The sequence below is a fragment of the Pseudomonas asturiensis genome (assembly GCF_900143095.1).
Lineage (GTDB): Bacteria > Pseudomonadota > Gammaproteobacteria > Pseudomonadales > Pseudomonadaceae > Aquipseudomonas > Aquipseudomonas asturiensis.
This window is the reverse complement of record NZ_FRDA01000005.1, coordinates 229,279-286,949: the sequence shown is the minus strand read 5'-3', so window position 1 is coordinate 286,949 and position 57,671 is coordinate 229,279. Positions and strand designations below refer to the sequence as shown.

At 60.5% G+C, this 57,671-nt stretch carries 48 protein-coding genes and 1 pseudogene (2 of these 49 only partly in view); 14 read left to right on the top strand and 35 right to left on the bottom strand.

Annotated elements, in window-relative coordinates:
* The 9 genes from BUB69_RS11695 to BUB69_RS11655 form a co-directional block, all read right to left on the bottom strand.
* A protein-coding gene (locus BUB69_RS11695; protein WP_073166453.1) for an ATP-binding protein crosses the window boundary here: on the bottom strand, positions 1-1,911 show its 5' portion. Its footprint begins 327 nt before the window's first position; only the first 1,911 of its 2,238 coding nucleotides appear in the window; it begins with the start codon at positions 1,909-1,911; the stop codon falls past the left edge of the window.
* The gene (locus BUB69_RS11690; protein WP_073166450.1) at positions 1,908-2,522 is read right to left on the bottom strand and encodes a biliverdin-producing heme oxygenase; all 615 of its coding nucleotides are present in this window, start codon (positions 2,520-2,522) and stop codon (positions 1,908-1,910) included. The genes BUB69_RS11695 and BUB69_RS11690 overlap by 4 nt, the downstream gene beginning before the upstream one ends.
* 197 nt (positions 2,523-2,719) lie before the next feature.
* The gene (gene dmeF, locus BUB69_RS11685) at positions 2,720-3,667 is read right to left on the bottom strand and encodes a CDF family Co(II)/Ni(II) efflux transporter DmeF (RefSeq protein ID WP_073166446.1); all 948 of its coding nucleotides are present in this window, start codon (positions 3,665-3,667) and stop codon (positions 2,720-2,722) included.
* Positions 3,668-3,692: 25 nt separating this feature from the next.
* A complete protein-coding gene (locus tag BUB69_RS11680; RefSeq protein ID WP_073166443.1) occupies positions 3,693-3,968 on the bottom strand; it encodes a metal/formaldehyde-sensitive transcriptional repressor in 276 nt (91 codons plus the stop codon).
* Between the two features lie 67 nt (positions 3,969-4,035).
* Positions 4,036-6,069: an LTA synthase family protein gene (locus BUB69_RS11675; RefSeq protein WP_073166440.1), complete on the bottom strand. Its 2,034-nt coding sequence runs from the start codon at positions 6,067-6,069 to the stop codon at positions 4,036-4,038.
* 10 nt (positions 6,070-6,079) lie between these two features.
* The gene (locus BUB69_RS11670) at positions 6,080-6,700 is read right to left on the bottom strand and encodes a hypothetical protein (protein WP_073166436.1); all 621 of its coding nucleotides are present in this window, start codon (positions 6,698-6,700) and stop codon (positions 6,080-6,082) included.
* Positions 6,697-7,995, bottom strand: coding sequence for a sialidase family protein (locus tag BUB69_RS11665; RefSeq protein ID WP_073166433.1), 1,299 nt, complete (start codon positions 7,993-7,995; stop codon positions 6,697-6,699). The genes BUB69_RS11670 and BUB69_RS11665 overlap by 4 nt, the downstream gene beginning before the upstream one ends.
* A 69-nt stretch (positions 7,996-8,064) precedes the next feature.
* Positions 8,065-8,610 (bottom strand): cytochrome b/b6 domain-containing protein, encoded by a 546-nt coding sequence (locus BUB69_RS11660; RefSeq protein ID WP_073166430.1) that lies wholly within the window; start codon positions 8,608-8,610, stop codon positions 8,065-8,067.
* The gene (locus tag BUB69_RS11655; protein WP_024688578.1) at positions 8,610-8,876 is read right to left on the bottom strand and encodes a PepSY domain-containing protein; all 267 of its coding nucleotides are present in this window, start codon (positions 8,874-8,876) and stop codon (positions 8,610-8,612) included. Before BUB69_RS11655 ends, BUB69_RS11660 begins: the two co-directional genes overlap by 1 nt.
* A 157-nt stretch (positions 8,877-9,033) precedes the next feature.
* Between BUB69_RS11655 and BUB69_RS11650 the strand changes: the two genes are divergently transcribed.
* Both BUB69_RS11650 and BUB69_RS11645 read left to right on the top strand, forming a co-directional pair.
* Positions 9,034-9,693, top strand: coding sequence for a response regulator (locus BUB69_RS11650; RefSeq protein ID WP_073166427.1), 660 nt, complete (start codon positions 9,034-9,036; stop codon positions 9,691-9,693).
* Positions 9,693-11,066 carry an ATP-binding protein gene (locus tag BUB69_RS11645; RefSeq protein WP_073166424.1) on the top strand — a complete coding sequence of 458 codons (1,374 nt, stop codon included), beginning with the start codon at positions 9,693-9,695 and terminating at the stop codon, positions 11,064-11,066. The genes BUB69_RS11650 and BUB69_RS11645 overlap by 1 nt, the downstream gene beginning before the upstream one ends.
* 9 nt (positions 11,067-11,075) lie before the next feature.
* Here the strand turns inward: BUB69_RS11645 and amaA are convergent, their stop codons facing one another.
* Together amaA and amaB are read right to left on the bottom strand one after the other, a co-directional pair.
* Positions 11,076-12,362 carry an L-pipecolate oxidase gene (amaA, locus tag BUB69_RS11640; protein ID WP_073166421.1) on the bottom strand — a complete coding sequence of 429 codons (1,287 nt, stop codon included), beginning with the start codon at positions 12,360-12,362 and terminating at the stop codon, positions 11,076-11,078.
* Between the two features lie 24 nt (positions 12,363-12,386).
* Positions 12,387-13,877 (bottom strand): L-piperidine-6-carboxylate dehydrogenase, encoded by a 1,491-nt coding sequence (gene amaB / locus BUB69_RS11635; RefSeq protein ID WP_073166418.1) that lies wholly within the window; start codon positions 13,875-13,877, stop codon positions 12,387-12,389.
* A gap of 247 nt (positions 13,878-14,124) precedes the next feature.
* On the opposite strand from amaB, the gene BUB69_RS11630 reads away from it, so the two are divergent.
* From BUB69_RS11630 to BUB69_RS11620, 3 genes are all read left to right on the top strand, one after another.
* Positions 14,125-15,372 (top strand): 2-aminoadipate transaminase, encoded by a 1,248-nt coding sequence (locus BUB69_RS11630; RefSeq protein ID WP_073166415.1) that lies wholly within the window; start codon positions 14,125-14,127, stop codon positions 15,370-15,372.
* Positions 15,373-15,418: 46 nt separating this feature from the next.
* Complete coding sequence (gene hglS / locus BUB69_RS11625; protein WP_073166412.1) at positions 15,419-16,801, top strand: 2-oxoadipate dioxygenase/decarboxylase HglS; 1,383 nt, start codon at positions 15,419-15,421, stop codon at positions 16,799-16,801.
* Positions 16,802-17,958: 1,157 nt separating this feature from the next.
* Entirely contained in the window at positions 17,959-19,287 is a 1,329-nt protein-coding gene (locus BUB69_RS11620) for a DUF3100 domain-containing protein (protein ID WP_073166409.1), read from the top strand.
* A 126-nt stretch (positions 19,288-19,413) separates the two neighbouring features.
* On the opposite strand, the gene BUB69_RS11615 is transcribed toward BUB69_RS11620, so the two are convergent.
* Positions 19,414-20,319, bottom strand: a complete 906-nt coding sequence (locus BUB69_RS11615) for a LysR substrate-binding domain-containing protein (RefSeq protein ID WP_073166405.1) — start codon at positions 20,317-20,319, stop codon at positions 19,414-19,416.
* Between the two features lie 127 nt (positions 20,320-20,446).
* On the opposite strand from BUB69_RS11615, the gene BUB69_RS11610 reads away from it, so the two are divergent.
* Complete coding sequence (locus tag BUB69_RS11610; RefSeq protein WP_073166402.1) at positions 20,447-21,823, top strand: L-serine ammonia-lyase; 1,377 nt, start codon at positions 20,447-20,449, stop codon at positions 21,821-21,823.
* Between the two features lie 234 nt (positions 21,824-22,057).
* Here BUB69_RS11610 and BUB69_RS11605 read toward each other — a convergent pair whose 3' ends face one another.
* The 5 genes from BUB69_RS11605 to epsC are packed head-to-tail and all read right to left on the bottom strand — an operon-like array spanning position 22,058 to position 27,323.
* Positions 22,058-23,215 (bottom strand): M20 aminoacylase family protein, encoded by a 1,158-nt coding sequence (locus BUB69_RS11605; protein ID WP_024688380.1) that lies wholly within the window; start codon positions 23,213-23,215, stop codon positions 22,058-22,060.
* A gap of 5 nt (positions 23,216-23,220) precedes the next feature.
* Positions 23,221-24,738, bottom strand: a complete 1,518-nt coding sequence (locus BUB69_RS11600; protein ID WP_073166399.1) for an aldehyde dehydrogenase family protein — start codon at positions 24,736-24,738, stop codon at positions 23,221-23,223.
* A gap of 3 nt (positions 24,739-24,741) precedes the next feature.
* On the bottom strand, positions 24,742-25,632 hold the full coding sequence (locus BUB69_RS11595; protein WP_073166764.1) for an NAD(P)-dependent oxidoreductase: 891 nt from the start codon (positions 25,630-25,632) through the stop codon (positions 24,742-24,744).
* A 14-nt stretch (positions 25,633-25,646) separates the two neighbouring features.
* Entirely contained in the window at positions 25,647-26,540 is an 894-nt protein-coding gene (locus BUB69_RS11590; protein ID WP_073166396.1) for a VOC family protein, read from the bottom strand.
* An 18-nt stretch (positions 26,541-26,558) separates the two neighbouring features.
* Positions 26,559-27,323, bottom strand: a complete 765-nt coding sequence (gene epsC, locus BUB69_RS11585) for a serine O-acetyltransferase EpsC (RefSeq protein WP_073166394.1) — start codon at positions 27,321-27,323, stop codon at positions 26,559-26,561.
* A 104-nt stretch (positions 27,324-27,427) separates the two neighbouring features.
* Between epsC and BUB69_RS11580 the strand changes: the two genes are divergently transcribed.
* Positions 27,428-28,333: a LysR family transcriptional regulator gene (locus BUB69_RS11580; protein ID WP_073166391.1), complete on the top strand. Its 906-nt coding sequence runs from the start codon at positions 27,428-27,430 to the stop codon at positions 28,331-28,333.
* A gap of 146 nt (positions 28,334-28,479) precedes the next feature.
* On the opposite strand, the gene BUB69_RS11575 is transcribed toward BUB69_RS11580, so the two are convergent.
* Positions 28,480-29,211, bottom strand: coding sequence for an aspartate/glutamate racemase family protein (locus BUB69_RS11575; protein ID WP_073166389.1), 732 nt, complete (start codon positions 29,209-29,211; stop codon positions 28,480-28,482).
* 10 nt (positions 29,212-29,221) lie between these two features.
* Positions 29,222-29,941, bottom strand: a complete 720-nt coding sequence (locus BUB69_RS11570) for a GntR family transcriptional regulator (protein ID WP_073166386.1) — start codon at positions 29,939-29,941, stop codon at positions 29,222-29,224.
* Between the two features lie 346 nt (positions 29,942-30,287).
* On the opposite strand from BUB69_RS11570, the gene BUB69_RS11565 reads away from it, so the two are divergent.
* The gene (locus BUB69_RS11565) at positions 30,288-31,739 is read left to right on the top strand and encodes an NCS1 family nucleobase:cation symporter-1 (protein WP_073166383.1); all 1,452 of its coding nucleotides are present in this window, start codon (positions 30,288-30,290) and stop codon (positions 31,737-31,739) included.
* Between the two features lie 71 nt (positions 31,740-31,810).
* Here the strand turns inward: BUB69_RS11565 and BUB69_RS11560 are convergent, their stop codons facing one another.
* The 4 genes from BUB69_RS11560 to BUB69_RS11545 all read right to left on the bottom strand — a co-directional run bounded on the left by BUB69_RS11560 (position 31,811) and on the right by BUB69_RS11545 (position 37,022).
* Complete coding sequence (locus BUB69_RS11560; RefSeq protein WP_073166762.1) at positions 31,811-33,061, bottom strand: OprD family porin; 1,251 nt, start codon at positions 33,059-33,061, stop codon at positions 31,811-31,813.
* A gap of 84 nt (positions 33,062-33,145) precedes the next feature.
* Positions 33,146-34,450: a CitMHS family transporter gene (locus BUB69_RS11555; protein WP_024688390.1), complete on the bottom strand. Its 1,305-nt coding sequence runs from the start codon at positions 34,448-34,450 to the stop codon at positions 33,146-33,148.
* 118 nt (positions 34,451-34,568) lie between these two features.
* Positions 34,569-35,873, bottom strand: coding sequence for a dicarboxylate/amino acid:cation symporter (locus BUB69_RS11550; protein WP_073166379.1), 1,305 nt, complete (start codon positions 35,871-35,873; stop codon positions 34,569-34,571).
* A gap of 66 nt (positions 35,874-35,939) precedes the next feature.
* Complete coding sequence (locus BUB69_RS11545; RefSeq protein ID WP_073166376.1) at positions 35,940-37,022, bottom strand: 4-oxalomesaconate tautomerase; 1,083 nt, start codon at positions 37,020-37,022, stop codon at positions 35,940-35,942.
* A gap of 166 nt (positions 37,023-37,188) precedes the next feature.
* On the opposite strand from BUB69_RS11545, the gene BUB69_RS11540 reads away from it, so the two are divergent.
* Positions 37,189-38,079 carry a LysR family transcriptional regulator gene (locus tag BUB69_RS11540; protein ID WP_024688392.1) on the top strand — a complete coding sequence of 297 codons (891 nt, stop codon included), beginning with the start codon at positions 37,189-37,191 and terminating at the stop codon, positions 38,077-38,079.
* A gap of 347 nt (positions 38,080-38,426) precedes the next feature.
* On the opposite strand, the gene BUB69_RS11535 is transcribed toward BUB69_RS11540, so the two are convergent.
* Positions 38,427-39,542, bottom strand: coding sequence for a sensor histidine kinase (locus BUB69_RS11535; protein WP_175561703.1), 1,116 nt, complete (start codon positions 39,540-39,542; stop codon positions 38,427-38,429).
* Positions 39,543-39,786: 244 nt separating this feature from the next.
* Here BUB69_RS11535 and BUB69_RS11530 point away from each other — a divergent pair, with 244 nt between their 5' ends.
* Positions 39,787-41,874, top strand: coding sequence for a hybrid sensor histidine kinase/response regulator (locus BUB69_RS11530; protein WP_073166370.1), 2,088 nt, complete (start codon positions 39,787-39,789; stop codon positions 41,872-41,874).
* Positions 41,875-42,129: 255 nt separating this feature from the next.
* Here the strand turns inward: BUB69_RS11530 and BUB69_RS28500 are convergent.
* The 3 genes and pseudogenes from BUB69_RS28500 to BUB69_RS11510 all read right to left on the bottom strand — a co-directional run.
* Positions 42,130-42,295, bottom strand: a pseudogene (locus BUB69_RS28500) (MFS transporter); the annotation flags it as partial.
* A gap of 90 nt (positions 42,296-42,385) precedes the next feature.
* Positions 42,386-45,493, bottom strand: coding sequence for an efflux RND transporter permease subunit (locus BUB69_RS11515; protein WP_073166364.1), 3,108 nt, complete (start codon positions 45,491-45,493; stop codon positions 42,386-42,388).
* Positions 45,493-46,656 (bottom strand): efflux RND transporter periplasmic adaptor subunit, encoded by a 1,164-nt coding sequence (locus tag BUB69_RS11510; protein ID WP_073166360.1) that lies wholly within the window; start codon positions 46,654-46,656, stop codon positions 45,493-45,495. Before BUB69_RS11510 ends, BUB69_RS11515 begins: the two co-directional genes overlap by 1 nt.
* Positions 46,657-46,808: 152 nt before the next feature.
* Between BUB69_RS11510 and BUB69_RS11505 the strand changes: the two genes are divergently transcribed.
* Both BUB69_RS11505 and BUB69_RS11500 read left to right on the top strand, forming a co-directional pair.
* Positions 46,809-47,510: a response regulator gene (locus tag BUB69_RS11505; protein ID WP_073166355.1), complete on the top strand. Its 702-nt coding sequence runs from the start codon at positions 46,809-46,811 to the stop codon at positions 47,508-47,510.
* Positions 47,511-47,719: 209 nt separating this feature from the next.
* Positions 47,720-49,021, top strand: a complete 1,302-nt coding sequence (locus tag BUB69_RS11500; RefSeq protein ID WP_073166351.1) for an ATP-binding protein — start codon at positions 47,720-47,722, stop codon at positions 49,019-49,021.
* Here BUB69_RS11500 and BUB69_RS11495 read toward each other — a convergent pair.
* The 4 genes from BUB69_RS11495 to BUB69_RS11480 all read right to left on the bottom strand — a co-directional run bounded on the left by BUB69_RS11495 (position 49,011) and on the right by BUB69_RS11480 (position 52,104).
* Positions 49,011-50,378 carry an ATP-binding protein gene (locus BUB69_RS11495; protein WP_073166347.1) on the bottom strand — a complete coding sequence of 456 codons (1,368 nt, stop codon included), beginning with the start codon at positions 50,376-50,378 and terminating at the stop codon, positions 49,011-49,013. The two genes, BUB69_RS11500 and BUB69_RS11495, sit on opposite strands and share 11 nt — an antisense overlap.
* Positions 50,375-51,058 (bottom strand): response regulator, encoded by a 684-nt coding sequence (locus BUB69_RS11490; protein ID WP_073166344.1) that lies wholly within the window; start codon positions 51,056-51,058, stop codon positions 50,375-50,377. The genes BUB69_RS11495 and BUB69_RS11490 overlap by 4 nt, the downstream gene beginning before the upstream one ends.
* A 130-nt stretch (positions 51,059-51,188) precedes the next feature.
* Entirely contained in the window at positions 51,189-51,434 is a 246-nt protein-coding gene (locus tag BUB69_RS11485; RefSeq protein WP_073166340.1) for a hypothetical protein, read from the bottom strand.
* A gap of 166 nt (positions 51,435-51,600) precedes the next feature.
* The gene (locus BUB69_RS11480; protein WP_073166337.1) at positions 51,601-52,104 is read right to left on the bottom strand and encodes a cupin domain-containing protein; all 504 of its coding nucleotides are present in this window, start codon (positions 52,102-52,104) and stop codon (positions 51,601-51,603) included.
* Positions 52,105-52,440: 336 nt separating this feature from the next.
* Here BUB69_RS11480 and BUB69_RS11475 point away from each other — a divergent pair, with 336 nt between their 5' ends.
* Complete coding sequence (locus BUB69_RS11475) at positions 52,441-54,063, top strand: methyl-accepting chemotaxis protein (protein WP_073166334.1); 1,623 nt, start codon at positions 52,441-52,443, stop codon at positions 54,061-54,063.
* Between the two features lie 158 nt (positions 54,064-54,221).
* Positions 54,222-54,707, top strand: a complete 486-nt coding sequence (locus BUB69_RS11470) for a hypothetical protein (protein ID WP_245825274.1) — start codon at positions 54,222-54,224, stop codon at positions 54,705-54,707.
* Positions 54,708-54,824: 117 nt separating this feature from the next.
* Here BUB69_RS11470 and BUB69_RS11465 read toward each other — a convergent pair whose 3' ends face one another.
* From BUB69_RS11465 to ddpC, 4 genes are all read right to left on the bottom strand, one after another.
* Positions 54,825-55,172, bottom strand: a complete 348-nt coding sequence (locus BUB69_RS11465; RefSeq protein WP_245825278.1) for a winged helix-turn-helix transcriptional regulator — start codon at positions 55,170-55,172, stop codon at positions 54,825-54,827.
* Positions 55,173-55,246: 74 nt separating this feature from the next.
* Positions 55,247-56,239: an oligopeptide/dipeptide ABC transporter ATP-binding protein gene (locus tag BUB69_RS11460; RefSeq protein WP_073166327.1), complete on the bottom strand. Its 993-nt coding sequence runs from the start codon at positions 56,237-56,239 to the stop codon at positions 55,247-55,249.
* The gene (locus BUB69_RS11455; RefSeq protein ID WP_084537085.1) at positions 56,236-57,276 is read right to left on the bottom strand and encodes an ABC transporter ATP-binding protein; all 1,041 of its coding nucleotides are present in this window, start codon (positions 57,274-57,276) and stop codon (positions 56,236-56,238) included. The genes BUB69_RS11460 and BUB69_RS11455 overlap by 4 nt, the downstream gene beginning before the upstream one ends.
* Positions 57,273-57,671, bottom strand: partial view of a D,D-dipeptide ABC transporter permease gene (ddpC, locus tag BUB69_RS11450; RefSeq protein WP_073166324.1) — the final stretch only. It continues 501 nt past the right edge of the window; the window shows 399 of its 900 coding nt (coding positions 502-900); the start codon falls outside the window, past its right edge — the gene reads right to left on this strand; the stop codon is at positions 57,273-57,275. The genes BUB69_RS11455 and ddpC overlap by 4 nt, the downstream gene beginning before the upstream one ends.

Below are 57,671 nucleotides of genomic sequence, written 5' to 3'. Positions count from 1 at the left end.
GTCGGCCTTGACCTTGAGGTCGGGCTCGGCGTCGAAGGAGATCTCGATGGACTTGTCCATCGCCAGCGGGGCCAGCAGTGAGTAGGCTTCTTCGAATATCTGGCTCACCTCAAGAGGCTGAGGCGTGATGGTGTAGCGGCCAGCTTCGATTTTCGAGGTATCGAGCAGGTCTTCGAGCAGCACGTTCATGCGGCTGGCGGCCTGTTGCATGGTGTCGATGGCCGAGGAAATGCGGCGTGACGTGTGCGGGCCGTCGGAGCTGAAGGACTTCTGCATCATGCCGCACAGCATTGAGATGACGGTCATGGGGTTGCGCAGGTCGTGGGACACCACGGCCACCAGCTCGTCGCGAGCGCGCACGGCCTGTTGCTCGCGGTTGACCTGACGGGCAAGGTCGTCTTCCAGTGCCGAGCGACGCAGGTCGTTGGCCGCGAACCGGTCGCCATGGCTCCATTTGGTCGCGATGCCGGTCATTTCGACTTTCCAGATCTCGAACGACGTGCGAGGCCTGAGGTGCATGCCGACGTCTGAGCTTTCCAGGTTCAGCGGTTTGGTCGGGTCGCCGCTCCACTGAATGCTTTCCTTGACCTCGGGGCGAAACCAGATCACACCGTTGTCCACCGGCTTGGGCAGGCTCATGGCCAGAACGCCGCTGGCGATAGTCTGATAGGCCTCAGCGGGCGGATACACGCTGGACAGCTGATGAGTGGAGAACACGGGCTCACCGGTGGCCATTATCCATGTGTGCAACGCCCTGATCTCTGCAGGGTCGGGGCAGGTGCCATAACAGTGCATTTGCCGGTCTTCGATAATGGCAACGCCGGTGGCACCGACCAGGTCCATCAGCAACTGCGGCTGCTGCGACAGGCCGTCAAACACGTTCTCTTCGGAGGTGATCATCGACTGATGCAGACGGCCGAGCGTCAGCAGCTTGGCCTCGCGTTGCCGGCTGACTTCGAGCGCTTCCATTGCACTGATCTGCAGCGACAGCACCTGACCAAGCGCCTGGCACGCACTGCGCAGTTCGTGGGAAACGTACAACGGTGTGCGATGGCCGCAACTGATCAGGCCCCACAGCTTGTCGCCCTGAATCAGCGAAACGCTCATTGAGGACAGCACGCCCATGTTCTTCATGTACTGGCAGTGGATCGGGGAGACGCTGCGCAGGGTCGAGAAGCTCAGGTCAAGCTGCTGATGGGTATCCGGACGCAGTTGCGGCACCAGCGGCACAGGGGTGTAATCGGCATCGGGGATGATGCGCAACCAGTTGCGACGGTAAAGCTCGCGCGCCTGCTCGGGAATGTCCGACGCCGGGAAGAACAGGCCGTTGAACAGCTCCATGGACGGCGACGAGGCTTCGCCGATCACCTGACCATGGCCCTCTTCTTCGAAGCGGTAGATCAGCACGCGGTCATAGCCAGTCATTTTCTGGACTTCGCGCACGCTGATTTCGTAGAGCGTTTCCAGGTCTTTGGCCGCGTGCAACTGGCGCAGCATACGCCCTAGATTGCCGGTACGTTCAAGGTAGCTCACAGCCTGAGCGTCCTTGTCCTGGATTTCGAGTTCCAGAATCAATGCGCCCTGGCTGCGGTGCATCATGGCTTCGAATTCGATGCCGTTGACGTTGATGAGCAGGCGTGGTGCATCGACGAACGATTCGTGGGCACTGGCACTTCTGATCACATCGGCCCAGCCGGCGCCCAACGCATGCTGCAGCGGCTGACCGATCACCTGCTGCGGCTCAAGACCCAGTACGGTATGGATGTTGCCGCTGACCTGAAGCACCGTCAGCTCAGGCTCTGTCAACGTGAACAGCAGGCCATGAGGCTGGATGGCCCCTGGAAACTGGATGGGTTCGTCAGCGCAATTGGCCAAGAGAGCTTCAAAAGCGTCCTTGTCGAGTTGGCTCATAGCAGTACCTCTTGACCGTCGAGCCAGTGCTCGAAACATGCAAATGTGGAATGCGCGGCCCGTGCCGCAGCTGCACTGAAGACAACGTCACTCTGCACATTGTCCAGATAATTCAGAAATGCCTTCCAGCGGCGTCCGGTGTCGGCACCATAGACATCCAGAAACGCAGCGCCGGTGTGCTCATCCAGGCCCAGCCGCTTCTCCACTTGGCGCCGCAGGACTTGTCCTCCGAGTGTGGCACCTTCCAGCACGTACAGCACGCCCAGACAGGCACCGGGAGAATCGATCACGGGCAGTTGCGTGCACAGTTCAAGACGCTCGATGTCCTGCTCAGTCATGCCCAACGCGCGCAGGTCATCAACCAGCACGGGGGTTTTGACCCGTTCGTGTGGGACGAGTTCTGGCGGAACCAGCGCACTGCTTCGCAAAGCCGACTCCAGCGGCAGATAAAACCCGTAGTAGGCTTGCAGCAAACGAAGGTAAAGAGCGGTGTCCAGGCTGGAAGAGAAAAACGGCATGCGTTTTTCGAGTTGGCCGTGTAGCTGATGAGTTTCAGCGCGAAGTGCATCAAGCAACTTCGGCGGGTTGGAACAAGAAAACGTTGCCGGCATCCAGTAAGGCTCTCGAAAGTTCGATAAGGCAGAAAAACCGCGTCCGAGCGAAAATTGACGGACAAAATACAGACTGAACGCAAAAGCCGACAGTTTTTTTCCGAATGAGCGATGAAATACACAAGTTTTAAATGACAACCAACAGACAATACACCCGCACGACTCAAAAATAGCCTTCCGGAGTGCCTGTCAGACACTCAGGCATGTGCGGTCTGATACTCGATCGTCAAATGCGAGACCTCATGTACGCCAGCGAGTCTGGCACGGATCACGTCGACCGGCTCTTTAATATCAGCCAGGACACTGACGATGGCTGCATGGGCCTGCGGCCCGACCCGCCAGACGTGCAGATCGATGATGGTCACGTTGCCGATGGTCTGCACGACTTCACGGATTTCAGCCGCCACGTGCTCGTCGGTCATGTCCAGTAGAACGCGGGAACTGTCCTTGATCAGGCCATAGGCCCACTTGGCGATGACACACGCACCGACAATGCCCATCACTGGATCCAGCCAGACCCAGCCCAGATAGCGCCCGGCCAACAGGGCGGCGATGGCAAGCACCGACGTCAGTGCATCGGCCATGACATGCAGATAGGCCGAGCGAAAATTGTTGTCGCCGTGGTGGTGATCGTGAGAATGCCCGTGATCGTGGTGCGCATGCGCATGCGCATGCCCGTGTCCACCCGACAGCAAAACGGCACTCAACACATTGACCACCAGACCGATGATCGCGATCACGGTGGCTTCGCCAAACGCGACAGTGGTGGGCTGAAACAGGCGGACCAGCGACTCGATCCCGATGCCCAGCGACACCATGGCCAGGATCAGCGCCGACGCAAACCCGGCAAGGTCGCCGACCTTGCCGGTGCCGAAGCTGAACCGGCGGTTGTGGGCATTGCGCCGCGCGAACGCGTACGCTCCGGCCGCAATACCCAGTGCCCCGGCGTGGGTAGCCATGTGCAGACCATCAGCAAGCAGCGCCATGGAGCCGGTGATATAACCCGCCACGATCTCGATCACCATCATGACGAATGTCAGGCCCACGACCCACAGTGTGCGTCGCGCATTGCGGTCATGGGCGGCGCCGAGAAATACGTGGTGATGGGGTTGAGCGGACGCGTGGCCGTCGTGTGCGTGGATCATCGTGAAGTTCCCTGGACGACCAGCGTCATTTGGAATAACGGCGGATGGCTTCGAGCAACTCGTCCAGGCCTTGCGCCCGGTCTTCATCGCTCAAGTCAGGATGCGCCACATGCTCGCGAGCATGGGCTTCGATGATCTGGTCCAGCAGGCCGTTAATGGCCCCCCGAGTAGCGGCAACCAGGTGCAATGTCTTCGCACAATCGGCATCGCCCTCCAGATTGCGTTCGATCGCCTGGACCTGCCCGGCAATGCGCCGGACACGTTTGAGCAAATCGACCTTGTCATTCACCACGTGCGCCATACCCTACCCCCCCTACCTATATGGAGGCGATAGTAGGCGCATCCAATGCGCGACGCAAACGCAGGGGTCAGCGCACGTTCTGATACAGCATCATGCGCGAGGTCTCGTGCAGCCCGCGAGTCAGGTCGCGCAAGCGCTCGAACTCTTCAGGGTTCTGCTCGGCAACGTTGTCCAGCGGCGTGGGCGACGCCAGATCGTGCAGCGTGGGAGAGCTGCCGTCATGCTCCATCTGCAACAGGTAATGCTGCGTGACGCCGCCGATCAGCGGGAACGTCCCTTCGCGCAGTACCAGTGGCACCACCCGCTCGCCCTCCGGGGCAGGCTGCTGAATATCGCGCCCCATCGCGCCGTTACTGAATGGCATGCCAGCCATGCCCGCCAGAGTAGGCAGCAGATCGGCAAGCCCCACCGCCTCGTTGATGACCCGAGTGCCAAGAAGTCCCGGCGCATGAATCAGCATGGGCACGTTATTGCTCTCCAGCCCCAGTTGCTCGAAAGCAGGTGCCATGTGCGGAATCTGGCTGATGCGCGTGTTGTGGTCACCGAACAGCACGAAAATGGTGTTCTCGTAATAGCCGCCCGCCTTTGCCAGCTCCATCAGGCGACCGATGTTGAAGTCCAGCAAGCGCACCGCGTTGTACTGCTCGACGCTGCGCGAACCGGCGGCCTGAACCTGCTCAAGCGTCTTGTCGCTGACCTTGAAGCCGTCGTTGTCTTTCGGGATGGTGAACGGTCGGTGGTTGCCTGCCGTCTGCACGTACGCGAAGAACGGTTTGTCAGCGGGCAAGGCGCGCAGGATACGGTCGCTTTCCTTGAACAGGTCCAGATCGGAAATACCCCAGACGTCCACCTGCGGCGACTTCCAGTCGCGCTCATCGTACAGACGCACGTCGTCGATGCTGCGCCGGATCAGCGCGTTCATGTTGGCCCAGCCGGAGTTGCCGCCAATCATGTACAGCTTCTCGTAACCCTTGAAGTCATTGATGATCGTGCGCTGACGCGTGAGCAATGGATGACGCGTGGCGGTCTCCTGACGGGTTACGTCGGGAACGCCGGTGATGCTCGCCCACACTGTTTTTGCCGTACCCGTGACGGGGACGTAAAAGTGCTTGAAGAACCAGCTCTGGGTCGCCAGATGATCCAGATTCGGCGTCGGGTTGAGCGGATTGCCATACGCGCCGACAGCACTGGTGCCCAGCGATTCCAGCATCACGAACATCACGTTCGGCGGACGATCACCCGGCAGGCGATACGGCTGCACCGGCTGCTGGCGAGTGAAGTCCGGAACGCTCACATCCGGCTTTTCAACGCCCAGATAGCGGGCCACAACGTCGTAATGTTCGCGCACCTGTTTTTCGTCGTAGCGCGACTGGGCGACTTTCAGCGTGTCATAGAGGAACAACGCCGGGTTGAGCCCCAACGCCGCCACCTGACTGTTGCCGGAGAAAAACGCATCGCTCCAGCGCAATGGCACCGGGTTTTCCAGGTTGAGGTTTTCAACCCGCCCCAACAGGCCGAGGAACGTCGCACACAACATTACGGCTGAAACCGCCGCAATCGACCCACGCGTCATCGGCTTCGGCGCTCGTTGCAGCGTCACACGCTCAAGCTTGATCAGCGCCCACCCCATCAGCGCAACGGTCAGCAGCCAGCCGAAAGTGATCCCCAGCACCGGGTAGGTCTGCCAGAGCATGTCGCGGGAGATCTGGGCGTCTTCCAGATAGCGCAGCACACTGGCATTGAGCCTTACGCCGAGGTACGCGTAGTGGCCGAAGTCAACGATGTAGACCATCGTCAGAATGGCCAGCGCCAGCACCAGGTAAATTCTCACCACCCAGCGCAACGAGGGCATGCGGATCGGGTTGACACGCGGCAGCCAGAGCAGCACGGCCACCGGCAGCAGCATCAGCAACGCCAGACGCAGGTCGAAGCGAAAACCGATGCCCAACGTTTGCAGCACGTCGCTGCGGGTGAACAGCGTACCGGGCTCCACACCCGAAAAACCGTAGAAGAACACCATGCGCAGCACGGCCAGTAACAGAAACACCAGTACGATCGCGCCCAGCCAGTAGCTCAGGCGTCGTGATTGCAACCCACTCATTCTTATCCCTCTACACAGCACTGGCAGGCAGGGCTTGCGGACGGTTGCGCCCGACAGTCCTGCGATACACATAACGAACACCCAGACACACCAGCGCTGCGCAGCAATACAGCGCCAGCAGCGGATCGATCAGGTAGTCCCAATAGTTTTCCGAAGGCTTGATCCGGAACGTGAACGCCAGTGTGGCGGCACTGAGCATCACCACGCCCAGTACGTTGCGCAGGCAGACCAGCCCCAATGTGATGACGGCGACAATAATGATCATCGTTCTGGGGTTGTAGCCCCAGCGGTACGGGTCGAAATAGGTCAGCCCCAGCGTGGCCGGATACAGCGTGAGTGCCATGACGGCGAACACCGACAGCACCACCAGACGATGCGCAGCGGCCATCGGCTTGATCACACCCAGTTGGCGCAGCGTGAGCCAGCCCAGCACCACCAGACTGCTGATCGCCAGGTCATCGGTCAGGCTGCGGGCGTACGCCGCCAGGGTCAGATCGTTGATCGACACCACACTGAGCAGCGAAGTCGCTGCCAGCAGACCGCATCGCCACCACAGCGAAGACATCAACGGTGCCAGCAGAATGAACAGCGTCCACGCAAACGCCAGATGGGCCAGTCCAAGCGCAATCATAAAAGGTGCTCCGCCAGCCAGGCCTCATTGAAGCTGACATGCTTGATAAACGTGTTGTTCCACGAATAGACCAGGTGATAAAGCCCCTCGGGGCTGCGGATGAAGTACGGGTACTCGTACTCGAAATCACAGCCTTGCGGCGAACAGACACGCTGATCGAGGTTGCTCAAAAACTCCGCTTCCATCGGCTGCCGACGTGCGCCGCTGGAGCTTCTGAAGCCTTCTCCGATCACCTCTTTGTAGGCCTCCAGCGAGAACGGCGTACCCAGCGGATCGGGGGATTTGTCCAGATCGATCACCGGCCGCCAGATGTCCATCTGCTCGTCGGTGCCGTACAGGCTGAGTTTGAAGCGCCCTTCGCGCAAGTCATTCAAGGCCACCAGCAACCCCTTGCCCGGCACGCCCACGGCGGCCAGCGACGAGTTGGGGTTGCTGGGCGACAACGGGTGCGGCTCGCTCCAGGTCTGCCCGCCATCTTCTGTGCGGCTGGCCAGCACACGGTGATGGGTTTCACCGGCGTAACGCAGCAGTGCCACGGCGCGCTGCCCGTCCAGCGGCACGACGGTCGGCTGCAACGAATTCTTGCCGCGGCTGATACGAAACTTGTCGATGACGTCGCCATCCGGGCTCAGGTACAGGTATTCGGCAAACTTGCCGAGAAACTCGTGATACACCGGCAGGCCGATCGAACCATCGGCGTGAAACACAGGCGCGGCGCGCACCAGCGTGCTGATATTGAGAAACGGCGATGTCACCAACTGGCGCGGTGGCGACCAACTGGCGCCCATGTCGCTGGACACCATCGCATTGACGGTACTGCCTGCCCAACCGCCCACCGAGACCGACACGTAGAACAGCCACAGGCGATTGTCGGGTGCCAGGGCAATGACCGGGTTGCCCAGCTTGCGGATGTACTTGCCGGTGCCGGATTGAGTCGATTCGCGAGTCGCGAGCACCTGCTCGCCGCCCCACTCGCCTGTCGAGGCGTCATATCGCGAGGTGCGTATCTCGACATCACCCGCGCCTTCACGGGAGCCTGCGAACCACACCGACATCAGATCGCCGCCATGCAATGCCGTGACCGCCGAGGAATGCACAAAGTCATCCAGATCGGAGGAGGCAAAGCGCGAACTGAAGGACGCCTTGGGCGCGACGCTTTGCGTATTGACAGTCGGGGCGCTGACTGCAAAGCCGGAAATCCGGTGCAGCGGATGGCTGAGCCATGCGCTGATAAAGATCGACACAACGATCAGGCCTGCGCTCCATGCGACCAGGTTTCGGGAAATTACACGCATGAAGGAACATCACTGTGGTGAAAGATAAGGGAGCAGCCGTTTGGGTATGGCGTTAGCGTTGCACGGCTGTTATGGCCGCTTGTCTTCAGGCAACGGACGCCGTTTGCCTGTCAGCATCGACAGCGGCAGGTTGTCACGCACCTGAACGCTCTCGAAAAGGGCCGCTGCCATGTGCAGCACCACCAGCGCGCACAGCGTGTTGGCCAGGGTTTCGTGAATCTGCAGCGGCCAGTCGGCACCCCAGAACGCATCGACTTCCTCCATCAGGAAACCGGTCAGGCCCATGCCGAAGATCATCAGCATCATCAGAATCATGACCAGCGCACCCAGCGGCGAATGACCGAGGCGGTGCGCAGGCTGGCGCTTGATCAGCGAGCGCACATGCGCCCGCAGCCTTGTCGGGGTCGGCCAGAAGTCGCTCCAGCGCGCACTGGTCGGCCCGACGAATCCCCACACGACCCGCACTGCCAGCCAGACCACTGCGTAGTAGCCCAGCCAGACGTGCCAGTCATCGCCGGCTTCGTTGAAGAAGTAGTTGGCGATGAAGACACCCGCAATCGAGACGTGAAACAGCCTGACCAGCGGGTCCCAGAGGCGCAGGGAAGCCTGGCTCATCAGCCCTTGATCTCGCTCTTCACCGCTTTGCCGGTGACCGGATCGTGATAGATCTCGACCTTGCGCTTGTCCTTGTCGAAGCCGTAGATCTCGTAGCAGTTGCCGTCAGTGACCTTGAACTTGGTGATCTCGTAACCCTGAGCCTTGAGCTGCTCCTGGAACTTGGTCTGGTCCTGCCACTGGGACTTTTCAGCGGTGGTGCATTGCGGGCCGGCCAGCGCCAACGGACTGGCCAACAACAGGGAAATCAGCAGGACTTTACGCATGGGAAATACTCGCAGGCAGTTAAGGAGTGCTCACTGTGCGAAACGAATCTTAGGAAAAGCTTAACGCGCAACAGCTGGTAACATCTTCCCGGCGCCGGGCACTTCGCGAAACTGCATCATGGCGCCCTTCTCCCCCACAATCATTGGTCCAAACGCTATGCGCCTGCTTCTTGTCGAGGATGATCGAGCGATCGGCCAGGGTATCCGGGTGGCCCTCAACACCGAGGGTTACACGCTCGACTGGCTCGAAGACGGGCTTAGCGCGCTGCACGCCCTGCGCAGCGAACCGTTCGACCTGCTGCTGCTCGACCTGGGCCTGCCGCGCATGGACGGCTTCGACCTGCTGCGCCAGTTGCGCGCCGAAGACATCACCTTGCCCGTGTTGATCATGACCGCCCGCGACGGCACAGCCGACCGCATCGCCGGGCTGGATGCCGGGGCCGATGACTACCTGATCAAGCCCTTCGATGTCGAAGAGCTCAAGGCCCGCGTCCGGGCGTTGCTGCGCCGCAGTCAGGGACGCGCACAGCCGCTGCTGGAACACGCCGGCATCAGCCTCGACCCCGCCTCGCAGCAGGTCAGTTTTCAAGGCAATGAGGTGCTGATGACGCCGATGGAGTATCAGTTGCTGCATCAACTGATGATCCGCCCCGGCAAGGTGGTGACTCGCGAGCGCTTGTCCAACACCTTGTATGGCTGGCAGGACAAGGTCGAAAGCAACACGCTGGAAGTGCTGATCCATAACCTGCGCAAGAAACTGTCCACCGAACTGATCCGTACAGTCCGCGGCGTCGGTTACCTGCTGGAGCTCAAGTGATGACCTCGGTACGTGCACGCATTCTGGTCCCGGTGCTGCTGCTGTTGCTGCTCGGCGACCTGACCATCAGCCTGCTCGCCTTGCGCGACAGCCACCATGAAATCGAAGAAGTCTACGACGCGCAGCTCGCCCAGAGCGCACGCCTGCTGCAAGGCGTGCTGCGTCAACGGGCGGCGGGCGAACAGGATCTGGACAAGCTTTATCAGGCCTTCGATGAAGCCATGAGCCGGGTCGGCACCAGCGGTGTGGCGCATCCCTATGAAACCCGCCTGACCTTTCAGGTGTGGCGCACCTCGGGCGAGCTGCTGGTACGCTCGGCCGAAGCCCCCTTGCTAACAGCACCGCCCAGCGAGGAAGGCTCCCACGACCTGATCGAAAACGGCAACGAGTGGTGCGGCTTTCTGCTGGCCGATCCGCAGCAGGGTTTCCTGATCTGGGTGGGCGAGCGCGACGATGTGCGGCAGGACCTGATCCAGCGCATCGTCAGCCACACCCTGTGGCCTGCGCTGATCGGCGTTCCACTGTTGATCGTGGCCATCTGGCTGGCCATTGGCTGGGGCCTGCGCCCGCTGCAACGGATGGCCCGGCTGATCAGCCGACGGGACGCCGACAGCCTGGAGCCGCTCGACGTCTCGCCGCTGGCCAAGGAGCTGGAGCCCATGCAGCACGCGCTCAACAGCCTGCTGACCCAGATCGAGAATGTGCTGGATCGTGAACGCCGCTTTATCGCTGACGCCGCTCACGAACTGCGTACGCCGCTGACCATCCTGCGTATTCATGCGCAAAACGCCCGGCAGGCCGAGACGCCGGAACAGCGTCTGGAAGCGCTGGATTTTCTGGTCCACGGCGTCGACCGCGCAGCGCGTCTGGCGAGCCAGTTGCTGACCATGGCACGTCTTGAGCCCCGCTTGAGCGACAGCCAGTTGACCCGCTTTGAATTGAACACGCTGGTGCGCGAAGAAATGGCCGAGCTGACCCCGCTGGCGCTGGAAAAACGTGTCGATCTGGTGTTCGAAGCGGGGGAAGACTGCGTCATCCACAGCGACCCGGCGGCCATCACTATCGCGCTGCAGAACCTGCTGACCAACGCGCTGAACTTCGCCCCGCCTGCCAGCGAAATACGGGTGGCGCTGCACCCTCAGCAGGACGGCAGCGCACACCTCTCAGTCGAGGACGCAGGCCCCGGTATCGATGAGCAACAGAAGGCGCGTCTGTTCGAGCGCTTCTACAGTCAGGGCAACAGCAATGGAGCAGGCCTGGGGCTGGCGATCGTCGATATGATCGTGCGCAAGCTGGAAAGCAGCCTGCACTTGCGCAACTCGGCGCAAGGCGGGCTGTGTGCAGAATTGCGGCTCAGGAGCAGAACCGTTTGAAACAGCGCTTCACAGCACCACACGCAGGCACTGGCCTGCGTGATACAGCGTGAATCCGGCGTCGTACGCCAGTGTACGTATCGCGCTGCCGGACACTTTCTGACTGCTGGAAAAACTCACCGGCAGTGCCTGAGCATCGTTGGTCAGCAGGTAGTCGGCAAAACACTTGCCCACCAGCGTGCCGGTGGTCACGCCCCGTCCGTTGAAGCCCGTCGCGGCCAACAGCCCTGGCGCGGGCTCGAACAGGCGTAACAGGTGATCAGGCGTAAACCCGATACGGCCCGTCCAGGTGCTTTCCCACTCGACCTTGCCCAACTGCGGAAAGTAATGCTGCTGGATACGGTCGGCCCAACGGCGAATGAACCACAGCGGGTAGTTACCCGCATTGCCCAGACTGCCAAGCACCAGACGCCCCTGTGCGTCGCGACGGATACTGCTGAGCACCGTGCGCGTGTCCCACGAACCTTGTCCACCGCGCAGAATATCGGCCTGTTCCGCACCCGAGAGCGGCTGCGAAGCGACCTGATAGTAGTAACCGGCGAAGATGTGGTCCTTGACGTCAGTCCACTCGCCTTCGGTGTAGGCGTTGGACGCAATGATCACTTTTTCCGCGCGCACGCTGCCCGCTGCGGTGGAGACCTTCCAGCCATCGCCCGTACGTTGCAGGCCCGTGACCGGCGACTCACCGAACAATTGCCCACCCCGCGCCACCACGTTCAGCGCCATGCCCGACACATAGGCCATCGGGTTGACGGTGCCAGCACGATGGTCCAGCAACGCCCCGGCGACCTTGTCGGTGCCGCACGCGTCTTCACAGGCGTTGCCGGTCAGCAATTCGACGTTGGCGCCGCGCCGTTGCCACTGCTCGACGCGGCTGCGCAAGTCAGCCAGGCCTTTGGCGTTGTGCGCCATGTGCAGGTTGCCGGTGCGGGTTTCCTGACAGTCGATGTTGTATCGGTCGATGGTCGAAAACACCAGCGCAGGTGCAGCACCCAGCGCGGTATTGAGCCGCGTGGCCTCGACAGCGCCCAGGGTCTTTTCCAGCTCATCGGGCGCAACCCAGGTCCCGGCGTTCACCAGACCGACGTTACGCCCGGATCCGCCGTGGCCGACCTGATGCGCTTCGACCACGCACACCGACTTGCCGCCCTCAAGCAACTGGAGGGCGGCCGACAGCCCCGTGAAACCTGCGCCGATGATGCAGACATCAGCGCTCCGCTCGCCGGTCAGCGCAGGGCTGACCGGACGTTGCGGCGTCAACTGCTCCCAAAGACACCCTTCTCGCAAGTGCGCCATCGAAAAACTCCAGCCATGCCCGAATCAATCAAAGACGATGCCCTGAGCCAACGGCAGCTCGCGGGAGTAGTTAACGGTGTTGGTTTGCCGACGCATGTAGGCGCGCCATGAATCGGAACCCGACTCACGACCGCCGCCGGTTTCCTTCTCGCCACCGAACGCGCCACCAATTTCCGCACCGCTGGTGCCGATATTGACGTTGGCGATGCCGCAATCGCTGCCCGCCGCACTCTGGAACGCCTCGGCTTCACGCAGGTCGGTGGTAAAAATGCACGACGACAGGCCTTGTGGCACTTCATTGTTCAGACGCAGCGCTTGCTCGAAGTCATCGTAGGCCAGCACGTACAGAATCGGCGCGAAGGTCTCGTGACGCACCACGTCGCTCTGACCCGGCATTTCTGCGATGGCTGGAGTGACGTAGTAGCCGTTCGGGTATTTGTCCTGCAATTGACGCTCGCCACCGAATACCTGGCCGCCCTCGTCACGGGCCTTGGTCAACGCATCCTGCATGGCCGAGAACGCCTGCTGGTCGATCAGCGGGCCAATCAAATTGCCTTCGCGTGGATCGCCGACGCGCACCTTGGCGTAGGCGGCCTTCACCCGCGCGACCACTTCGTCCTTGATCGAGCGATGCACGATCAGACGGCGCAAGGTCGTGCAGCGCTGTCCTGCCGTGCCCACGGCGCTGAACAGAATGCCGCGTACAGCCAGGTCCAGGTCGGCGCTCGGGGCGAGGATCATCGCATTGTTGCCGCCCAGTTCCAGAATGCTGCGACCGAAGCGCGCCGCCACACGAGGACCGACTTCACGGCCCATGCGGGTGCTGCCGGTGGCGCTGATCAGCGGCACGCGCGGGTCATCGACCAACGCCTGGCCGGCATCACGATCACCGATCACCAGTTGCGCAAGGCCTTGCGGTGCATCACCAAAAATCTTCAGTGCCTTATCGAACAGCGCCTGACACGCCAGTGCGGTCAGCGGCGTCTTCTCCGATGGTTTCCAGATCACCGGGTTGCCGCAAACCAGCGCCAGCGTGGTGTTCCACGCCCAGACGGCGACCGGGAAGTTGAACGCGCTGATCACACCGACCACGCCCAGCGGATGCCAGGTTTCACGCATGTGGTGACCGGGACGCTCGGAAGCGATGGTCAGGCCGTACAACTGGCGCGACAGGCCGACAGCGAAGTCGCAGATGTCGATCATTTCCTGCACTTCACCCAGACCTTCCTGAGTGATCTTGCCGGCTTCAACCGACACCAGTTCGCCCAGTTGAGCTTTGTGTTCACGCAGCACTTCACCAAAAATACGCACCAGCTCGCCACGGCGTGGGGCCGGTACGGTACGCCATTTCAGAAACGCTTCATGGGCCGTGCCGATACGCGCCTGCACCTGAGCGCTGCTTTCCAGCGTGACCGAAGCGATCTGGCTGCCATCGATAGGGGTATGAACGGGGTAACTGCCGTCCGTGTAAGCGCCTTTCGCCACGCCCAGATTTGCTAACAACTCGGCAACCATGCTGATTCTCCTGTCATGACAAGGGTTGAAATCATTGATGACCCAGTATCGACCCGTTCAAGGGCTGCTCACAAACGACGTTTTCGAAAAACATGATTCCTTTTAGGAATGAACTTTGACTGGCTGTGGGCATTAAAAGCCTGAACTTCCTGAATTATTGGAATGACCCGGTGATTTTATTTCGTTTGCGAGCGACCTGACTTGTGCGTTTGGATAGGCCATCACGCAACCGTCGCAGAGCCTGTCCATGAGCGAACACATCAGCGAATCCATTTCCTTCGTCCACAGCATGACGCTGTCCCACGGCCGCAACGCGGAAGTCTGGGACATTAACGGCAAGCGCTACATCGACTTTGTAGGCGGCATCGGCGTGCTTAACCTGGGGCATTGCAACCCGCAGGTGGTCCAGGCGATTCAGGAACAGGCGACCCGGCTGACCCACTACTGCTTCAACGCCACGCCGCACCAGCCTTATCTGCAGTTCATGGAGCGACTGACGCAGTTCGTGCCCGTGAGTTATCCGTTGAGCGGCATGCTCACCAACAGCGGCGCAGAGGCCGCGGAAAATGCCCTGAAAATCGTCCGTGGCGCGACGGGACGCACCGCCGTCATCGCCTTCGACGGCGGCTTTCATGGTCGCACGCTTGCCACCCTGAACCTCAATGGCAAGGTCGCGCCTTACAAACAGAAAGTCGGCGTGTTGCCGGGGCCGGTGTTTCATATCCCGTTTCCGAGCAAGGACAACGGCGTGACCACCGAGCAAGCGCTCAAGGCCATGGATCGTCTGTTCAGTGTCGAGATCGACGTCAACGACGTGGCGTGCTTCATGTTCGAACCCGTGCAGGGCGAAGGCGGTTTTCTGGCCATGGAGCCGGACTTTGCTCAGGCGCTGCGCGCGTTTTGCACCGATAAAGGCATTGTGCTGATCGCCGATGAAATCCAGTCGGGCTTTGGCCGTACCGGGCAGCGTTTTGCGTTCACCCGTCTGGGCATCGAACCGGACCTGATCCTGCTGGGCAAAAGCATCGCCGGGGGTATTCCGCTGGGCGCGGTGGTCGGGCGCAAGGCATTGCTCGATAACCTGCCCAAAGGAGGACTGGGCGGCACCTATTCCGGCAACCCGATTGCCTGCGCGGCAGGCCTGGCGTCGCTGGCGCAGATGACCGACGAGCATCTGTCGAGCTGGGGCGAGCAACAGGAAAGCGCCATCGTGTCGCGCTACAACGCCTGGCAGGCGAGCAAACTCTCGCCCTACCTGGGCAGGTTGACCGGTGTCGGCTGCATGCGCGGAATTGAACTGACGACACCCGACGGCGCTCCGGCGACAAAACAACTCGCCGAACTGCTGACCTCGGCCAGAGAAGCCGGACTACTCTTGATGCCCAGCGGCAAGTCGCGGCACATCATTCGCCTGCTGATTCCCCTGACCATCGAGCCTGACGTGCTGAACGAAGGGCTGGATATTTTCGAGCGTTGCCTGGCGGCGCTGGCCTGAATTAATGACCGATCAAGACCGGGAAGAGTACGGAGAGACAACCCTGATGAGCACTGCACGCTTTGCCAATCCTGACGACATTCGCGCGGGCTTCTCCCGCGCCATGTCGCAGATGTACAAGGAAGAAGTCCCGCTGTATGGCACGCTGATGGAGCTGGTGAGCGAGGTCAACGACCGGGTCATGAGTCGTGACCGAAGCATATTGGACAGCCTGACGCAGACCGGCGAAATCCAGCGACTGGACATGGAGCGTCACGGCGCAATACGGGTCGGTACTGCTCAGGAGCTGGCCACCCTCGCCCGCCTGTTTGCAGTCATGGGCATGCAACCTGTGGGTTATTACGACCTCACGCCTGCAGGTGTCCCGGTGCATTCGACGGCCTTTCGCGCCGTGCATGAACGCGCATTGCAAGTCAGCCCGTTTCGCGTGTTCACCTCATTGCTGCGTCTGGAATTGATCGAAAGTGACAGCCTGCGTGAGTTTGCCGGTCAGGTGCTCGCCACGCGTCAGATCTTCACCGCGAAAGCGCTTGAGCTGATCGACAGGCACGAGCAGGACGGCGGCCTGAACGATACCGATGCAGCCGAGTTCATTCAGCAGGCGCTGGAAACCTTCCGCTGGCACAGCACGGCCACGGTCTCGCTGGAAGACTACACCCAGCTCAATGCCCAGCATCGCCTGATCGCTGATGTGGTGGCGTTTCGGGGGCCGCACATCAATCACCTGACCCCGCGCACACTGGACATCGACGCCGTGCAGTCGGGCATGCCCGGCAAAGGCATCACGCCCAAGGCGGTGGTCGAAGGCCCGCCGCGCCGCCGTTGTCCGATCCTGCTGCGCCAGACCAGCTTCAAGGCGCTGGAAGAGCCGATCACCTTCGTCGGCCAGGGCGCCAACGAGTCCGGCAGCCATTCGGCACGGTTCGGCGAAATCGAACAACGCGGCGCAGCACTGACGCCCAAGGGCCGAGCGTTATACGACCGGTTGCTGAACACAACCCGCGATGAGCTGGGCGAATTCCCCAATGAAGCCAACGCGCTGCGCTACGCGGCGTTGATGGAGAAAAACTTTCAGGCATTCCCCGACAGCTATAACGAGATGCGCGCTGAAGGCCTCGCGTACTTCCGTTACTTCCCGACCGAGCAAGGACTTGCGGCGCGCGCAGACGCAGGTGCTGACCTTGAGCAACTGATCCAGGCCGGTCACGTGCGTTTCGAACCGCTGGTGTACGAGGATTTCCTGCCGGTCAGCGCGGCAGGCATCTTCCAGTCCAATTTGGGCGACAACGCGCAGACGCATTATGCGATCAGCTCGAACCAGGAAGATTTCCAGCAGGCGCTGGGTCGCGAGACGCTTGACGAGTTGACGCTGTACGCCGAGACCGAGCGCAGGTCATTGGATGCGTGCATGACAGCGCTGGGGCTGTGACCTTGTAAATGCGGGAAACAGCAAACACAGACGTGTGGGAGATACCGCCGCCTTTTCGGGGCTGAGCTGTCTGGCGGCCAACACCGGACCTCGTGGGAGTGAGCTTGCTCGCGAAAGCCGTGTTTCACACGCAACATCTCGACTGGATGTACCGGCCTCCTAGCGGGCATGCTGACCATGGCGTTGCGCGTCACAGGGGTTATGGAGTGCGGATTCAGTGAACCGAGTGCCTGGCTCAGGTCACCTTTGCGCCCTTACGGCGCCCTACTTTGAGGGACCAAAGTAGGCAAAGTCCCAAGCTCCGGTTCCGGCCCCGGCTTCGCCGGGGTTCCTTCGTCCTGTCACTGATTCGGGGGTCGCCGCAAATGGGCCATCCATGGCCCAGTGCGGCTCAATCGGCATCCCTGCCGATTGCCCCCCGAATCAGCGCCAGGACTCAGCCTTCACCCGCGTCGCGATCGGCGGTGTTCCCACTGCCGCGTAAAAAAAGCGTGCCAATGCTGCTGCGTTTTTTGGAAACTCAGAAGACTCACTTTAGAACGTCTGACTGGATCACGATGAAACCCAGTGGGAGCGAGCTTGCTCGCGAAAGGGCCATTCCATCCAATCGAGAGGTTGTGCTTGAACAATAGCCTTCGCGAGCAAGCTCGCTCCCACAATGTCCGGTGCTTGCCGCGCTACTGCGCTACGTCGAAGATGCAGTGAGACCTCCCACGACCCAGTGGTTGCTGCGAGCCAGCGGCGTGTTGTAGACCCGGCGGTATCTCCCAACAGGTTATGCGTTCAGTCAGCCCCTGCCGTTTTGAGCCTGCAAAATACGCCCTGATCATCCCCTTTCAGTGTTCTCTTTAAAGCAACGATAAATAAAATTCGCAATATTGGTGTGCAACCTCCCGCTATGCATACTGCGATGGCGCGAGTGTCCTGAACGCGGTTGTTCGAAAAGTTCAACATCGCTTGCAGGATTTCTCCAGCAAGGCTCGAAGCAGCCTGGGTCCGGTCATTCGGGCCTTATAAAAATACTCGGCCCGACAACGGCCTCCATGACTCCATGGACTTCAAACGCTGCCCTGGCGCGTGACTGCGCCTACCTGAAAAAAACAGAATAACGATTGATAAGGCCTGAAAAAGGTCATTCAGCAGGCAAGGGGATCATCATGCAAAACGCACACACCGCCGTGGTGGGCGACAAACAGGCCGTTTCTTCGACGGTGAAACTGTATGTCTGGGCCGCCATCATCCTCGTTATTGCCGAAGCCATTGGTGCCTTCAGTATTCCGCTGGGCCCTGGCAAGGTGGTCCTGCTGCCAATGGTCTGGGCACTGTTGCTGGGCGCGATGATTGGCATCGCCAGTCGCCGCCTGCCGGGCACCATCGGTATCGATCACCGCACGCAACTGCGCTCCGCTTCGATTCTGCAACCTGCCCTGCTGATCTTTATCGCCAAGCTGGGGCTGGTGGTCGGCGGCTCGTTGCCGGTGGTCTTCGCTTCGGGTTGGGCGCTGGTGTTCCAAGAGTTCGGCCACTTTGTCGGCACCGTAATTCTGGGTCTGCCGGTCGCGCTGATGCTGGGTATCAAGCGTGAAGCGATTGGCGCGACCTTCTCGGTCGGGCGCGAACCCAGCCTGGCGATCATCGGTGAGCGCTACGGCATGGATTCCCCGGAAGGACGCGGCGTACTCGCTGAGTACCTCACCGGTACGCTGTTCGGCGCGCTGTTCATTGCCATCGTGGCCGGTTTCATTGCCAGCCTTAATATCTTTCATCCCAACTCACTGGCGATGGGCTCCGGCATCGGTTCAGGCAGCATGATGGCTGCCGCTGCGGGTGCGATTGCGGCTCAGCAGACACCGGAAGTGGCCAAGGAGGTCATGACCCTGGCGGCGGCTTCAAACCTGATCACCACCACCATCGGCACCTACTTCACGCTGTTCATTTCGTTGCCACTGGCGGTCTGGGGTTATCGGGTACTTGAGCCGCTGATCGGTCGCACCACCAAGGCGTCGATGAGTGAGGAAGGTCTGCGTCACAGTGACGTATCGCTGGACGTGCCGGAACTGGGCTGGTCGGGCAGAATCAGCGCGTGGCTGGCTGCGGGCGCGCTGGCCTTGATCGCCAACTACGTCGGCTACAAAACGCTGTCCGCCGACGCGTTCACCGGTATCGGCATCATGATCTTCTGCGCCTTCGTCGGTGAAGCGCTGTGCAGCCTGATTCGCCGCAAGATTCCGGCGGTGTGCATGGTGTCGCTGGTGGCGATGTTCCTGACCTCTCCGGCGTGCCCGTGGGCAGCGGAAATCGCTCGTCTGACCAGCTCGATCAACATGCTGGCCGTGATCACTCCGATGCTGACCTTCGCTGGCCTGTCGATTGCCAAAGACCTGCCGGCATTCCGTCGCCTGGGCTGGCGCATCGTGCTGGTGTCGTTCCTGGCCAACTTCGGCACCTTCATCGGCGCGGTGTTGATTGCCGAGATGTTCCATTGATCTGATCGCTATACCGGAGCCTGAAAGCGGGATCGGACTGGTCCGCGAAAGCTGTATTTGAACCGCTAACGCTTCAGCGGATATACAACCTTCGCGGACCAGTCCGCTCCTACAGCACGACCCGTTTCACGCCTCCTCTACCAGCCAGTCATGCACCGCCCGGCGTGCCGGGGTCGTCAGGGCACCTTCGCGGTAAGCCAGCACGTACTTCTTGCGGGCCTTGATCGGGTGGCCGAACGGCACGATCAGCAAACCCTGTTCCAGCTCATCGGTGATCAGCGCCTTGCGGGCGATGGCAACGCCCATGCCCATACGGGCGGCGTCGATGGTCAGGTGGTTGCGGTTGAAGGTGTGACCACGGCGCACGTCGATCCCATCGGCACCAATCGCGGTCAGGTAAAACTCCCACTCTGCGTATTCGTAACTGCCGCGCCAGGCGGTGATGTCGTGCAGCAATGGAAAGTGCACCAACTGGCTGGGCGTATCCAGCGGCGGCTTGCCTTCCAGCAGTTTGGGCGAGCAGACCGGGAACAGCTCTTCCTCCAGCAACGGCGTGGTGGACAGGCCCGGATAGCTGCCGTCATTCAGGTCGATGGCCAGATCGAAGTCGTCATCACGCAACGAGCCGCTGCTGTCTTCGGCGATGATCCGGAATTGAATGTCGGGAAACGCCTCCTGCAGGCGAGGCAGGCGCGGCATCAACCATTTGCTGAGGAACGACGGAATGCAGCGCAGTTTGAACACCCCGCCGATGCGCCCGGAATACAGCAGGCGCAACTCTTCGCTGATGCGGCTCTGCACTTCGTTGGCCACCACCGCCAGACGCTGTCCTTCAGCGGTCAGCTCAAGGCCGCGCCCGACCCGATGAAACAGCGCAAACCCCAGCCGTTCTTCGAGCTGGCGCATCTGCTGGCTGATCGCGCCTGGCGTGACGTGCAGTTCCTCGGCGCAGCGCGTAAAGGAAAGGTGTCGGGCTGCGCAGGCAAAGACCTGTAACCAGGCGTGCATCTGTGCATTGAAAATTCTGCTCATTGAAGAGTTCCGCTAAAGCGTGGCATAGGAACAATCGTTTGTCGTTTCGACAGCTGAAGCCAAAGATGAAAGCCAGAAAGAAGGAGTTTCAACTCCTCTGCATCATCTCATTTGAAGGACCTCCGTGATGGCTATCAGCGTCTTCGACATGTTCAAAATCGGCATCGGCCCGTCCAGTTCCCATACCGTCGGGCCAATGCGGGCCGGCGCGCTGTTTGTCACCGACCTGCGCAATCAGGATCGTCTGAGCAGCGTGGAGCGTGTCGAAGTGCGATTGTACGGCTCTCTGTCCGCCACCGGCATCGGTCATGGCAGTGATCGTGCGACGGTCATGGGCCTGATGGGTGAATGGCCAGACCAGATCGACCCCAGCCAGGTCAACCAGCGCATCGACGCGTTGCGTGCCGACGGCAAATTACTGCTGGCGGGCGAACAGAGCATCACCTTCGTCTGGGAACGTGACATGTGCCTGCTGGACGAAAGCCTGCCGTATCACCCTAATGGCATGACGCTGTGCGCCTATGGCAAGTCGGGCGAATTGTATGAGCAAACGTACTACTCGGTGGGTGGCGGCTTCGTGATCGATGCCGCACAGGCGGCCAGTGGTGTACTGGATGCGGATGATACTGTCCTGCCTTACGACTTCTCCAGTGGCGCGCAGTTGCTGAAGCTGTGCAAGACCCACGGCATGAGCATTTCCGAACTGATGATGGCCAACGAGAAGGTCTGGCGCAGTGAAGAGGAAATCCGCTCGCGCATCATGGTCATCTGGGCCGCGATGCAGGCCTGCGTGAACAAAGGCCTGCTTGAGACCGGCATTCTGCCCGGCGGCCTGAACGTGCGTCGCCGTGCCTATCGTCTGCATCAGAGCCTGCAAAACCTCGACAACCCCAATGTGATCGGCTCGACCCTCAGTGCCATGGAATGGGTCAACCTGTTCGCACTGGCTGTCAACGAAGAGAACGCCGCAGGCGGCCGCATGGTGACAGCACCGACCAATGGCGCGGCGGGCATCGTGCCCGCCGTGCTGCACTACTTTATGAAATTCAAACCCACCGCCAACGATGACGACGTGGTGCGTTTCTTCCTGAGCGCGGCTGCGGTAGGCATTCTGTGCAAGAAAAACGCCTCGATCTCGGGCGCTGAAGTGGGTTGCCAGGGTGAAGTGGGTTCAGCCTGCGCGATGGCGGCTGCGGGTCTGGCGGAAATTCTCGGTGCGACGCCAGAGCAGGTGGAAAACGCCGCCGAGATTGGCCTGGAGCACAACCTGGGCCTGACCTGCGATCCGGTCGGCGGACTGGTTCAGGTGCCCTGCATCGAGCGCAACGCCATTGCCGCCGTGAAAGCGATCAATGCCGCACAGATGGCTTTGCGTGGCGACGGCGAGCACTTTATCTCGCTGGACCACGCCATCCGCACCATGCGTGACACAGGCGCGGACATGCACGACAAATACAAGGAAACCTCACGCGGCGGCCTGGCGGTCAATCTGATTGAATGTTGAGCTGCGCACTCGACGGGTATCACAGGGTATTCGCGGACAAGTCCGCTCCCACTGGGAGCTGGTTTTCAACCTGGTAGAAGTGGACTTGTCCACGAAGACTGCTTTTCAGACGCAACCCTTCGACTGAACCCACCGGCCCCACCGGCTGAAACCGGTCCGCTCCCACCCAGTCCCGTATTGCCGAGAGACAGCGCCCTGTTATCGACAGGCGCTGTCTCCAGCGGTGCGCATCACTCACGCCACAGGCAAACACTGCTCCACCAACGACGTCCAGACCTTCACACCTGGCTCAATCACCTGATCGTTGAAGTCGTAATACGGGTTGTGCAGCGCGGCTGATGGCTTCTCTCCGTCAACGCCCATCCAGATGTAGGCACCCGGGCAGGCGTGCAGCATAAAGGCGAAGTCCTCGGAGGCCATGGACGGGTTGCAACCCCATTGCACGTTGGCTTCACCGACCGCCGCAACAGCGGCACGACGAATCGTTGCGGCGGCTTCGACGTGGTTCTCGGTGACCGGATAGCCAACGTTGTAAACCAGTTCTCCACGCACGCCGAACGCCATCGGCAGGCGCTCGACGAACTCGCCGATCCATTGCTGGACCTTCTCGCGCACCGGGGTTTGCAGACAACGAACGGTGCCCCGCAACACAGCCGTTTCCGGCAGCACGTTGATGGCCTCGCCGGCGTTGAACTGGGTGATGCTCACCACGGCGGAATCCAGCGGCGAAAGGCGCCGGGAGACGATGGTCTGCAAGCCCAGCACCAGTTCGGCGGCGGCCACGATCGGATCGTTGCCCTTGTCGGGCATGGCGGCGTGGCTGCCCTTGCCGGTCAGGGTGATTTCAAAGGTGTCCAGCGACGCCATCATCGGCCCCGGATTGACCACCACTTTCCCGGCAGGCACGCCCGGCCAGTTGTGCAGACCGTAAATAGCGTCCATCGGGAAGCGCTCGAACAACCCGTCCTCGATCATGCGCTGTGCGCCGCCGAGGTTTTCTTCGGCAGGCTGGAAGACGAAATGCACGGTCCCGCGAAAGCGCCGTGTCTCGGCCAGATGCCGCGCGGTGGCGAGCAGGATTGCAGTGTGACCGTCATGCCCACAGGCGTGCATGCAGCCCTTGTGCGCGGACTTGTGCACGCTGTCGCCCAGCTCCTGAATCGGCAGAGCGTCCATGTCGGCACGGATGCCGATGGTCGGGCCATCGCCGGTGCGCAAGGTGCCGACCACGCCGGTTCCGCCCAGGCCACGATGCACCTCAAGGCCAAAGCCGGTCAGCAGTTCTGCCACCTTGTCGGAGGTTTTCAGTTCCTGAAACCCCAGCTCCGGGGCCGCATGAATCATGCGGCGCCAGACGGTGGCCTCTTCGATCAATGTTTTGGCAATAGTCATGTCGATCACTCCAGGCTCGCGCCGTAGCCAAAGCTGGCGGCGGGTTTGGCGGCGGTCTCGACCCAGACGCTTTTCACTTCGCTGTATTCGCGCAGCGCATCAAGGCCCGAAGAACGACCATAGCCGCTTTCACCGTAGCCGCCAAATGGCGAGCTGACGTGAATGGTCTTGTAACCGTTGACCCAAAACGTACCGGCACGCACCTGTTTGGCCACGCGGTGAGCACGCCCCACGTCACGCGTCCAGACGCCACCGGCCAGACCGAAACGGCTGTCGTTGGCAATGCGGATAGCGTCTTCTTCGTCCTTGAACGGGATGGCCACGACCACCGGGCCGAAGATTTCTTCCTGCGCGCAGTACAGATCGTTGGTGCCCGCCAGCACGGTCGGGTTGATGTAGTAGCCCGGTTTGTCCGGGATCGGATCGGCATGCTCACCCACCAGCCTGGCGCCGTCTTTCAAGGCGCGCTCGACCATGGTTTTCACATGGCTGTACTGCTTGGCGTTGTTGATCGGGCCGATCTGGGTTTCAGGATCGCTTGGGTCGCCGACCTTGAATTGCGTCGCAGCGGTGGCCAATGCGTGGGTGAATTTTTCAAAAATCGATTCCTGCACCAGCAGACGCGAGCCGGACACGCAGCTCTGCCCTGCCCCGGAGAAAATCGCTGCCTGCGCGCCGCGCAAGGCGACGTCCAGATCGGCGTCTTCGAAGACGATGTTGGCCGACTTGCCGCCCAGTTCCAGCACCGCCGGAATGCAGCGTTGTGCCGCCGCGACGGCAATGTGACGGCCGGTTGCGGGCGAGCCGACGAACACGACTTTGCGAATGTCGGCCTTGGCGATGAATGCCTGACCAATCGAATGACCGAAACCGGCAATCACGTTGACCAGCCCTTTGGGAACACCTGCGCGCTCGATCAGCACGCCGACCACCAGCGAGCTTAAAGGCGTCAGTTCAGAAGGCTTGAGGATGACCGCGTTACCCGCCGCAATCGCCGGAGCGATCTGCCAGCCGCAGGTGAAAATCGGCGCGTTCCACGGAGTGATCTGCAGCACGGTCCCCAGCGGCTCGTAGGTCACGTAGTTCAGGTGCGTCGTCGGCACCGGAATGATCTCGCCGTGCAGTTTGTCGGCCCAACCGGCGTAGTACTCGAACATCTCGGCGACCTTGAGCACTTCAACACGCGCATCGCGGATCGGCTTGTTGGCGGTCAGGGATTCGATCTGGGCGAGGTTTTCCTGCGCTTCACGGATCAGATTGCCGACCTGGTACATGGCACGACCGCGCGCCTGCGCCGTCAACGCCCACCATTGAACCTGTGCGGCTTTCGCAGCGCTGTCGGCCTTCTCCACCAGCGACTCGTCGGCATCGGGAAAGCTCAGCAACAGGCTGTCGTCATGGGCATTGCGCACTTCAACCGGCGCGCCGTGGCCTTCGATGAACTCACCGCCCACGTAGCTGGCGATGACACTGCGATCGCCCCAGTAAGGACGCATCAGTTCGAGTATTTTTGCAGTGCTCATCACTTATTCTCCGTGACCGTAAAGTTTGGCATCAGTGCGTTGCACGATGGCGCAGAAGTCTTCGTTGTCTGCCAGGGTTTCGCTGCTGGCTTGCCACAATTGCGCAACCACACGCGACAACGGCAGGTCCATGTCCAGGCTGTCCGCCAGAGCACTGGCAAGGCCGACATCCTTGCGCATCAGGCCCATGGTGAAACCCGAGTCGTAAGCCTTGTTCAGCACCCACGTGGGAAACATGACCTGCGTCGCGCCGCTACGGCCAGAACCGGCGTTGAGGCCTTGCAGCAGTTTTTCCGGGTCGACACCCGCCCTGGCAGCCATCGCTACCGCTTCGGCGGTGCTGATCAAATGGCAGGCGGCAAGCATGTTGTTGGCGATCTTGGCCACATTGCCCGCGCCACACTGACCGACATGAACACGGGTGCCGCTCATACCCTCAAGCACTGGCATGGCCCGCGCCAGATCGGCGTCTTCGGCACCGATCACCATCGACATGGTGCCGGTGGCCGCGCCTTTGGGCCCGCCGGACACCGGCGCGTCGATGAAGGCGATCCCGGCCTTGGCCAGTTCGGCAGCGACCTTGCGGCTCATTTCCGGCGTCGAGGTGGTGGTATCGACCACGATCAACCCTTCGTGGCCCACGTCGAGAATGCCGCCTTCGCCGAGACAGACCGCCTCGACATGCTCAGCCTTGGGCAACGACAGGATCAGAACATCCACGCTCTGGATCAGCTGTTTACGGTCAGCGACCGGCTTGACGCCTTTGCTCTCGGCTGTTGCCAATGCGGCCTGCGACAGGTCAAAACCACTGACATCAAAGCCTTTGCCCGCCAGCGTCGCGGCCATGCCGCCGCCCATGTTGCCCAGTCCGATCACACCTGTTTTCAAAGTCATGTTCTGCATCTCGATTAGAGGTTTTGTACGAATTCAAGAATGACGTTGCCCGCCGCCTGCGGCTCGACCATGACGCGTCCGGGCACCTGCAAATGCGGCACCTGATTCTCGGCAAGAATGCTGCGTAGCGTGTCCAGGCTGGTGGTGTGCAGGCCGATGGCGATGGCGTGTGGCCGTTCGAGCCGGGCGCTTGGCAGTGGCATGTCGGGGTAGTGAAGTGCAGCCGTCGCCGTGTCCATCGCACGCAATACGCCGCACCGGGTGTCAACGAGCAGCACACCGTCCTGCCAACGCAGCGCATCGTCGCCGTACAGCGCTCGCCAGCGGGATTCAAGCTGTGCGGGGTCGGCCAGATAGGTGACGCTGACAATGCCATCCACCGCGTTGGGATGCTGCTGCCAGCCCGGCACCCAGATCAGTTCAGGGCGGTGCTGATGGCAGATGAAATTCGAAGCGTCAGGCAGTTCCGGGTCGATGAACAGGCCCAGCGAAACCACTGCCTCGTCGGGACGTCCGTCCGGCAGGGTCATGGCGCGGCGAAAGTCGATTCGTCCCTGACTGGGCAAACCGGCCTGCACCAGCCGTGCGTGGTCGGCATCGGCGTCCTTGCTGTGCAGCGCCACCAGCGATACACCTTCTTCGCCGCGATCCAGAAACTCGCCCAGCCGACGCCCGAAGCAGAAGCCATTGACCGAGCCGGTGCCAAACAGCGAGGCGTCGTGAATGCCGATCAACTCGATGAAATTGCTTTTGAACATCATCAGTGAGGTCACGCTGCCCCAAGGGTGGTAGCTGACCGGCGACGGCGCGAAGCCCATGCGTCGATACAGTTCAAGCGTGGCAGCATGGTCACGTACGGTGACCAGTGGGTGATCAATGCCTTGTGGAAACTGAGCGACGGCGGCCATGTGCGGTTTCTCCCTGAATCAGTCTTGAGACTTGCTGGTAAAGGTCGCCAGTGAATCTGGCGCGCGGCCGATGACGTTGGCCGGCGTACCGGCCACCACGACCCCGGCTTCCACAGGTTTGAGCACCACAGCACCTGCGGCGACGATGGCGCGCTCGCCCACGTCGATGTTGCCGAGCACCGTGGCGCCGGCGCAGATCAGTGCGCCACGGCGAATCTTCGGGTGCCGGTCCCCCGCCTCGCTGAGCGTGCTGCCCAGGGTGACGCCATGCCAGAGGCTGACTTCGTCCTCGACGACAGCGGTTTCGCCGATCACCAGGCCAATGCCATGGTCAACGAACAGCCGTTTGCCCAGCCGTGCGGCGGGGTGAATGTCGATGGCCCAGGTGTTGGCCGCCCAGTTCTGCAGCAGGACTGCGCTCTGGATGTCGCCGTCGTTCCACAGGGCATGGGCGATGCGGTACGCCTGCACTGCCTGAATGCCGCGAAAGGTCAGAAATGCAGTGAGATGATCAGGACAGGCCGGGTTGACGATCACCAGATGGTTGATGTCCGCCGCGGCCGATTCGGCAATCTCAGGGTGCGCTTGAAGAATGGCACTGAACCAGCTGACCAGGTCTGTCGCTGCCACCTGGGCCTGCAACTGATTGGCCAGATTGGCGGCGAGGGCCGACTCGAAAGACGCATGCGTCAACAATCGATCATGACCGTAACGACCCAGGACCGGGTTGCGTTCGCCCAGCTGTTTTGCCTGCTCCCGCAGACGCTGCCAAAGAGCCTTCATACGCCCTCCCTTGTGCTGATGACCGAGTATGGACAGCGCTCTACCCTCTCAGCAATAATCCAGAAATTGAATTTATGTTGCCTTCAGCGCAACACAGGACAGCCATGAGTCTGGTGCAGGATCGTCGGATCCTTTATTTCTTCGAAGCGGTGCGGCTGGGCAGCGTGCGGGCTGCGGCGGACTTTTTGAACGTCGCGCCGTCTGCTGTCAGCCGCCAGATTGCGCAACTGGAACACGAACTGGGGTCGCCTTTGCTGGAAAGGCATCGGCGCGGGGTCAAGCCCACCGAAGCGGGTGACAAGGTGCTGGCCTACTACCGACAGCGGCTGACGCAACAGGAAGTCCTGCTGGACTCGATCCAGGCACTGCGCGGCCTGCACAGCGGCTCGGTGACGCTGGTGTCCGGGGAAGGTTTTCTGGAAAGCCTGGCGCAGCCGCTGGCGAAGTTCTCGGCGCTGTACCCACGAATTGAATTGATCGTGAACGTCTGCGGCAGCAACGAGGTGATCCGCCAGGTGGTAGAGGACGAAGCGCATATCGGTCTGGTGTTCAACCCGGCCGCTGATCCGAAAATCCGTTCTCATGCCCATCAGCGCCAGCCGGTCTGCGTAGTGACGGCCCCGGATCATCCGCTGACGCAGCAAGCAGGCCCCATCGAACTCAAGACCCTGGATGACTACCGCCTGGCACTGCCCGCTGTTTCATACGGCATCCGGCAGATTCTTCTGGAGGCCGAGCACCAGTTAGGCGTCACGCTGGAACCCACCCTGACCTGCAACACCTTCGCGATGCTCAAGCACTTCGCCATGCAGGGCGGTGTCACGCTGCTGCCGACCTTTGTCGTGGAAGAGGAAATCAAGAGCGGAAAATTGCGCGCCCTGCCATTGCAGAACGAAGTGTTCAGCAGTCCGCAAACGCACCTGATCAGCCGACTGGGCCGACAGCTCAGCGTGGGGGCCAGTCGGCTGATGGGCATGTTGCTGCAGGACATGGCGGCGTTCAGGAACTGAGCAGGAATGTGCGCGGCAAACACCGGGCGTCGTGGGAGCTGGCTCGCGAAAGCGGGTTTGCAGACGCCCAACCTCTGGAAGACCATTCCAGCTTCGTCGTGAGTAAGTGACTCCCACACTCTCAGGACGTGCCACAGAGCGCCTGATTACCGGCTCAAATACCCGAACCTTCCCTTGAACGGCTTGCTGATCGGGTCGGCCAGATCGCCATATTTACTGGTGGTCAGCCCCAGGTCCACCAGCGATTCGGCCAGTTTCACTGCGGCACTCACCCCATCGATGACCGGCAGACCTACCGCTTCGCTCAGTTGCCTGCCCAGGTCAGCCATACCACCACAGCCCAGCACAATGGCACCCGCGCCTTCTTCATCGCGCGCCTGGCGCGCCTGTTCAGCCATGCGTTCGACCAGTTCCGGGCCGCTTTCTTCCAGCGCCAATACCGGCAGATCAATGCAACGCACCGACGTGCACAACCCGCTGAACCCATAACGTTGCAGCAAATGCTCGGCGATGATCCGGGTGCGGGTCAGGGTCGTGACAACGGCAAAGCGGGTGGAGATCAGGCTTGCCATATGAAAGGCAGCCTCGGCGATACCGATCACCGGTGCGCTCGCGGCTTCACGCGCGGCCAACAAACCTGGATCGCCAAAGCAGGCAATGATGTGCGCATCGACGTGCTGCTCACGACCTTTGCGCACTTCTTCCAGCACGCCCAGGGTCGCAATCGCTTCATCGAAATGCCCTTCGATGGACACCGGACCATCGGCCGGCGTGCAGGCGAGGATTTGCGTGCCGGGCCGTGCAATGGCTTCGGCTGCCAGGCCCATCTTGCGGGTCATCGCTTCGCTGGTGTTGGGATTGATCAGTTGGATACGCACCGGGCCTCCTTCAGCGCCGTTTGAAAATACTGTGGAAATCCACGGTCTCGTTGACGGGTTCATCCACGTTCAGGCTCGCGCGGATACGCCGCAGGTGCTCGGCCATCCACATCCGTGCCTCTTCGCCCTGACCGGCTTCCAGCAATGTCAGCAGGTCGGCATGCTCACCGCAGTCGCAGCCGACACTGCGCCGCGAGCCATACACCGCGACGATCAATGACGAACGGGTGGTCAAGTGAGCAACCTGCTCGGTCAGCACCTGATTGCCTGCCAGCGCGCACAACTGAACATGAAAACGTGCGGACAGTTGAATGGCCTCACTGTGACGCCCCGCGTGCTGGGCCTGGTGTTCCTGATCACAGAGCGTGCGCAGTGCGTCAAGACGCTGGCCGCTGACACGCAAGGCGATGGCGTCCATCAAGGCAGGTTCGATCAGTTGCCGGGCACCGAGCACATCCTGCGCCTCCTGGGCCGAGGGCTGGGCGACTTCCGCACCGCGTTTGGGACGCAAGGTCACCAGACGTTCCAGCGCCAGACGCTGCAGCACTTTGCGAATGCCCGTGCGACTGATCTCAAACACTTCGGCCAGCGCGTCCTCCGGCAAACGCGTGCCGGGCGCAAGTCGATGCTCGACGATGGCTTCCAGAACATGCTGATAGATCTGCTCATCACGGCCTTTTTCATCGGCAGCGGGTGCAATAAACAGAGGTGCGCTGGAAGGTCGGGTCATGGCATCACATCGTTCTCGGCATACAGATCGTATACAAGAATAGTGCCCGATGATGTTCGCGCTGAACAGCGCTATCTAAAAGACATCACTCAACAGGCGCTACGTTTCGGAGCATTTTCTGCACCTTAAACGCGCAAAAGCGCCCTATTTACGTGCATATCAGTGACCGACACAGGGTTGACCAAGACGTCAGCTTTTCCGTTAAAAAGCTCGCCGTGACAAGACGTTCACGCTCATCGTGGGCAACCGGATCAGGCATGGCACATGTCTTGCGTACACGATCGTATACAAAAAAACCAACGATCGTACCCCGATCCCATCACGAATCAGCGAGGGAGTAACGCACATGACAGACCAACGCCCAGCCGGGTACAGTCCGCGCCTGCACAACCATGATTTGGGACCGGTCCCGCAAAAGTGGACCTGGTACAACATTCTGGCGTTCTGGATGAGCGACGTGCACAGCGTCGGCGGTTACGTCTTCGCGGCCAGCCTGTTCGCCCTTGGCCTGGCCAGCTGGCAGGTGCTGATCGCGCTGCTGGTCGGCATCTGCATCATTCAGGTCATCGCCAACCTGGTTGCCAAACCCAGCCAGCAAGCGGCGGTGCCCTACCCGGTCATCTGCCGCCTGGCGTTCGGCGTGTTCGGGGCCAACATTCCGGCCATCATTCGCGGGCTTATTGCCGTGGCGTGGTATGGCATTCAAACCTACCTGGCGTCCAGTGCTCTGGTGATCGTGGTGCTGCGGTTCTTCCCGGAACTGGCGGCCTATCAGAGCGTGACCTTTCTCGGTCTGTCCTGGCTGGGCTGGTACGGTTTTCTCGCGCTCTGGGTGGTTCAGGCTGCGGTGTTCTGGACCGGCATGGAATCGATCAGACGCTTCATCGACTGGGCCGGCCCTGCCGTGTACGCCGTGATGTTCGCCCTGGCAGGCTGGATCGTCTGGCGCGCAGGCTGGGATAACATCAGCTTCACGCTGGCCGAGAAAGAGCTGTCGGGCTGGGCGGCGTTCGGTCAGGTGGTCATGGCCATTGCGCTGGTGGTTTCGTACTTTTCAGGTCCGACGCTGAATTTCGGTGATTTCAGCCGCTACTGCCGCAGCATGGCGGACGTGCGCCGTGGCAACTTCTGGGGCCTGCCGGTGAATTTTCTGGCGTTCTCGCTGGTGACCGTGGTGATCGTGTCAGGCACGCTGCCCATCTTCGGTGAAATGATCCACGACCCGATTGCCACCGTAGCGCGCATCGACAACACGACGGCCGTGCTGCTGGGCGCGTTCACCTTCGTCACTGCAACCATTGGCATCAACATCGTCGCCAACTTTGTGTCCCCGGCCTTCGATTTCGCCAACGTGGCACCGAGCCGCATCAGCTGGCGCGCAGGCGGCATGATCGCCGCCGTGGCATCCATCTTCATCACGCCCTGGAACCTGTTCAATAACCCGGAGGTGATCCACTACACCCTGGACGTACTCGCCGCCTGCATCGGCCCGCTGTTCGGCATTTTGTTGGTGGACTACTACGTGATCAAGAAACAGCAGATCGACGTGGACGCCCTGTTCAACGACACCCCGAGCGGTCGCTACTGGTACAGCAACGGCGTGAATTGGGTCGCCGTAAAAGCGCTGCTGCTGACCGCGCTGGTCGGCCTGTGCTTCACCTTCATTCCCTGGTTCAAGCCCATCGCCAATTTCGCCTGGTTCACCGGCTGTATTCTGGGCGGCGTGCTGTATTACGGGCTGACCAAAGGCTCGCCGGTCCAGGCCGCCAACATGGCGCCGACGGCCAGCCACGTCTGATCAAGGTTTCGCCCATCACTGACAATGCCTGGCTTGCCCAGGCATTGTGCTTTTCTGGAAAGGTTTTCTTCTTACCAGAGTGCGATGTCGTAAGTCAGGTAAAGCCGATTGCTGTCGCGCCCTCGGGCGAAATCGGATCGGTACACGTAGTTACGCAGTTTGATGCCCAGCCCCTTGAAGGCACCGCCTTGCAAGACGTAGGCAATCTCGGCATCCCGCTCCCACTCACGCAGCTGCGCCGGGCCTGACTTCTCGTTGTCGCCCCGCAGGTAGCGGGTGGAAAACGTCAGCCCCGGCGCACCGAGACGGGCGAAATCGTAGCCATAGCTGACCATCCAGGTTTTCTCGTCTTCCTCGATGAACTTGCCGATGCCCACGTTACTGAACGAATACACCGTCGCACCGCTTATATAAGGAAGGCCTGCATCGCCACTCAGCACCTGATAGCCGGCCCCGACGCTGTGCCCCGACAACGCATAGGTCAACTGACCGCTGAGCATGTCATTGTCGATCTTGCCGCCGCGCGCAGCGCCCGCATCCACGCTGTGAAAATAGCGCAGATCACTGGTGAGCACGCCGGAACCCAGCTTCAGATCATGCTGAATGGACGCAAACTGCTGACGATAGAACTCCTCCAGCTCACCGTAGAAATAGCTCAGACGAATCGTCTTGCCGAGCCGGTAATCGCCCCCGGCATAGGAAAAGTCAGAGCCCTTGCCGCTGAAGCCATCCGGGATGATCGAGCGGCTGTCCGAGGAGTCGCGCAACTTGAACTGATCGAGCCGTCCACCCGTCAACGTCAGATTTTCGATGTCTGTGCTGGTGAACTGGGCGCCTTGATAGACCTGCGGCAACAGCCGGGCATCGTTGTAGACCAGCACCGGTGTCTTGGGCAGCAACGAACCATACTTCACGGTGGTTTTGGCCAGACGCACCTTGGCGGCGGCTCCCAGACTCGAAAACTCGTCGGCCGCCCGGCCATCGCTGTGGACCGGCAACAAGCCCGTGCCGCTGCGTCCCTTGCCGGAATCCAGCTTGATCCCCAGCAGGCCCGAGGCATCGAAGCCCAAACCCAGCATGCCTTGGGTGAAGCCGGACTGATAATCCAGCAGCAGCCCTTGCGCCCACTCGGTACGCTCGCTCTTGGCCGTCGATGCAGCGCGGGCACTCAGGCCGTGTTCGTCACGAAAGTTTTCGTTGAAATACACGTTGCGCAGTTGCAGTTTCAATTTGCTGTCTTCAATGAAACCGTCTGCGCTGACCCAGGGGGCAACACTCAACAGCAGTGAAGGCAAGGCTGCGCGTTGGAAAAATGTGTTCATGCTCATGGCTCTTTCTTGTTATTGGAGGCGCAGCTATCCGCCCGCCCGATAACGGGCGGGTGGAAGCATGCGAAGGGGTTTACGTCAGACGAACAGGGTGATCGCGCCCGTCAACAGTGCCAGCGCGGTCACCACCAGTGACGTGAGCACGGCCCATTTGAGGGTGGCTTTCTGGAAGTCGCCGATGTCACGGTCGATCATGCCCACCAGCAGCAGGGTCGAGGCCACCAGCGGGCTCATCAGATGCACCGGCTGGCCGAGAATCGAGGCCCGGGCGATTTCCAGCGGACTGATCCCATAGGCGGCCGCTGCGTTCGCCAGGATCGGCACAACCCCGAAGTAATACGCATCGTTGGACAGCACGAACGTCAGCGGCATGCTGGTGATGGCGACCACCAGCGGGAACAGATGGCCCCACTCAGGCGGAATCCAGCTCACCAGGGTTTGCGCCAAGGCATCGACCATCTTGGTACCGGAAAAGATACCGGCGAAGATACCGGCGGCGAAGACCAGCAGCACCACGGTCATGGCGTTGCCGGAGTGGGCCAGAATCCGCTCTTTCTGGATGTCCAGTTGCGGGTAGTTGATCATCAGCGCGATCACGAAACCGAGCAGAAACAGGATCGCCGAGTGCATCAGGCCCATGACCAGCGCGATCATAACCACGATCACCAGCGCCAGATTCACGTACGCCAGCCTGGGACGCTTGTGCGGTGTATCGCCCAGAATGGCATCGATGTAACAGCCGCCACCGCCGCTTTGCAGTTGCACGTTACCGATACGCTTGCGCTCGCTACGCCCCAACAGAAACGCTGTGAACACCACCCAGGCCGCACCGCCGATCATGGTGGGCAGCAGCGGCACGAAATACTCGCCGGCATCCAGCCCCAGCGCGGCGATGGCCCGGGTGGCCGGCCCGCCCCAAGGCGTCATGCCGCTCATGATGCTCAGCGACAACATCGAGATGATGCCCAGGATCATCGGGTTCATGCCGATGCGCTTGTACAGCGGCAGCATCGCCGCGCAGGTGATCATGTAGGTGGTCGTACCATCCCCGTCCAGCGCCACGGTCAGTGACAGCAAGGCAGTACCGACGGCGATTTTCATCGGATCGCCGTTGACGCGCTTGAGGATCTTGCGAATCAACGGGTCGAACAGACCGGCATCGATCATCAATCCGAAAAACAGAATCGCGAACAGCAACAGCGCGGCGGACGGTGCAACCATTTTCAGACCGTCGAGCATCATCTTGCCGGTGGTGCCGCCGAAGCCGCCGATGAGTGCGAAGAGCACCGGCACCAGGGTCAGCGCGACGATGGGTGACAAGCGTTTGGACATGATCAGGTAGGTGAAAACCACCACCATGGCTAAGCCGAGGAAGGCAAGCATCGGGACATTCTCTTCTTGTTATGGATGAACGACGCGCACGGCAAGGCCTGTCGAGCCTCGCGATGGCGAGGCCCGAAGGCGGATGATACGTGTCGGGTGAAAGTTTTTTGAGGCTGGATCAGCTACGTTCGGCGACCTGAGGCTTTTCCCATTCGGGATCAGGCACAACGGCCGTCGCGCGGTTGTCGAGTTGCTGCATCAACACCTGACGATCACAGGCGTTTTCCGACAGCGAGATCACCACAGTGGCGACCGCGTTGCTGGCCAGACTGGTGAGCGCGCGGGCTTCGGACATGAACCGATCGATGCCGATCAACAAGGCCAGGCCTGCCAGCGGAATGTCATGGATCACCGTGAGGGTCGAGGCCAGGGCCACGAAACCGCTGCCGGTCACCCCTGCCGCGCCTTTGGAGGACAGCAACATGATCGCCAGCATGGTCAGGGTCTGGGTCATGCTCAGTTCGATGTTGCAGGCCTGAGCAATAAAGACCGCCGCCAGCGACAGGTAGATCGCCGTGCCGTCCAGGTTGAAGGAATACCCTGTCGGCAGCACAAGCCCCACCACCCCCTTCTTGCAGCCCAGCGCCTGGAGTTTTTCCAGCATGCGCGGCATCACGGGCTCGGTGGAAGACGTACCCAGCACCACCAGGAACTCTTCGCGGAAGTAACGCAGCAGCTTCCACAGACTGAAACCGTTGGCGCGGCAGATGCTGCCCAGCACCACGAATACGAAGAAACCGCAGGCGACGTACAGGGTCATGATCAACTTGGCGAGCGAGCCCAGCGAGGTGATGCCGTACTGACCGACCGTGAACGCCAGCGCACCGAACGCGCCAATCGGGGCAAAGCGCATCAGGTAGGAGAAGATCTTGAAGACCATGTGCGACGCCGATTCCAGCACATTCAGTACCGGCTTGCCGCGCTCGCCCAGCGACGATAGGGCAAAGCCGGACAGCACGGCGATAAACAACACCGGCAACACTTCACCCTTGTTGAACGCGCCAATGAAAGTGTCCGGGATGATGTGCATGAAGAAATCCACGACGCCCAGCTTGGCCGCAGACTCGGTGTACTGGGAAAGACCTGCCGTGCTGAGCCTGGCCGGATCGATGTTCATGCCGGTACCTGGCTGAAACACGTAGACCGCAACCAGACCGATGATCAGGCTGATCACCGTCAACCCCAGAAACAGCAGCAGCGTCTTGCTCATCAGGCGCCCGAGCGACTGTTTGTCGCTCATGCCGGCAATGCCGGTGACGATGGTGCAGAAGACTACCGGGGCGATCATCATCTTGATCAGCTTGATGAATGCGTCGCCCAGTGGTTTGAGGGCAACGGCCTGCTGAGCCCAGAAATGGCCGACCAGGACCCCGAGGATCACGGCGCAGATGATCTGGAAATACAGCGATTTTGCGATTTTCATGAGGCATCACCCATTATTGGAGTTGTTCTGATGCGGGTTTGAACAAACAGGCCAGGCGGTTAAGGCCTAACCGGCCAGTCGCTGAGCGAGTGGCGCGTACACTTCGCCGGAAAACAGTCGGCGCGCCGTACGCACCACTGAAGCCCGGATGGTCTGCTGATCAGGTCCTACGTAGCTCATGGCAACGTCGATGGCCCCGCTCGGGTGTTCAAGTCGTACCTGCTGCAAGCGCTCGTGACCACTGATCCCCAGCAACTTCGCCACCACCGTGGCGTCGCTGACACAGGCTGTCGCCAGGCCAATCGAGCCGGTGATGGCCAACGCCTTATGACAGTTATGCGGCATGAAGTAACGAACCTTGAGTGTGCCACCTGCACTGGGCAGAGAAACCAGTACCGGTTTGGGGATCACCTTGTCGCTGACATCGCCCAGCCCCATAGCCGCACCGGCTTTGAGGCGCAGCGCTTCGAGCCGGCGCAGGAAGTCGGTGTCGGCATCCAGTTCGGCCGGGCTCTCGTCTCCACGCTTGCCCAGCAACGACGCCTCGATGATCACCATCGGCATCGCCATGTCGATGCAGGTCACCGGTATGCCGTCGAAGGTATCGGTCTGTCGGCCGGTCGGGAACAGCTTGCCGGTCTTGCTGCCCGCAGCGTCGAGAAAGGTCAGTTGCACAGGTGCCGCCGAGCCGGGTACGCCGTCAATCTGCGTGTCGCCGTCGTAACTGACCTGACCGGCTGGCGTGCTGACGTCGGCGCAGACAAAGGTGCCTGTGTTGAGGTTGCGAATCCGTACCTGGGTCACATCCCCTGTCGCCGCCACCAGCCCGTGCTCGACGGCGAAAGGCCCGACGGCGCAGAGCATATTGCCGCAATTGGGCGCGGTGTCGACACGGCGCTGGGACACCATCACTTGCACGAACAGATAATCGACATCGGCATCAGGGTGCGCAGAAGGACTGACGATGGCAACCTTGCTGGTCTGCGGGCTGCCGCCACCAATGCCGTCGATCTCCAGCTCATGTCCCGAGCCCATGACCGCCAGCAAAAGCTCATCACGCTCAGCGGTCGAAGAAGGTAGATCACTGGCGAGGAATACCGGCCCCTTGGAGGTGCCGCCGCGCATGAGGACGCAGGGAATCGGTTGCATAATGTCTGACTCTTGGTGATCAATTGGAGGCATTGATGTGTTGGAAGCAAGAGTCACATGGATTATTTTGCTTATCCAATGCAAAGATCGTAGCCATTATTCCACTTAAGGAAATAATGTGACGTGATCGAATCGCCTTTCCATGTTCGGCAGCGGGGAATAAAACTTGGAATATGAACTGCAAGATATCCGATCTTTCGTGAAGATCGCCGAACTTGGCAGCTTTCACGAGGCCGCCGAAGTGCTGCATATCTCACAGCCTGCGCTCACGCGGCGCATCAAGAAGCTCGAACAGGGCTTGGGCACGTCGTTGCTGGATCGCACCACGCGACGGGTCAGTCTGACGAGCGTGGGACGCGATTTCTTTCCCAAGGCGCGCCGGCTGCTCGATGACTTCGAGGATTCGATTCTCAACATCCGTGAACTGGCCGAGCGTCAGATTGGTCAGGTCACCCTCGCCTGCATCCCGACCGCTGCGTTCTATTTCCTGCCCAGCGTGATCCGGCTGTACAACGAGCGTTATCCCCAGATCCGCATCCGCCTGCTCGACCTGAGCGCCAACGAAGGTCTGGAAGCAGTACTGCGGGGCGAAGCGGATTTTGGTATCAACATGATGAGCGGGCAGCACCCGGACATCGAATTCGTGCCACTGGTAAAAGAGCCGTTCGTCCTGGCATGCCGACGCGACCATGAACTGGCGAAGCGTGAGTCAGTGGCCTGGATCGAGCTGAGCGATTACCGGTTGATCGGTGTAGGACGCCTGAGCGGTAACCGGATGATCCTCGACCACGCCCTGGCCGGGCTCGGCTGGCGTCCGAAGTGGTTCTACGAAGTGCAGCATTTGTCGACGTCATTGGGGATGGTCGAAGCAGGTCTGGGCATCTCGGCCATGCCCAGCCTGGCAATGCCGGCCGATGATCACCCGACCCTGGTCAGCGTTCCGCTGGTTGATCCGGTGGTGATCAGAACGCTGGGGCTCGTCTCAAGGCGCGGCGCATCACTGTCGCCCGCTGCCGAGAAATTCGTCGCGATGCTGCTGGAGCAATGGCCACAGTAACAGTTGGCGCAATACAGACTTGCGGGAGCGGACTCAGCCCGTAGGAGTGGACCGGGCGGCGTTCCGTTTGTCCACGAAGACTGCCTATCAGACGCTGCACCTCATGCGGATGTGCCTCCTTCGCGGACAAGTCCGCTCCCACGATCACACTCAGCCCGTAGGAGTGGACCGGGCGGCGTTCCGTTTGTCCACGAAGACTGCCTATCAGACGCTGCATCTCCATGCGGATGCGCCTCCTTCGCGGACAAGTCCGCCCCCACGATCACCCCCAGCCTGCAGGGATGGACTTGTCCACAGGGCATCTGACAGTCGGCTGACTGCAGGTGCCCTATGCCCGTGTACCTACCTCAATGCGCAAACAGCAACCGACACTCCAGGCCCGGGGCGCTGTCCACAAAGGCGATGTCACCTTTGAGCTGCTGGGCCAGCGAGCGGATGATGCGCATACCGACGGACGAGTTTTTTCTGACATCAAACCCCTGGGGCAAGCCCTTGCCCTGATCCGCGACGATCAGGCTGATCTGGCCATCGACCGCCTTCAGACGGATGCTGACACGGCCGGGCGATGCTTCGTCGTAAGCGTATTTCAGGGCATTGGTGATCAGCTCGTTGAGCACCAGCGCCAATGGAATGGCCTTGTCCAGCGACAGCACGACTTCGTCCATGTCCACCTGAAAGAATGTCTGGCTGGACGCCGAGCCCTGAATGCCGGCAATCACTTCTGCCAGGTAGGCGCCTGCGTTAACGGCCTCCACCTGATCGGCCTGGTACAGCTTCTCGTGAACCGCCGCAATACTGGTGATCCGCCGGCAGGTGTCGTTCAGCGCTGCCTGCGCCTGCGGGTCGGCCATTTGCCTGATCTGTATCTGAATCAGGCCGATGATCAGCTGAAGGTGATTCTTGGTGCGGTGATTGACTTCCTTGAGCAGCATTTCCCTCTGAAACAGCAGTTCGTTTTTGTGCACGAGCGAACGCCTGAGCTCAAGCTGGGTCATGACCTGCCTGGCGAGAATCTTCAGTGCGGACTGCTGGTCCTCGGTGAGCACGCGAGGCTGATGGTCCAGAATGCACAGCGTTCCCAGCCCATGGCCCTCGGACGTTTCCAACAGACAACCGGCGTAAAAGCGCAACCCCGCATCAGCCGTCACCAATGGGTTGAGGCACATTCTGGGGTCTTCGCGCAGGTCGCTGATCATCGTGAGGCCCGGTTGCAGCAGCACGTGTCGGCAGATCGAGACGTCCAGCGGCGTTTCACTGATTCCCAGTCCCACTTCGGCCTTGAACCACTGACGATGGTCTTCGATCAGGTTGACCACAGAGATGGGCGCGCCACACAACCTGGCCGCCAATTCGACCAGCTCGTCAAAATCGGCTTCCCGGGGTGTATCGAGTATGCCGTAGCTGCGAAGCGCAGCGAGGCGTTCCGGGTCATCGGCTGGATCCACGACGCTTTGCCCTGGCATTGCTTCATTCCTGTCATCAAATACGGCTGAAAAACCCGGCATCGGCAAACCTTCCACGGTGGCCTGAGCGCCATGATGCGCTTTTAACATCACCTAAGTCCGTGGTTTATGGAATGATCACGTGTCAGTGACGTCTATGTTGCGCCATGTGACCGCAAAAGTTTTCGATTTGCACAACTTCTGCCCAGCAAAACTGCCTGATAACTGAGGCCTTGCGAACCAAGCGCGTAAATGAGTCGACCGTATGAATAATGATGCGCCTGAAACGGGGCCTATACATTCAGAACCATCGGGTTCTCCTGCGGAGGAAACCTTCGAGCAGATGCAGCTTGCACTGTACTCGGGCGCCGTCGTGGGCACGTGGGTGTGGGACGTCACCGCCGACCTGCTCGTGGCCGACGAACGCTTTGCTCGTACCTTCGGATTGCTGAAGCAAAAGTGCCGCGAGGGGTTGCCGCTTGAGTGCGTGATGGCGTCCATCCACCCGGACGATGTGCAGCGGGTCGGGGATGCGATCAGCGACATTCTCGCCAACGGCGATGTCTTCAGGTGCGAATACCGGGTCAGGCAAAAGGATGGCGTTTACCGCTGGGTAGAAGCCACCAGCCGTATAGAGCGTGATGCTCAGGACAAGGCGGTGCGTTGCCCTGGCGTGTTGCTGGATATCGAGGCCCGCCGCGCCGCCGAACAGGAGCGCGATCGCCTCACTTCGCTGCTGCGTATTTTCACGGCAGCGGTTCCAGGCGTGGTCTACGCCAAGGATCTGGAAGGCAAAATGCTCGTGGCCAACCGTGGCACGGCTGCTCTGGTCGGCAAGCCTCCGGAGTTCTTCATCGGCAAGACCGATATGGATTTCCTCGATGACAAGGATCAGGCGCGGATCATCATGGAAACCGACCGCCGGATCATGGAGACCAACACCAGCGAGCAGATTGAAGAACAGGTCAATCTACCCGACGGCTCGGCCGCCACGTTCCTGTCCACCAAAGCCCCGCTGCTCAATGACGACGGCGAAGTGATCGGCCTGATCGGCTCGTCAATCGACGTGACGGCCAGAAAGCAGGCTGAGGTGGCCGTCAAAGAACTCAATCAGACGCTGGAACAGCGCATCGAGCAGGCCATTCACGAACGTGAACAGGTCGAGGATGCCCTGCGACACGCGCAGAAGATGGACGCTGTCGGTCAACTTACCGGCGGCATTGCCCACGACTTCAATAACCTGCTGGCCGGTATTTCCGGCAGCCTGGAAATGATTCAGACCCGCATGGCTCAGGGGCGCCTGGCCGATGTGGATAAGTACGTCAGCGTGGCCCAGGGTGCCGTTCGAAGAGCCGCGTCCTTGACCCATCGTCTGCTGGCTTTTTCCAGGCGTCAGACGTTGTCGCCTGAAGTGACCAATGTGAATACCCTGATTCACGGCATGGAAGAATTGATCGGTCGCACGGTCGGCCCGTCCATAGAACTGCAAGTCGTTGCCGATAAAAACGTGTGGCCTGCCCTGATCGACCCTGCACAGCTGGAAAACTCGTTACTGAATCTGTGCCTGAACGCCCGCGATGCCATGCCCAACGGCGGCCGTATCGTCATCGAAACTGCCAACGCATCGCTCGACGAATGCATCGACCCGGACCATGGTGTTGCGGCTGGCGAACACCTGAGCATCCGCGTGACGGATAACGGCACCGGTATGAACCCGGACACCGTGGCCAAAGCATTCGAGCCGTTTTTCACCACCAAACCGATTGGCGCGGGCACCGGCCTCGGGCTGTCAATGGTGTACGGCTTCGTGAGGCAATCGGGTGGTCAGATCAAGGTCGAATCGGTGGAAGGTCAAGGCACCACCATCGTGATGCATCTGCCGCGACACGTTCCTGAAGCCGTTCAGCACCCCGCCGACAAGGGCAACGACGAAGCGTCCCGAATCCCTCATGGCGAAACGGTGCTGGTGGTCGATGACGAGCCTTCTGTGCGGATGCTGGTCGTCGAGGTCCTGTCAAACCATGGCTACCACGCCCTCGAAGCCGCTGACGCGCAGGCGGGCCTGGAGATTTTGCAGTCCGACACGCACATCGACCTGCTCATCAGCGACGTCGGCCTGCCTGGCGGCATGAACGGCCGGGAAATGGCCGACGTCGCGCGCAAGCACCGTCCCGCCCTGCCCACGCTGTTCATCACCGGCTACGCCGAAACCTCGGCGCTGGACGGCTGCCACCTGCAACCCAAGACGCAGATACTCACCAAGCCGTTCGGGCTGGAGGTATTGGCGTCAAGGATCAAGGAACTGATCTGTGAACGTGGCCAGGATCAGGACCTGCCGCGCGCTTTCAGATGAAGCATGGGGTGGTGCTCGTAATGCCCCTCCCCTTGCCTGACGATGGGGTCTTGAGAACTCATCTCGAGGCACCCTCGCTACTCTGATCGCCCATGACGTTACCAGCGCCACTCATCACCCCGATCAACCCCGCGGCCCCCAGCAGCACCAGACCGTGCGAGGCACTGAACGCCGCCTGTCCGGCCGCCATCAACTGCTGGGCCTTGTCACCGCCGAGGGCATTGGCGGCGATCATGGTCTCGCCAATGGAGCGTGCAGCGGCAAGCGTGCCCATGGGGATCAACAGGCTGGCCATCAGCAACGGATAGATGTCGATGATCCACAACACCTGCGTGCCACTGGCTTGCAGGGCCAGGGTGAGCGACGGCACAGCGACGTGCAGAATGGTCATGTCCAGCACGATCGGCAGAAACGCCATCATCACCGACAACAGCACCCACCAACGATTTACAGCTTTTCCAGGCACGACAGATAACCTTTTTTCAACGCATTGAGTGCAGCGTTCACCTGCTTACTGCGTCCGCCCGGAGCGCTTCAAACGCTCCACCAGCCCCATGACCAGCACGAAGAACACCGGCACGAAAACCACCGCCAGGGTTGCGGTCAGCATCCCGCCGATCACGCCCGTGCCAATCGCCTGCTGACTGGCCGAGCTTGCGCCGCTGGCGAACACCAGCGGCACCACACCGAGCATAAACGCCAGCGACGTCATCACAATCGGCCGCAGGCGCAGACGCGCTGCCTGGATGCTCGCCTCGACCCGACCCATGCCTTGATCGTGCAAGGTCTTGGCAAACTCGATGATCAGGATCGCGTTCTTCGCCGACAGCCCCATGATGGTGATCAGGCCGACCTTGAAAAACACGTCATTGGGCATGCCACGCAGCGTGACGGCCAGCACTGCCCCCAGGATGCCCAATGGCACCACCAGCAGCACGGCCAGCGGAATTGCCCAGCTTTCATAGAGCGCCGCCAGACACAGGAACACCACCAGCATGGACAGCGCCAGCAACAGCGGCGCCTGTCCGCCCGACACACGCTCCTGCAAGGATAGGCCCGTCCACTCCAGCGCGAAGCCTTTGGGCAACGCCGAAGCCAGACGCTCCAGCTCATCCATCGCTTCACCCGTGCTGTGTCCCGGAGAAGGTTCGCCAGACAGGCTCACGGCGGGATAGCCGTTATAGCGGTTGAGCTGGGCCGGCCCTCGCGACCAGGTTGCCTTGGCGAAGGCCGACACCGGCACCATGCGGCCCTCACGGTTTTTGACTTCCAGACGCAACAGATCATCGACCTGCTGACGACGGTCCCCTTCGCTCTGCACGATCACCTGCTGCATGCGACCCTTGTTCGGAAAATCGTTCACGTACGCGGAGCCCAGCGAGGTCGACAGCACACTGGCGATGTCCGAAAACGAGAGGCCCATGGCGTTGGCTTGCTGGCGATCCACTTCGATATTGACCTGCGGCGCTTCGGCCAGAGAGGCTTCGCGCACGTTCTGCAGGATCGGACTCGCGCCCGCCTTGCTCAGCAGCTCGTCACGCGCCTGGGTCAACGCGTTGTAGCCCTGAGCGCCACGATCCTGGAGCCGCACCTCAAAACCGCCCGAGGTGCCCAGCCCTTCGACCGGAGGCGGCAGCAGGCTGAACACCATGGCGTCCTTGAAGCCCATGAACATTGCGCTGGCACGGTCTGCGATGCTCTGCGCAGAATCTTCTGCGGATCGCTGCGACCAGTCCTTCAGCGTCGTGAAGGCCAGCGCCGCATTCTGACCACTGCCGGAGAAGCTGAAGCCCAGAATCATCACGGTGTTGGCGATACCGGGCTCCTGCGCATTGTGCGCTTCGATCTGTTTGGCAATTTCAATGGTGCGGCTCTGGCTCGCGCCGGGCGGCAACTGGATATCGGTGATGGTGTAGCCCTGATCCTCGACCGGCAGAAACGAGGACGGCAACCGGCTGAACAGCAGCGCCATGATGCCCACCAGCAGCAGGAACAGGAGCATGTAACGGCCTATACGGTGCACGGCCTTGTCGACCCAGCTCTCATAACGGGCACTGAAGCGCTCGAACGTACGGTTGAACCCGCCGAAAAAGCCGCGCTTCTCATGATGCGACCCCGCCGGGATCGGCTTGAGCAGTGTCGCGCACAGCGCAGGCGTCAGGCTCAAGGCCAGAAACGCCGAGAACACGATGGCAACGGCCATGGAAATCGAGAACTGCTGGTAAATCACACCCACCGAGCCGGACATGAACGCCATCGGAATGAACACCGCCGTCAGCACCAGCGTGATCCCGATGATCGCACTGCTGATTTCACCCATGGCCTTGCGTGTCGCATCCCTGGGCGACAGGCCTTCCTGCGCCATCAGTCGTTCGACGTTTTCCACCACCACAATGGCGTCGTCCACCAGAATGCCGATGGCCAGCACCATGCCGAACAGCGTCAGCACGTTGATCGAGAATCCCAGCAGGTACATCACCGCAAATGTGCCCATCAGGGCGACCGGCACCACCAGTGCCGGAATCAGCGTGTAACGAATGTTCTGCAGAAAGACGAACATCACGATGAACACGAGCACCATGGCTTCTATCAAGGTGTAGATCACCTTGGTGATCGAGACTTTGACGAAAGGCGAGGTGTCGTAAGGAATGTCGTACTTCACACCGGCCGGGAAGTAGCGTGACAACTCGTCAAGTTTCTCCCGCACCCGCGTCGCGGTACTCATGGCGTTGCCTGCTGGTGCCAGTTGCACGCCGACAGCGACGGACGCTTTTCCATCCAGACGCGTCGCGAAGCTGTAGCTCTGAGCGCCCACCTCGACTCGCGCTACGTCGCCCACGGTCACGTTGGAGCCATTGGGATTGGCCTTGAGCACGATGGCAGAGAACTCCTGCGGCGTACTGAGCTGCCCCTTGACCATGACGGTCGCGGTCAGCTCCTGATCGGTTGCAGAGGGCAGGTCTCCAATGCTGCCCGCCGAAACCTGCACGTTCTGCTCGGCGATGGCCTGGCTCACGTCAGCGGGGGTCAGGTTGTAAGCCACCAGTTTTTGCGGGTCTATCCAGATCCGCATGGCGCGCTCGGAGCCGAACAGCTGGGCCTTGCCTACGCCCTCAAGACGCTTGAGTTCGTTGACGACGTTGCGCGCCATGTAATCGCTCAGGGCGATTTCATCCAGACGCCCGTCGGTGGAGGTCAGCGTGCCGATCATCAGGAAACCTGCCGAGGTTTCTTCTATCTGCAACCCCTGCTGACTCACTGCCCGAGGCAGGCGTGGCTCGACCACTTTCAGGCGGTTCTGCACATCGACCTTGGCCAGCTCCGGGTTAGTGCCGTTCTGGAAGGTGATGGTCATGGTCGCCGTGCCCTGGCTGCTGCTGGAGCTGAAATACAGCAGGTGATTGACGCCGTTGAGTTCCTGCTCGATCAGGCTCACCACACTCTCATCGATGGTCTGGGCCGAGGCACCTGGATAGGTGGCGGTCAGCTCGATTTGTGGGGGCGCGACGCTGGGGTATTGGGCGACAGGCAAATTCGGTATGGCCAACAGGCCAGCCAGCACGATGAACAGCGCAATGACCCAGGCGAAGACCGGCCGACTGATAAAGAACCCGGCCATTACTTGCGCTCCGGGTCAGCGGTGTGCGCAGTCTGCTCGACGGCATTGACCTTCACACCGGGCTGCACATGCTGCACGCCTGCCACCACCACGCGATCACCCGCCTCAAGGCCGGACTGAACAATCCAGCGATTACGCTGCACCGCGCCCAATTCCACGGCACGCTCCTGAACCTTGCCATCGCCGTCCACGATCATCACCAGCGCCTTGCCTGCCGCGTCACGTTGCACCGCACGCTGGGCGACGGTAATCCCCTGCGCTGTGCGCGCCTGATCCAGCTGCACGCGAATGAAGCTGCCCGGCAACAGCTCGTTGCGGGGGTTGGGAAATTCGCTGCGCAGGGTGACCTGACCGGTGCTCTGATCCACCGTCAGGTCGGAAAACAGCAACCGACCTTTTTCCGGGTACGGGCTGCCGTCTTCCTGAAGCAACGTGGCGCGGATTGAGCCCTGCTCAAGCGCCTGTAACTGACCTTGCTGCAACGCGCGACGCAGTTCGCTGATCTGTCGGGTGGACTGATTGATGTCGGCGTAGATGGGTTGCAGTTGCTGAATGACCGCCAGCGCCGTGGCATCGCCCTGCCCGACCAGCGCGCCTTCGGTAACCAGCGCCTTGCCGATGCGCCCGGAAATCGGCGCCGTGACCGTCGCATAGTCCAGGTTCAAGCGGGTGCGTTTGAGTGCCGCGCGGGCAGACGCAACATCAGCCTGGGCCTGCAGAAAACCGGCCTTGGCGTTTTCTGCTTCCTGACGGCTGACGGCATTGATGTTCACCAGCTCGGCGTAGCGTTCCGATAGCAAGCGCGTCTGATAGAGGTTGGCCTCAGCCTTGCGCAACGCCGCTTCGGCGCTTTCAAGATCGGCCTGAAACGGCGCCGGGTCGATACGAAACAGGACATCCCCCTGTTTGACATCGGTGCCTTCGCGATAGACCCGCTGCAACACGATCCCGGCCACGCGCGCGCGCACCTCAGCGGTACGGGGCGAGACGAGACGGCCGTTGAGTTCGGTGGTGAGGGTCAGTGGTTGCGTGGTGACGGTTTCGACGCTCACCTGCACAGGCGGCGCGTCCTGCGGCGCAGGCGGCTCGCTGCAAGCAGTGAGCAGGACAAGGCCTGCGCACAGGAGCAGACGGTTTGGATGAATACGCAAGACTGACAGCATGATTGGTGTTCCCCTGGACGTTACGCCATGCTAGAGACACCCGCGCCAACGCATGTAAACAAGTGTTGGGAAGATGTGAAGAAGTGTTAAGGGTACGCGCCGACATGTCGCGTCTTGGTTATGCTGAGCCTCTTTGTGAAACGGCCCGAACAATGAACACGATCATGCTTGTCGAGGATGACACCGCGCTGGCAGAGCTGATTGCCAGCTACCTGCAGCGGTTTGACTACCAGGTGAGTGTGGTCAACCGTGGCGACCGCGCGCTCGAAGGCATGCATCGACTGCAGCCGGACCTGGTCATCCTTGACCTGATGCTGCCGGGGCTGGACGGCCTGCATGTCTGCCGACAGTTGCGCGATGAACAACCCGTCCTGCCGATCATCATGCTCACCGCGCGCGGCCAGAACGATGACCAGATTCTCGGTCTGGAAACCGGTGCCGATGACTACGTCGCCAAGCCGTGCGAGCCGCGGGTCCTGCTGGCACGCATTCGTACCTTGCTGCGCCGCAGCGCGCCTGCCGGGCCGCGCCATGACGCGCGGCAGATCGTGCTCGGCCAGTTGGTGATCGACCTCGCCGAGCGGCAGGTGCAGTGGCGCGGAAAAGACGTCGAGCTGTCGTCAGGCGAATTCAACCTGTTGCTGGTGCTGGCCAGTCATGTGGGCGAAGTATTGAGCCGCGATCAATTGATCCAGCAACTGCGTGGTATCGAATTCAATGGCGTGGACCGCTCGGTGGATGTGGCCATCTCCAAACTGCGTCGCAAGTTCGAAGACGACCCCGGCGACCCACGCAAGATAAAGACCGTCTGGGGCAAAGGCTACTTGCTCAGCCGTGCGGAATGGGATGAGTAAGTCACGTGTCAAACACCCCGTGGCCTGGCCGAGTAAATTCAGCTTCCTGTGAGAGCCACCTCTTATATCTCTGACACGGAAGGGTGGGAGGCGGGTGGCCGGCGATGGCGTCAGCTCAATCGCTGAAGTGGTGGGTGAAAAAACCGCACACAGCCCGAACCGCTTCATCTGTTTACCTTTTTCCACCTTTGAATAGTCGACGGATCACCATGCTCAAGATGCTCGCCCGGCTTTATCTGATTCTGCTGGTGGCCTACACCATCGCGTTGTATGCGGTGCCCGAACTGGTGCTCAAGGTATTCGAAGAACGCAACCTGACTTACAACCAGGAACAGGTGAGGGGCACGCTGAAGCTGATAAAGAGCCGCTTCACCCAGGTTTCTCCAGCGTCCTGGCCGGACGTCGAGCGCGAGTTGCAAGACGACTTCGCACCGTTGCAGTTGAGGGTGCTGTCGGTCACCGACCCGAGCCTCTCCGCCAGCGAACGAACCGAGCTTGAACAAGGAAGGAACGCGCTGCGCACCGGTGATTACGGCATGGCAAGTACCGTAATGACGCAACTCTCGGCTGATCGGGTAATAGCACTGGTGTTCCCGGACCCTCCGGTCGATATCAACATCATGTACTGGCTGATGAACGTGCTGGTCGGCGTCGCCATGCTGGGGTGCCTGTCGATCTGGTTCTGGCCGCACTGGCGCGATCTGCAACGGCTCAAACACACCGCCATAATGCTGGGCAACGGCAATCTGGCGCAACGAACCCGGATTTCACCACGCTCCAACATCGGCGAGCTGGCCCAGGTGTTCGACAAGATGGCACAGGACATCGAACAGTTGCTCACTCAGCAACAGGAATTGTTGAGCGCGGTGTCCCATGAACTGCGCACGCCGCTGTCCAGGCTCGAGTTCGGCATGGCGCTGGTGCTGGCCGACCCGCTTGAAGCACCCACCCGACTCAGGCTGGAGCAAATGATCGGGCACATCCGGGAGCTGGATACCCTGATCGACGAACTGCTGTCCTACACGCGCCTGCAATCGCCGTATCAGCAAGCGGACCGGCAAAGCGTTCCTGTGTCGACGTATCTGGACAGCGTGCTGGGCGGTTTTTTTGACGACCCTCGCCCCTTCACGCTGAGCCTGCAGGTCGAGAACGCACCCGAGCATTTCGTGCTCGATCCACGCCTGACTGCAAGAGCCCTGCACAACCTGGTTGGCAATGCCATTCGCTATTGTTCCAGCCAGGTGCGGGTCAGCACCTGGACCTGCTCGAAAGAAGGCTTGTACCTCGCGGTCGAAGACGACGGCATCGGCATACCCGACAGCGAAAGAGAACTGATCTTCGAGCCGTTTTACCGGATGGACCGAAGCCGTGATCGGGAAACCGGCGGGTTTGGCCTGGGGCTGGCGATCAGTTGGCGCGCCATTGAATGCCAGGGTGGCAGGCTCACGGTCGAGTCGTCGCCATTGGGCGGCGCACGATTCGTGATCGCTCTGCCGTGGGTCAGCCTTTGAAGGAGCTGAGCGACGCCGCTGACAACGGCTGCCCAACCTGAAGCAACAATGGCAGGCCGAGCGTGATGTCGAACTGCTGATCGATAGAGTCGAGCTTTATCGTGCAACCGCAACGCTCGACGATGGCCTGGACAATGGCAAGCCCCAACCCACACCCGGAACTCGTGCTGCTGCGCCAGAAGCGCTTGGTCATGGATTGCAGACTGTCCGCCGACAGCGTTGCACTGACGTTTCTGACGCTGATGAAGGCAAACCCGTTGTCGCTGGTGACGCTGACTACGACCTCGGTCTGTTCAGGGCTGTGGCGCAACGCGTTGTCCAGCAGGTTACGTAACGCGGCCACTGCCAGCACTGCCTGCATGTCCAGAAGCAACGCCGCTGACATGGCCTGTGACCTCAGCACAATCCGCCCGGTATTAGCGCCTGCGTCCTGAATCGCCAACGAAAGCACCTGATCGACACTGCAACGGCTGCCGTCGTCAAAAGGGAGGCTGCCTTCGACCCTTGCCAGCAGAAGCAATTGCTCAAGCGTGTTGTGCAACCGATCAGCGCCCTGCTCGGCACGCATCAGTGCCAGCTCCCTGGCATCACCCGAAGTCATCTGGGCGACCTGCAAGTGTGTCTTGATAACGGTCAGCGGGCTTCGCAGCTCATGCGCTGCGTCGCCGGTCAAGCGACGTTCACGCTCCACTGCCTTGCCGATGCGAACCAGCAGGTGGTTCTGGGTTTCCAGCAGCGGCTTGAGCTCAAGGGGAAGCATGTCGAGTTGCAACGGTTCAAGGGAGTCGACATTGCGCTTTTTCAGCTCATCACGCATGCGATTGAGCGGCGCCAGTCCTTTGCCGACACCAAACCAGAGCATGACGATACAGGTGAGCAAGGCAACCAGTACCGGAATAGACGCCGACAGCATGACGGACTGATTGAGCGTCTCGCGCTCGCGCTCCAGATCCGCTGTGGTGATGCGAATGTCACCCTGCAATAACGTGAAACTTCGCCAGCGCTCACCGTCGATGGTCTGGTCGTGAAATCCACCTTCAGGGCTGGCAATGACATTGTTTGTGGCGTTGTGAGTGCTGACCAGCACCTCGCCACGCAACGAGCTGACCTCGCAGGCCATGCCGTCAGGCACGCCCAACTGATCTGCGCTGAAACGGGTGCCGTTCTCTTGGGTCGATAGCGGCTCGGGCAGGCGATCCACCAGACCCGCAACCATCCGCGCCGATGCCACGAGCCGCTGGTCGAGAGAGTCCATCATCCGGGTGCGCAGGTCCTGAAACATCCACGCCGCTGCTAGCGCCCATACCGACAGAAAGGCAACGCCCAGAATCAGGCTCAGCCGAAGCCGCAAACTCATGAATCTATGCCTTGGGTATCGGCGACGTGGCCGATTCGATACCCGGCCCCCCGCACGGTCTCGATGATCGCAGTGCCCAGCTTTCGACGCAGGTGAAAGATGTGCACGTTCAACGCGTTGCTCTCCACTTCGTCACCAAATCCGTAAACACAATCTTTCAACTGTTCTGCCGATAGCACTCGGCCCCGGTTGTTCAGCAACGCCAGCAGTAACGCCTGCTCACGACGCGACAGGTCAATCGCATCGCCGGCCAGCCAGGTTTGCCGGGTACATGGGTCGTGCGTCACGGCGCCATGTTCAATGATGTTGACCGCACGCCCAGCAGCCCGTCGCACCAGTGTATGCAGACGGGCGAACAGCTCGCGTAGATCGAACGGCTTGAGCAGGTAATCGTCAGCACCTGCTTCGAGCCCTTTGACGCGGTCATTGATGTCGTCACGCGCAGTGAGTATCAAGACCGGCAGGATCTGGCCGCCCAGACGCAGGCGGCGCAGCAGGCTGATGCCGTCTTCATCAGGCAGGCCCAGATCGAGAATCAGCACATCGAACTGCGCGATATCCAGCAAGGCATGCGCGGCCGAGGCCGAGGCCACGTGATCGACGATCAGTCCTTGGGCGTTCAGGCCGGCAACGATGCCGCTTGCGATGAGTACGTCATCTTCACACAGCAATACATGCATGGCGGACTCTTATAAAACCAGGATTATGCGGTTGCACGGTCATTGCGACTGCCCGCATTCAGGCAGCGCAGCATGCTTCGTATGTGGCCGGGCGAACGCCAGTGTAAACCCTCGTGAAAAAATCTGTGGCTCAGCTGGAAGGTTTCTCAGTGTGCTTCAGGTTTTGAGCATCCTGGCTGGATGCGGTCTCGGCTGCCCGCTGCTGGACGGCTTTTTCCCTGGCGTTGGCGAGGTTTTCACGCGCTTGTTGACGTTCGAGCGCAAAAGTTTGCTGGCGTTTTTGCAGCATCTCGGCGCCGTCCTGAGCGAAAGCAGACGCGTTAAACAGGCCAAGAGCCGAAACCAGCATCAGTGTTGCAGTCTTTGAAAAGGTCATCTGTCTTATCTCAATAGGTGGCAGGCTTGCAGCGCAACAGGCGTCTGCTTCAAGTGACTGCACTTTGAGAGGTGCCGATTAAGGCACCGTTAACAGAAGACAGGTTTTCAGGAATCTCGGTGCAAAGACTGGCTTGACGTCTGCGTGCAGCTGACTTGCAACGTCTTCAAGGCTCGCCGTCCCAGTAATCGACATTCAAGTCGACACGTTGCATGGCCCTGAAAGCAGCACTCTCACCCGCCCCCATGGCCTGGTACTTGCCGGAATCGGGGTACTCGCAGATCTCGGGTTTTTCCCGGGTGCTGATCGACAGGTACTTCAAGGGTGACGATGAGGTATTGATAATCTGATGCGGGTATTGCGGGCCTGACGGAATGAAGATCACATCGCCGGACTTGATCGGCAGCATCTGGCCGGCCACTCGCAGGCTGCCCTCTCCCTCTAGAACAATGAACATCTCTTCCTGAGCATGATGAAAGTGATAAGGACAGGAGCGCTTTCCCGGTGCAACGATATCCAGGGAAGCCCCTAACTTGCTCGCTGCCGTTCCTTGCGCCAAGCGCCCGGCGAGGCTTTCATACAACGGGTCGCGCACCTGCTGTTCAAGCGGCACCTCGTTGAAGTTGCGAATGAGTCGGGAAGCCAGTTCACGTGGGGTGTCTTGGTTCATTACCGTGCCGCCTGCAACAGTGAATAGGCCCTGATCTTAGACCATCAGGCTGTGAAGTAACCGTCAGTTTAACGTCGTCAAAACGCTGACAAAGCGTTTTTTAACAGGGATATATTACGGCTTAAATCTAAATATAAAATCATTTAAAACAATGGCTTATAAAATTTGATTCCTAATGTGTCCGATAGTTGATGCCGGTGCCTAAAGTTAGCCAAATCGCGGTCGAAAGCGATGATATCCAAATGACATCATCTTTTAAAAAGAACTAAACACTGCCGCTTCTCACACCCACAACATTATCGGATTGCCAGGAAGGCACGTTTCAGGAATGACGCCATGTTCAATAAGCTCAGCATTTCGCAGAAGCTCTACTTCAGTTTTATCGCTATTGTCGTCCTGATCGCCGTTCTGGTGGCCAGTGCCTACCGAGGGTTCGAGGACGTCGAAGACGCCACTAACAGTAATGTTCATACCTACCAGGTGTTGAGCGAGGCGCAACTGGCCCTGGAACAATTGATCAACATCGAAACCGGCATGCGTGGCTTTGTCATCACCTCCAAAGACGCCTTTCTCGAGCCCCTTGTTGCGGGTGAAAAACGCTTCACCGAAGAGCTCGATGCGCTCAAACGGCTGACGGCTGATAACCCGGAGCAACAACGACGTCTGGCATCGCTGGGGGAAACCTACAAGCGCTGGCTCGACGACGATATCAATCCCATCATCGCCATGCGCAGGGATCTGACTGCACGCAGCCTGCCTGATGATGAGCTGGATAAACGCATCACGTCCGGGGCCGACAAAGCCAAGATGGACAGCATGCGTGCAACGCTGGCCGAAATCAGCGCCACGGAAAACACCCTGCTGGCTGCAAGAAGCCAGAACATGATCGACGCCAAGCACTTCGCGCTGATGATCCTGGTGTGCGGTGGCCTTGCCGCCGCGCTGCTTTCCGCCATTCTGGCAACGGCGCTGGGCCGCAGCACCTCCGCACGTCTGCAACTGGCCATTGACGCCGCCACAGCCGTGGCCGATGGCAGACTGGATACCGTGATCGACACCAGCAGTCATGATCAACTGCCCAAAGCCTTTGACCGGATGCAGAATCGCCTGCGCGAGATGATTCAACAGATCAGCCAGGCCGCAAACCAGCTGGTGGTGTCCGTGCAGCAGATTTCCGGTGCATCCGAGCAACTGTCCGGCGCCATCCAGGAGCAATCGACCTCGGCATCAATGATGGCCGCCACCATCGAAGAGTTGACCGTGAGCATTCACCACGTGTCCGAAAACGCCGACGAAGCCCATCAGATCGCCAGTCGTTCGGGTCAGCAATCCAAAGAAGGCGCGCAGGTCATCGAGAACACGCTGTCCAGCATGAACGGCATCGCCAGGACCGTGCAGCATTCATCAACACAGGTCTCGGGCCTGGGCCAGCACTCCGAGCATATTTCATCGATCATCAGCGTGATTCAAGGCATCGCCGACCAGACCAACCTGCTGGCGCTCAATGCTGCGATCGAAGCTGCGCGCGCCGGTGAACAGGGTCGCGGGTTTGCCGTCGTGGCCGACGAAGTGCGTCTGCTGGCGCAGAACACGGGCAAGTCCACCAAAGAGATTGCCGGCATGATCGAAAAAATCCAGGCCGGTGTGCGCGAGACGGTCGAAAGCATGCGCAGCGGGGTACAGGAAGTGAACACCGGCGTCGAAATGGCCGGAAGTGCGGGCCAGGCGATTATCGAAATCCGCGACAGCTCCAGCAAGGTTCTGCACGTCGTGGATCAGATTTCCTTTGCGTTGCGCGAGCAGACCGCTGCCAGCCAGGATGTCGCACGCAGTGTGGAGCGCTCGGCACAAATGGCTGAGCAGAACAACATGTCCGTTCAGGAACTGCTCAAGACCAGTGGCGGACTGAAAAGCCTTGCGACCAGTCTGCAGTTGGAAGTAGGCAGGTTCCGCCTGTAAGACAGAACAGGCCCCGGCCTGCCGGGGCACTGCTTCTGACTCCCGTGTCCATTGCGGATTATGAGGCTGCGATCACACCTGTCCGGGATGCCTGAAGTGAAGAAATTGGGGTAAATGCCGATACAGCTTCATGAAGCTCATCATTTCAGGCGAAGACCATGATCACCCTCAACTTACAGTTTGCCAGCGCTGCGCCGACATCGACGCTGAACACCGGGGTAAAAAGCGCTGCTGATGATGCGACGGACGCGGCGTCCGACAGCACAACAAACAGCCCGGTCGAAGGCGTCAAAGTGTCGCTGTCCAGCGTCAGCCTGCAAAAGGCCGCCGAGGACAGCAGCACCCATTCGAACAAGGACATTGAAGAGAGCGGACTGCCAGAACAGGCTCAAAAAATCCTGAAGATGATTCGCGAGTTGCAGCAAAAAATTCAGGAGAAGCTCCAGGAGCTTCAGGCCCTTATGGCAGATACCCGCATGAGCCCTGACGAGAAACGGGCTCGTGTCGCGGGCGTGCAATCCGAACTGGGGGCACTGACCAACAGCCTGATGAGCGCCAACAACACCCTGGCCAAGCTTTCCCGAAACGGCACACTGTCCAGCGAGCAGGCACAACAAGCCTCCGCGCTGGCGATGAAAAGGTAATCGCCGCGCCTCGCCGAACATCTCGCTACGGGCTGAAAAGAAACTCTCCGTACAGGCGTTCCCGCCGCATCCTGGACGCGGCGGGCATCGGCACGCTCGTCGTGCCAATGCCCCTCTTCACTGGCCTTTCTCCTCCACTGCCCTGGCTGCACGACCGCGCCCGGCGGGCCTGACCGGCACGCTGGCACCGTATTCCTGCCACCAGATCATCAGCGCCTCCATGGTCGGCGCAAGGCCTCGGGCCTTTTCGGTAATTTCGTATTCGACACGCGGAGGCACTTCGGCGAATACGGTGCGCGTTACCAGACCGTCAGCCTCCAGCTCGCGAAGCTGTGCAGTGAGCATGTGCTGGGTGATTCCGGGAATGGCCTTGCGCAGCTCGCCAAAACGGTAGATGCGCTGATTGACCAGCCACATGATCTCCAGTTTCCATTTGCCTGACAGCAATGAAAATGCACGGCGCATTTCTTCATGCATATTGAGTTCGACAGGTTTGTCCGTCTGGTTTTCCATGCTGGGCACCTTTCAGTTCATTGCACTCACGACGCCGACTCCAGATGACAGCGAACCTGCCACGGGTCAGCGGCCGGATGACTCACGGGCAGGAGTGACTGCGCACGCTCACACCCGAGGGTCGCCTTCGGACAGCGATCACGAAAATAGCAGCCGGTTGGCAGGTTTCGATTACCCGGCAACTCGGTCGGCGCCGAGGCCTGCGCATCGTCTATCGATACGCCCAGTCGGGGCACCGCGTCCAGCAGCAATTGGGTGTAAGGATGCCGAGGCCGTTCCAGCACCTGCGACGCGCTGCCCAGCTCGACGATCTGCCCCAGGTACATCACCGCCACGCGGTCGGCCATGTGGCGAACGACGGACACGTTGTGGGAAATCAGGATATAGGTCAGCTCGCGAGTGCGCTGCAGTTCGCTCAACAGATTGAGTATCTGTGCCTGAACGGAGATGTCCAGCGCAGACGTCGGCTCATCGAGCACGATGATATCCGGGTTGGACGACAGCGCTCGGGCAATGGCGATGCGCTGCCGCTGCCCGCCTGAAAACTGGTGGGCAAAGCGGTCCATATACTCAGGACGAATCCCGACCTGCCCGGCGACCCTGGCGGCTATCTCGCGCATGTCCCGGCGCGGGACAGCACGTTGCACGAACAGCGGCTCGGTGATGATCTTCCAGACAGGCAACCGGGGATCGAGTGACGACTGGGGGTCCTGAAACACAATCTGCACGTTGCTGTTGCGCTCACGCGAATTGTTATACGCCCAATTCAACGTTCCCGACGTCGGCTTGATCAGCCCCATGAGCAACTGCGCGAGGGTGCTTTTGCCGCAACCGGATTCACCCACCACGCCCAGGGTTTCACCTGCTCGAACGTCGATATCGATGCCATTCAAGGCGTGCGCGACGGCTTTGGGTCTGCCCAGCCAATCGGAACCCATCGGATAATGAACGCGTACGTCGTTCAGCCCCAGAATGGCAGAGCCTGAAAGCTCGGGAGATCTGAGTGCAGGTGCAGTCATGACAGCGACTCCTGAATCTGGGAATGGGATGGCGCGCTCAGCCAACAGGCGCTCTTGCGATCAGCCGCCTCATCAATGATTTGCATGGGTGGTCGCCGAGCGCATTGGTCCATGGCAAAACTGCAGCGCTCGCGAAACGTACAGCCCTGTGGCAATGCCGACAGATTGGGCACCTGGCCCGGGATGGTCATCAGGTCCTGCCCCGGACTGACTTGCTCCGGCAGACCGCTCAACAGTCCCTGGGTGTAAGGGTGGCGAGGATCGGCCATGACCTCTCGGGTGACGCCCTGCTCCACCACCGCGCCGGTGTACATCACGTAGACGCGGTCACAGAACTGCGAGACCAGTGCCATGTCATGGGTGATCAACAGAATGGCGGTGCCGCGTTGACGCGCCTTTTCGCGCAGCAGCAACAGCACCTGTCGCTGCACCGTGACGTCCAGCGCAGTAGTGGGCTCATCGGCAATCAGCAGTTGCGGATCACAGGAGAACGCCAGCGCAATCATCACCCGCTGGCGCATGCCGCCGGACAGCTCGAACGGGTAACTGTTCATGACCTGCTCGGGATCGGCGATGTGCATATCGCGCAGCAGACTCACGGCTTTCTCGTGTGCCTGAGCCTTGCTCAGGTGCTGATGATGGATGATCACATCGAGCATCTGACGGCCGATCCGCCGGGTCGGGTTCAAGGCGGTCATGGGCTCCTGAAAGATCATCGCGGCGTCTCGGCCGCGCACGCTCAGGAGATCGCGCTCGGCGGTCGTCAGCATGTCGCGACCCAGGATCGTCAGGGATCCGCTTTTGACCTGATAGGAGCGCTCGGGCAACAGGCGCAGGCTGAGCATCGCGGTCACTGACTTGCCGGAACCCGACTCGCCGATAACGCCCACGATCTCCCCCGGATTGACGTGCAGCGACACGCCGTTCAACGCCTTGACGGTCCCCTTGTACGCTGGAAATTCAATGCCCAGGTTATCAATGCTCAGGACGGGCCTGGTCGCACCCGATGGGGTGCCGGTGTGAGTCTGCATGGTCATTTCCCCTGCTGCCGTGGATCCAGAAGATCCCGGATGCCGTCGCCCAGTAGATTGAATCCCGTGGCCGTGACCAGAATCGCGAGGCCGGGAAACGTCGAATACCACCATTGATCGAGGATGTAGTTGCGGCCGGTGGCGACCATCGCGCCCCACTCGGCAGTGGGTTGCTGCGCGCCAAGGCCGATGAAACCCAGCGCCGAGGCCATCAGGATAGCGCCGCCGATATCGAGACTGAGCTGCACCAGCAACGGCGGCATGGCGTTACGCGCCACGTGCCAGCTCACCATGTGCCAGCGTCCGGCACCGAAGGTCTCGGCGGCCTTGACGTAGCCCATCTGGCGAATGCTCAACGCCTGCCCTCGCGCCAGTCGTACATAGAAAGGGATTCGCACCAG

What these genes read in the sequence shown, in the direction of transcription:
- epsC (WP_073166394.1), bottom strand. Translation starts at nt 27,323, where the DNA reads ATGAAGGCTCTTTGGCAGCGTCTGCGGGAGCAGGCAAAACAGCTGGGC.
- BUB69_RS11655 (WP_024688578.1), bottom strand. Translation starts at nt 8,876, where the DNA reads ATGCGTAAAGTCCTGCTGATTTCCCTGTTGTTGGCCAGTCCGTTGGCG.
- BUB69_RS11645 (WP_073166424.1), top strand. Translation starts at nt 9,693, where the DNA reads ATGACCTCGGTACGTGCACGCATTCTGGTCCCGGTGCTGCTGCTGTTG.
- BUB69_RS11550 (WP_073166379.1), bottom strand. Translation starts at nt 35,873, where the DNA reads ATGAAAATCGCAAAATCGCTGTATTTCCAGATCATCTGCGCCGTGATC.
- BUB69_RS11675 (WP_073166440.1), bottom strand. Translation starts at nt 6,069, where the DNA reads ATGAGTGGGTTGCAATCACGACGCCTGAGCTACTGGCTGGGCGCGATC.
- BUB69_RS11485 (WP_073166340.1), bottom strand. Translation starts at nt 51,434, where the DNA reads ATGACCTTTTCAAAGACTGCAACACTGATGCTGGTTTCGGCTCTTGGC.
- BUB69_RS11535 (WP_175561703.1), bottom strand. Translation starts at nt 39,542, where the DNA reads ATGCCAGGGCAAAGCGTCGTGGATCCAGCCGATGACCCGGAACGCCTC.
- BUB69_RS11570 (WP_073166386.1), bottom strand. Translation starts at nt 29,941, where the DNA reads ATGACCCGACCTTCCAGCGCACCTCTGTTTATTGCACCCGCTGCCGAT.
- BUB69_RS11480 (WP_073166337.1), bottom strand. Translation starts at nt 52,104, where the DNA reads ATGAACCAAGACACCCCACGTGAACTGGCTTCCCGACTCATTCGCAAC.
- BUB69_RS11475 (WP_073166334.1), top strand. Translation starts at nt 52,441, where the DNA reads ATGTTCAATAAGCTCAGCATTTCGCAGAAGCTCTACTTCAGTTTTATC.
- BUB69_RS11515 (WP_073166364.1), bottom strand. Translation starts at nt 45,493, where the DNA reads ATGGCCGGGTTCTTTATCAGTCGGCCGGTCTTCGCCTGGGTCATTGCG.
- BUB69_RS11600 (WP_073166399.1), bottom strand. Translation starts at nt 24,738, where the DNA reads ATGAGCACTGCAAAAATACTCGAACTGATGCGTCCTTACTGGGGCGAT.
- BUB69_RS11530 (WP_073166370.1), top strand. Translation starts at nt 39,787, where the DNA reads ATGAATAATGATGCGCCTGAAACGGGGCCTATACATTCAGAACCATCG.
- BUB69_RS11500 (WP_073166351.1), top strand. Translation starts at nt 47,720, where the DNA reads ATGCTCAAGATGCTCGCCCGGCTTTATCTGATTCTGCTGGTGGCCTAC.
- BUB69_RS11630 (WP_073166415.1), top strand. Translation starts at nt 14,125, where the DNA reads ATGAGCGAACACATCAGCGAATCCATTTCCTTCGTCCACAGCATGACG.
- BUB69_RS11690 (WP_073166450.1), bottom strand. Translation starts at nt 2,522, where the DNA reads ATGCCGGCAACGTTTTCTTGTTCCAACCCGCCGAAGTTGCTTGATGCA.
- BUB69_RS11660 (WP_073166430.1), bottom strand. Translation starts at nt 8,610, where the DNA reads ATGAGCCAGGCTTCCCTGCGCCTCTGGGACCCGCTGGTCAGGCTGTTT.
- amaB (WP_073166418.1), bottom strand. Translation starts at nt 13,877, where the DNA reads ATGGTTGCCGAGTTGTTAGCAAATCTGGGCGTGGCGAAAGGCGCTTAC.
- BUB69_RS11505 (WP_073166355.1), top strand. Translation starts at nt 46,809, where the DNA reads ATGAACACGATCATGCTTGTCGAGGATGACACCGCGCTGGCAGAGCTG.
- BUB69_RS11650 (WP_073166427.1), top strand. Translation starts at nt 9,034, where the DNA reads ATGCGCCTGCTTCTTGTCGAGGATGATCGAGCGATCGGCCAGGGTATC.
- BUB69_RS11590 (WP_073166396.1), bottom strand. Translation starts at nt 26,540, where the DNA reads ATGGCCGCCGTCGCTCAGTTTCCACAAGGCATTGATCACCCACTGGTC.
- dmeF (WP_073166446.1), bottom strand. Translation starts at nt 3,667, where the DNA reads ATGATCCACGCACACGACGGCCACGCGTCCGCTCAACCCCATCACCAC.
- BUB69_RS11465 (WP_245825278.1), bottom strand. Translation starts at nt 55,172, where the DNA reads ATGCGCCGTGCATTTTCATTGCTGTCAGGCAAATGGAAACTGGAGATC.
- BUB69_RS11665 (WP_073166433.1), bottom strand. Translation starts at nt 7,995, where the DNA reads ATGCGTGTAATTTCCCGAAACCTGGTCGCATGGAGCGCAGGCCTGATC.
- BUB69_RS11555 (WP_024688390.1), bottom strand. Translation starts at nt 34,450, where the DNA reads ATGCTTGCCTTCCTCGGCTTAGCCATGGTGGTGGTTTTCACCTACCTG.
- BUB69_RS11595 (WP_073166764.1), bottom strand. Translation starts at nt 25,632, where the DNA reads ATGACTTTGAAAACAGGTGTGATCGGACTGGGCAACATGGGCGGCGGC.
- hglS (WP_073166412.1), top strand. Translation starts at nt 15,419, where the DNA reads ATGAGCACTGCACGCTTTGCCAATCCTGACGACATTCGCGCGGGCTTC.
- BUB69_RS11545 (WP_073166376.1), bottom strand. Translation starts at nt 37,022, where the DNA reads ATGCAACCGATTCCCTGCGTCCTCATGCGCGGCGGCACCTCCAAGGGG.
- BUB69_RS11615 (WP_073166405.1), bottom strand. Translation starts at nt 20,319, where the DNA reads ATGAGCAGAATTTTCAATGCACAGATGCACGCCTGGTTACAGGTCTTT.
- BUB69_RS11670 (WP_073166436.1), bottom strand. Translation starts at nt 6,700, where the DNA reads ATGATTGCGCTTGGACTGGCCCATCTGGCGTTTGCGTGGACGCTGTTC.
- BUB69_RS11620 (WP_073166409.1), top strand. Translation starts at nt 17,959, where the DNA reads ATGCAAAACGCACACACCGCCGTGGTGGGCGACAAACAGGCCGTTTCT.
- BUB69_RS11495 (WP_073166347.1), bottom strand. Translation starts at nt 50,378, where the DNA reads ATGAGTTTGCGGCTTCGGCTGAGCCTGATTCTGGGCGTTGCCTTTCTG.
- BUB69_RS11560 (WP_073166762.1), bottom strand. Translation starts at nt 33,061, where the DNA reads ATGAACACATTTTTCCAACGCGCAGCCTTGCCTTCACTGCTGTTGAGT.
- BUB69_RS11680 (WP_073166443.1), bottom strand. Translation starts at nt 3,968, where the DNA reads ATGGCGCACGTGGTGAATGACAAGGTCGATTTGCTCAAACGTGTCCGG.
- BUB69_RS11605 (WP_024688380.1), bottom strand. Translation starts at nt 23,215, where the DNA reads ATGACTATTGCCAAAACATTGATCGAAGAGGCCACCGTCTGGCGCCGC.
- BUB69_RS11460 (WP_073166327.1), bottom strand. Translation starts at nt 56,239, where the DNA reads ATGACTGCACCTGCACTCAGATCTCCCGAGCTTTCAGGCTCTGCCATT.
- BUB69_RS11455 (WP_084537085.1), bottom strand. Translation starts at nt 57,276, where the DNA reads ATGACCATGCAGACTCACACCGGCACCCCATCGGGTGCGACCAGGCCC.
- BUB69_RS11610 (WP_073166402.1), top strand. Translation starts at nt 20,447, where the DNA reads ATGGCTATCAGCGTCTTCGACATGTTCAAAATCGGCATCGGCCCGTCC.
- BUB69_RS11490 (WP_073166344.1), bottom strand. Translation starts at nt 51,058, where the DNA reads ATGCATGTATTGCTGTGTGAAGATGACGTACTCATCGCAAGCGGCATC.
- BUB69_RS11580 (WP_073166391.1), top strand. Translation starts at nt 27,428, where the DNA reads ATGAGTCTGGTGCAGGATCGTCGGATCCTTTATTTCTTCGAAGCGGTG.
- BUB69_RS11565 (WP_073166383.1), top strand. Translation starts at nt 30,288, where the DNA reads ATGACAGACCAACGCCCAGCCGGGTACAGTCCGCGCCTGCACAACCAT.
- amaA (WP_073166421.1), bottom strand. Translation starts at nt 12,362, where the DNA reads ATGGCGCACTTGCGAGAAGGGTGTCTTTGGGAGCAGTTGACGCCGCAA.
- BUB69_RS11470 (WP_245825274.1), top strand. Translation starts at nt 54,222, where the DNA reads ATGATCACCCTCAACTTACAGTTTGCCAGCGCTGCGCCGACATCGACG.
- BUB69_RS11510 (WP_073166360.1), bottom strand. Translation starts at nt 46,656, where the DNA reads ATGCTGTCAGTCTTGCGTATTCATCCAAACCGTCTGCTCCTGTGCGCA.